This window comes from uncultured Thiothrix sp. (genome assembly GCF_937876535.1).
Taxonomy (GTDB): domain Bacteria; phylum Pseudomonadota; class Gammaproteobacteria; order Thiotrichales; family Thiotrichaceae; genus Thiolinea.
In genome coordinates, this window is sequence record NZ_CALFHZ010000009.1 from 115,344 (window position 1) to 171,945 (window position 56,602).

A 56,602-nucleotide genomic window follows, 5' to 3' on the forward strand; every position below is an offset into this window, starting at 1 on the left:
GTAGGAGCGGGTATAAATCAAATGGGTATGCCAAATTTGATCCACATCTTCTGCAGGGCAAATAAAGCTTTCCGTGGTGGCAAGCATAAATAGGAAGCGCTTGTATTCGAACCAAACACGCTCCATATAAGTTTCAGTCCAACCATGCTCACGCATTAAGCGATGTTTGAAACTGAGTGGTACGGCCTCATAGCTAGAGACTTCAAAAGCCAGCAAAGCTCCATACAATTGACACCATTCAGGATTATTCTGTATGGCTGGGGGTACAGGATTAGCAGGCATTTTTTCATTATTATTCATCGATCTGCTCCTCTTATAATTGATTTTCTACTTTAACTATTAGATTAAATATAGCTTTTAGCGGGGGCACATGACAGTTTGATGAATAATAGAGTTAAGCTGATTAGGGGAGAGTTAAAAGACGACTAGCGCGACCTTCCTCGTATTGAGGCAGCCCATCGCTAATCACGTCCCAATCAGCTTTGGATCCCACATAGATATGCGCATCGGGTAAGCGTTCTAAGTCAGAATCTAGGCTGCCTAAGGTGATTTCAATGATTGCAACTGCATCTACAGAGGATGCGAAAGTTAGGCTGGACCCACAATGCTTACAAAAACGGCGTACTGTTCCATTGGGCGCTTGGTAGGCAGCTAATTCAGCTTCACCTTGCACCCAGCGGAAGTTTTCTTGTTTTACCGAGCCGAAACTAGCAAAGGCTGCCCCATGAAATTTGCGGCACATCGAGCAATGGCAATGCGCCATGTTAGTTTCAAACTGTGTTGCCTCATAACGGATTTTGCCGCATAAGCAGCCACCTTGATACAGCTTAGACTCGTTTTGCATACTCACCCCCTCAATCGGTAGTCCAACGGAAACCAAAAGCGCCTATTGCTAAAAATACTACCGACATCACAATCAAAACTAGTAGATGGGGTGCAACCTGCCAGAGTGTTGCTCCATCTAACATAATCGCACGGGCAGCCGTTAAGGTATGGGTGAGTGGGGAGAGTTGACTCAACCATTGCATGATTGGATTTGTACCCTCCATCGAAAACCACACACCGGAGAGCAGCATCATCGGCCAAGTGAGTAGATTCAATAAGCCATCGGATAATTCTTCACTCCGCACTCGACTAGCAACCAGTAGACCCATCGTGATTAAAGTAAATGTGCCAATTACCAATACAACTAGCAAATCTAAATAACTGCCTTCCATCACGAAGTGCATGAAGAGATTTGTTAGAGTAAAGACCAAAGTGCTGACGCCCACGACTAACACCATACGGGAGACGATTTGCCCAAGCAGGAATTCAGTCGCAGTCAAAGGCGTAGCATTCAGGCGTTTCAAATAGCCATTTTTGCGATAGCGCACAATCACATAGCCCACCCCCCACAAGCAACTAAACATCATATTCATGCCCAGAATGCCGGGAATGACCCAATCCACATAGCGGATTTGTTCACCCTTGACGATTTCTTGAGTGAGTTTAGTGCCCTCGCTGCCTTTAAGTAGCAGCTCCAGAAAATAGCCTTTCGGCGATTCAGTATTCACCCAGTAATGCATTTGATTGGGGCGTAAATCCAGCAACATATCGACTTGATGCCGCCCGACTTTCTTAATGGCAGCCGCTTGCTCCTCAGTAGGCACCGTATAGAAATCAATATGTTGGGTATTTAGAAACGGGTGCAAATTCCGATTCGGATTTGGCTCTGATTTAGTTTCAGTGGGTGGCTGGTCAGTGATCACGCCGACTTTAAATAAAGGCTGACCATCCCCTGAAAAAATAAAAGCTAAGCCCACCACCATGACAATGGGCATCACAAAACTCCACGATAAGGCAGAGCGGTCGCGGACAAATTCAAGGCTACGGGCATAAATCACTGCCCCAATTCGACGCAGATTCATGGCCGCAACTCCTTGCCCGTTAATTCCAAGAATAAATCTTCCAAAGTGCGCTGCCTTACTTGTAAGCCGGTGAGTGAAGCACCCGCTTGCAGCAATTCACCGATTGTCTTATTTACATCTTGGGTGCTGATTTCAATACTTGGATTGACTTTAGCTAAGCGCCGATGTGGGATGGTTTCTGCAGCTTGCGGGAAGTCTTGTTCTGGCAATTCAATGATCACATCTTTGAAATGCTCACTGAGTAAGTGATCGGGTGAACCCTGCGCAATAATTTTGCCGTGATCCATGATGGCAATATGATCGCAGAGGTTATAAGCCTCTTCCATATAATGTGTGGTCAGAAGTACCGTTTTGTTGCGTGCTTTAATCCGATTAATCAGCTCCCAAAAATTCAAGCGTGCTTGTGGATCAAGGCCAGTGGTGGGTTCATCTAAAAACACGATTTCCGGATCATTCACCAAGGCGATGGCTAAGAGCATACGTTGGCGCTGTCCGCCAGAGAGTTTGCGTGCATCCCGATCCAGATAGGATTCGAGCGAGCAAATCTGAATCAGCTCATCCACTGACATATTTTTCGGATAGAGATTGCTGAAGAATTTCAGATTCTCACGCACGGTGAGAAAGTCTTGCAACGCGGTGGATTGAAACTGGATGCCAACTTCATTTTTAAAGCGCGGCCCCATTGGCTCGCCTTTATATAGAATTTCACCAGAGCTAGGGCGGATAATCCCTTCCATCATTTCAATGGTGGTGGTTTTGCCAGCACCATTTGGCCCCAGCAAACCGAAGCAAATGCCCGTCGGGACAGTAAAATCTACGCCATCGACGGCTTTGACTTTGGGGTAATGTTTGCGCAAAGCGCGCACTTCGAGAATGGGTATAGTAGTCATAGCGGCATTAGAGCGGATTGGTCTAAGAGCTGCAAGAGGGCGCTAATTTGCATGGTTTTTATGAGCTATCTGGTTAGTTTTACCCATGCTCCTAGCAATCGGCCGATCTCTTCCACCGCATGACTGGCATATTCAAAACGACGGGTATCCAGTAGTTTTAGATCATGGCTTAAGCGTAAGTAAAATCGCAGATGCTTGAGTTTTAAATCGGCTTGTTTTAAGGCTGCTGTTTGTTGTGTCTTATCGGTGGCTTGGTAAATAGACTCCATAAAATCTAACACCGTATTTTGCAGACGTTCAGCTACTACAAAACGTTGTTCACGCGGGAATTTTAAGGTGTGGGGAATCAACCATTGAATAAAATCATAAGTTTTGGCAAATAAAGGTGATTCTTTCATGCTACAACGGGCAAAGGAATAGGTGTGTTAAACAAACTTTGGCGCAGTCCCCAAGTATCTGCCTTAGACACGTGAGCTATCCAAGCTTGGACGCGCAGGTTTAAATCAGTATAGCTTAATTCGCCCCGAGCATAAGCGCGGTAATTACGTTGTAGACGACGTTGAAAATTAACTCCATTTTTTCGTTTTAATAAACGATGATCTGGATAAAGGCGGAAACCAAGAAAAGGCAGACCGCTGTTCACCGGATAAACAGTGCTAGACTTTTCATGTAGGCTTAAACGTAAGCCATAGAGATATTCGCGGATGGCCGTTTTCCATTGCCACAGTTGGTGTTTATTATCAGCGAACAGAAGAAAATCATCGACATAGCGGACATAAGCACCGCAATGCAATGTGCGCTTCACAAATTGGTCAAGCTCGTTGAGATAAACATTAGCCCAGTATTGGCTGGTCAGATTACCAATGGGTAAACCGCGTGGGCGACTTGCTGCTAATAAATCATCCTGTGGAAAATACACCATCTGGTATTCGTCCTGATGTATTTCTGCACCACTTTTAATAATCTGACGCATTAACCAACGTAGTTTTTCGTCGATAATTTTACGGTTGAGTAAGCTTTCCAAAATAGCATGGTCAATACTGGGGAAAAACTGGCGTAAATCGCATTGCAACACATAGGGATAGTGACGCATGTAAGCTTGTGCTTTATCCAATGCAACATGAGTACCTTTTCCTTTACGATTAGCATAGGAGTCGGCAATAAAGGTATTTTCAAACAATGTTTCTGTGACATTGTAAAGGGCATGATGCACGACTCGATCACGAAAAATTGCTGCGGAGACCAAACGTTTTTTAGGGTCACGAATATGAAAAGAATAGTAGGGGCTGGGCTGCCATGTTTGTTGTTCTAAATCGCGTTGTAAGCGAATTAATTCATCAGGTAGGTTCATTTCAAAACTAGCGACCGAGGGGTGTTTGCGTTTGCCTTTTGCTGCCTTACGCCACGCCTGATATAAATTTTCAAAGCTGGTCAGTTGCGGATAAAGATTATCAAAGACTTTAGGCATTCTATTCTCTTAAAAAATTTTCGTGCCGCTTCGCGGCATTGGTGCGTACCTTCACAGACCTCGTACTTAAAACAACAACATAGCAGAAATCAGTAAGCAGTATTCAGAAAGCAAAAGCAATCAGGGACAATTCACAATCCGAAAACCCAGAATGCTGCTCCGAATGAGTGGAAGAAACCTGTTGCGAACCGCACACCGCAGATTGACGGTGAGATAGTCCCAAGAACCGCCGCGAATAATACGAAACTCCATAGGGTCTAATTGGTTGCGTTGAGCTTGCTGTTTCTGCCATTGAGTATAGGTAAAATCAGGTGAATTAAAGTTTTTACCCCAGCGACTACTCGTCCATTCCCAAACATTACCACTCATATCATACAAACCAAATACTAGGCTTGGTGGAAATAAACCAACCGCTGAGCTGCGTTGAATCCCCGTATTGTCATAGTTACCAAGCTGCTTATCTGCATCCATCCCCCAAGCGTACTGCAAGGAGGTCTGTCCTCGTGCAGCATATTCCCATTCCTCTTCACTGGGTAAGCGAATGCGGCTACTGGGCATAAAACCTTCCGGCTTCACGGCTGCTCCTAACTCATTCAACCAAAGACTATAGGCCAACGCTTCAAACCATGACACGCCAACCACTGGATGGTTATCCAGATTCCATTGCTTATCTGTCCAATAATAGGGCTGTCGACGTTCAGTGTCATTCGTTAGCCAATAGCGATAATTCTCTTGATAGTCCTCAGCTATTGTTTTAAGTAAAGTCTCATCCAGTGCTGCAGTACCACTTAACCATTGGCTGGCTGCTGCTGGGAGTTTTTCCCGCCAGAAGGTTGAATCTTCATATAAACCGGCTTCCAAAAAACAGCGATATTGCGCATTGGTGATGGGTGAGCGACTAATATAAAACTCAGGCAAATGGACAGTATGCACAGGTTTTTCATCCTCATAACCTTCATCGCCCTGTGTTCCCATCAAGAATGAACCTGCCGGAATCTTGACCCAATCAATATCAGGGAGCGTATGGCGTTTGCCTTGGCGTTCACGATAGAGTGGCTCAGCATTTTGCTTTTTGATGGTAATGCCTGAACGCGGGTCGCCGACTTCACTTAAAATTCGTCCGGCTTTAGCCCGTTGTAATAAGTCTAGAGTTGGGTTTTGCATCAATTGAATTAAATGCTCTTTAATCGCTAGCGTCATCCGATTCCCCAGTTGGGATGCGCCGACATCAATTAAAACCTCCCCCACAAATAAGCCATGTTCTGGCTCAGGGCTGTCGAGTAAAAATTGCAAAATTTGATTAGCTTTTTCACGTTCGGTTTTCAAAACTGCAATCACACCCATCGCCAATAATAGCGTTTCTTTCCATTGCTTCGGCTGTTGTAAATACTGAGGAATTTTTACCTTTAGCTGGGTTATATCTGCTTTTGCTAGGGCAAATCCTGCCAAATATTCTTCAAAAGTCAGATGGATAAAACCATATTGCTGATAGCCGCGCTCGATTAATAAATTGGAATGCTCATGCACAGATTGCAAAAATGCTTTAGCCTGTCGATCTGCATCAGCACGATTGTAATTATCCTCTTGATAATGTTGGCCTAGGTATTGTTGCATGGCTTCTTCGGCAATTAAGCCCTGCTGAGGATTTGTTTCGCGTAAATGTAAAGCTAATTTGGCTAATAAAGCGTAAACAGCCGCATCTTCTTCCACCACCCCAATCGGCGCACCATCTAAATTGCGACTGCGGTTCCAACTGCGCAATAAAGTATCCATATATAATTCATATAATTTTACCCGCCGATCAGGTAAGTTCACTCCTTGACGCTTAATCAAGGCCAACAAGGAAGATAACAATGGATTACCTGCTAAGCGTCTAATACCTTTATTGTTTTCATCGCCCACCACAGCCATGAGTGCTTTACATTCTGTATCCGCTTTTTGGCGAGCCAATGCATGGTCTTCGCCTCCCGACCATGCTTGCTCAGCCGCCCAAGTAAATTTTCTGTAAAACTGTTCAATTTCCTGCACATTCCAATCATTGATGGCAAGCGTTTGCCAACGTGGATCACTCAAGGGAAAATCACGATAACCGACAAAACGGCTAGTCACTACAATCCGATTAGCAGTTTTACGTTTGGTAGCTGGATCAGGAATCCATGTCCGCACAAACTGTTCAACTTGCTGTACCACTTGCCCACGATTACTACCTACTTCATCCAAACCGTCCAGTAAGACAAAGGCTTTTTCATCACTTAAAGCCTGCTGAAATAACTGTTGTAAACCCGCTTCACTTAACTGCGGGCGTTTACTATGAAAATAAGCAGGTAAGAAGTTTTCTAAACTCACTCCCTGATTAGCTAAGGCAGCACTATAAGCATTGAGTGGCAATAGAATCGGCAAAACCTTTTTCTTTTGTTGCGCAATAGTTAATGCCATATATTTCAGACTGGTTGATTTGCCACTCCCTGGGTCACCTAAAATCACTAGCGCAGGCTGCTGTTCTAACCATTTTTCAATACCGATTGCTTCTTGTTCGGCACGTTCTGCGGCTTGTTCTATTTCAGTAGGTACTTCTTCACCTGCATGCGCTTTAGTGCCACAAAAAAACCGCCCACCCAAACGATACCAAGTTTCACCGCTAGGCAAATCTAAACGCGCTCGCAAAGGCACATAAACGGATTCCAAGCTTAGACCACTACTGTTTCTGACGGCCTCAGTGACTTTCTCAATACCTTTAAAATCAAGATATTTATAAGACTCAGTAATATATCGATGATATTCTTGTAAAAGCTTTGAGGAGACTTCTGGTTGATCAGAGCGCCAAAACCACGCCGAAAATGCCCAAATTGTGCCAATAACTACCGCTAGAGCGGTTCCTCCATCCGCTAAAATGCCTGTCCATTTGTTAATTTTATCAAGCTTTGCATCATCAAAGCCCCATAACTGCTGTACCCAATCAGCTAGAAGAGTGGAATTTTTAGAAATGAGCCAGAGCAATCCTACTACTAAAATAATAAAGATCAGGGGTTTGATTAATCTTTGCATTCAAGAGCCTCAATAAAGACCCCACACCGCGCCACTTAAAGCAGGATGTGGGGTAGTTTTGCTATTTGACCGACTGACCAACAGTGCGATCAGGACTAGAGCAAGTTGGTTTAAACCTAGTCGCACCGTTGGCTATCCTTAAATAAACCAATCTACCAGCGACCAGCCCTAAACTCTGGACAATTCACAATCCGAAAACCCAGATTGTTGTTCCGATTGTGTGGATGATTCCTGTTGCGAACCGCACACCGCAGATTGTCGGTGTTATTGTTCCAAGAACCGCCGTGAACTGCTCTAGCCCTAAGGCAGCATAACGATAAACAGCGAAAAAATCTGCGCGTGCTTTTGAAATATTTATTTTATTAGATAAAGCTTAATCAATGGATTAGCTAAAAAAGCTTAGCCAACTAAACTTCAGAAAGTTTAAATTTTTTGTTACAAACTTGTATTCGATGGGTATTTTAGATACTTAACCAGCACATAAACACTTAAACAGCCGAGTGCATACATCAAAATATCCTCCCAACTAAAGCTCGTGCCTAGCATAATGCGCGCGGCTCCGGTTAGTTCTAGCCGATCAGCCAGTTGAAAGAACTGTGCTATTTCAATCAGGCAGGCAAAAATAAACACACCTAGTGCGAGCCGTTTAGGCTCAAGTTTCCAGAAGGCGAGCACACTGCAATAGACTAGAATCACCACTAGAAAATCGCCAAAATAAGCGCGAATAAAATGGTAGTCCTTCAATTTAGTCGCAATTAACACTTCACCCAAAAATAGCAGGCTAGCTGCTATAAACATTGGTAAATGAAAGCGCATCAGTCTTAGTTACGTGCAGGTGGGCAAAAACCAAGAAAGTCGGGTTTGGCACAAGGCTGGGGTTGGTTTTTCCATTGCTTGCAATGACCGAAAGCATCAGCACGTTCACAATCAGGGTGAGTATTAGCACAAGCAGTGAGGCAGCTTAAGCAAATTATCCAGCTCATGATTATTTTGCTCATTTTGATAGCTCCTTGAAGTGAATTAAACCTAAAACCACAGGATAGGCTGTATGTTTGCAAAACTAATGCACGGATTCAGTAAGCTTTGTGGCTACCTGATATCCATTTCCTGCTAGGCTATTGACTGAACAGTCAATCAACCCTAAGCTATAATCCCAAGTTGATGGAGATAGCCATGAGCGCTCATAAAATATCTGAACGCTTCACTTTTGGTGAGTTGACAGAAGAATCAACACCTCTGCGTATTATGCATTCCGCTCTGGAAGAAATCAGCACGAATGGCTTAAGTGGCCTCACGACTAAAGGTATTAGTCAACGCGCCAATTTGTCTACTGGCATTATCCATCACTATTTTGATACTAAAGATAATCTAGTTTACGCGGCTTATGTGTATTTAGTGCGCGATCTGCATCAATCCAGTTTAGCTATTTTTCGCTCAGAATCCGATCCAAAAAAACGCCTACAAGCGATGATCCGCATGAATTTTTCCTCAGTGCATATTTCTCCAGAAGCACGCGATGTTTGGCCGCAGTTTTGGGCGCAAGCGGCACATGATGAGCGTGCTGCGCGCCTATTACGTGTTTATTATCGACGCTTCCAAAGTAATCTAGCCCATGATTTTCGTGCTCTATTAGGTGATCGTCATAAAGCCCAAGAGGCTGCTAATTTATTATTGGCGAGCATTCATGGAGTTTGGTTTGTGCATCGCTTCAGTGATAGCCCGAAACACATGGAGCAAGCAGTCGCTTTAATTGAGCAAAATCTCGAATTATTACTCAAGCACCCATAATAAATTCGAGTGCTTCAATAATTTCTAAATCCGGCTTATGAAAAAAAATTCCCTGATTAGCTTTATCAGGGTGCATCCCACGTAAAAATAAATAGAATACCCCACCAAAATGTGTTTCCCAAGTATAAGCGGCTAAACGTTGTTTTAAATAGCGGTGCAAAGCCACGCAATAAATCAGATATTGTAAATAATAATGCGCATCCGCCATGGCTTGCATCAATTTAGGGGCAGAATAAGCATCCGATTCATCACCCAACCAATTCGATTTGTAATCCACTAGGTAATATTGGCCTTGCCAGCGGAACACTAAATCAATATAGCCTTTCATATAGCCTTTTAAGTCTTGGAACTCCAAACGCTCAAGCGCTGCTCGAATGGGTTGCCAACGGTCATCATTCGGTAAAAAGCGTAGTACCAGTTTGAGTTGTTCGACCTTAAGCTGCTGCACTGGAAAATAAAACTCTAATTCATCTAAGCGATTGTGCTTATCTAAGCAGCTTAGAGAAAAATTAGCTAAAGATGGCAAAGGTGTAATGAGGGCGGGTTGCAAGAGCTTAATTGCCGCAGTTTGCAGCTCTGGACTAAAGCCTTGGCTACGCAAGCCTTTTAAGATCACATTGTCTAATTGATCGACCAAAGGCTGCCGAAAATCAGCCGCTTGCAAGATGCTATGTAAGCAAATCCCTGCACGTGAACCAGTTGGGAAACTGTTTAAATCCAATTGCTGCGGTGCACTACTATACAGTTCAATCGCAGCGGGGCGGTCATAGTCAGGTTTTTCATCATGTGCGCCTTGTGCCAAGCTACTAAAACTACCCACACGCAAGATTGCAGCGAGTGGTTGCTTAAATTCACGGCAATGAAAGCCGGATTGACGGTTTGGTGCTTGATAGACTAGGGTTTCTTGGTCAAAGGGCAAAGGCTCATAGCTAATAGAGCCTTGGGAGCTTACTGCTAAGTCTTGTAAAGCTTGCTGCATTAATTGCTGACGCTGAGCTACTTTATCGGCTTTGCCAATTGTGCAGAGGATGTTTTCACTTGCAGGTAAATGTCCAAATAGCAGCCAAGCGAGTGCGGTATCATAGCTAAAGCTTTTATAGCTAACTGGCGCACTTAAATTCACTATGGTGCAGTGATATTGTGCGCGGGTAATGGCTACATATAATAGCCGCAAATTTTCACTACGTTCCTCAGCGCGTCGAGCCTCTTTAGCGGCTTCGAGATTTAAGCGACTGGCTTGCAAATAACTTTGCTGGCTCAGGGTGTCGTACCAAGCGAACCACTGATTTTTGATCTCGCGTTCTTGGTCGTTCCATAAAAACGGGCAGTAAACAATTTTGTACTGTAACCCCTTACTCTTATGGATCGTGACAATCTGTACTAAATTCTCGTCACTCTCTAGACGCAGTTGATGTTCTTCGCCAGTTTGCTCCGCAGCACGCCTTTGTAGCCAGCGTAAGGTGGTTTGTAGGCTAGGTGCTTGTTTGCGCGTTTCAATATGAATCAGTTCAGCCAAATGCAAGAGATTAGTTAAGCGGCGTTCACCGTCCACATAAGCTAACAGACGAGCACGCACGCCACGTTTATCTAGCCAATCACGGAACATGCGCATAAAGCCGTGCTTTTGCCAGAGATATTGCCAACGGAAGAAGTCCTCTAGTTCAGCATCCAATAACTGTGGATTGGCATCTAGGGCTAATAAAGTTTCGGCCGTCCCACCCATTAATTCAGTAACTAAAGCACGCCGCAATTTGCTGATTTGGCTAGGTTCTACAATCGAACTTAAGACTAAACGTAACTCTTCCGCTTCTTCAGTTTGAAAAACCCCCACTGGCGATTTTTGCACACTAGCAATACCGCAGGCTTGTAAGGCTTCCTTAATCAGGTGTCCTTGACGATGACTGCGGACTAACACGGCAAAATCGCCACTCGTTAAGGCTTGACCGCCAATACTTGCTTGACCTTGCTGAGCTTGAAGCAGCAGGCGCGCAATATCATTCGCGACTGCTTGCGCAACAGCAATTTGAACTTCGCCTAAACTGGCCTCATGTTCAGGCTCACCTTGAAAATCCCAAATCCGCAGCGGTGCAAGTTGCGGTTCACATATCAGTTCATTGCTGACCGTACCACCACTGCTGACGGTTTCATAATCAATGCGTTTTTCATTACGAAAGGGATCCGATGAGCGCGCATACAGTAAATTAAAAGCTTCTAAGAGTTTGGGCTGTGAGCGGAAATTGCGTGCTAGGGTATAGCGTTGGTTGCGTTGCACACTATGGGCAGCTTGCAAATAGGTATAAATATCGGCGCCTCGAAAGCTGTAAATCGCCTGTTTGGGATCGCCGACATAATACACTTGGCCCTGGGTATTACGATAAATCCGTTCAAATACATCATATTGAATCGGGTCCGTATCTTGGAATTCATCGATCAGAGCTACTTGATATTGCTCTGCAACTTGAGCCGCTAGAGCAGGGCGCTGGCGGAGTGCGGTTTGCAAATTCACCAAGAGATCATCAAAGGTTAATTGGCCTTTTAAACGCTTACGTTCCGGCAATTGCTCCCGCAGCCAGACTAGTAAATCATGGCGGAGTTGCTCTAGTGCTAAGATTTGCACTTCGGTCAATTGGGCAAAAGGCTCTAAGAGTTCATCGATTAAATCAAAGAAGCGATGTTTAGGCGGTTCTTGTTTAGCTTTAACTTTGGCGGTAATACGTTTAGCACCAAGTCTCGCGATTAGGTCTTGTTGCTCAGGATTGACTTTCCCAGCTAAGAGTGCGCTCCAAGCAGCTAAGGCTTTTTGCACAGCAGCAGGGCTATAACTAGTTTGGTTTAAGCGTTCTTTATCACTCAGAAGTTTAAGAATAGCTGCTTTGTCTTTAGTCCAAACTAAGCGGGCTTGTTCTAATAAATCTTCATAGCGCTGTTTGATAGTGTTGAATTCGTCTTCTGAACAAGTTTGCGCACAAATTACTTTTAGGTAAGGGCGACCAATAAACTCAGACACTTCCTGCAATAGAGTTTCTGGAGTGATAGCGTTACTACTAAGGACTACAGCGTCCAAAGCATTAGGGCGAACTAAACGTTGCTGCCAAAACTGATCGGCCAATTGCAGCTGTAAATCCGCTTCGCTCGACACTAATTCACTTTCAAAGGGAATACCGACTTCAAAGGCATGTTGCTGCAAAACTCGCTGGCAAAAGCTGTGAATCGTAAAAACGGCTGCCTCATCAAAACTTAATAAAGCGCGCTGCAGATACCACAAGCGTTCAGTATTAGCAGGGTATTGCTCTAATAAAGCTTGGTATTCATGGCTGGCTAATTCAGGTTGCTCATAAGCGGCGACCGCTTCTTTCAAACGGGTACGAATCCGTGAACGTAATTCATCGGTGGCAGCCCGCGTGTAGGTGACTACTAGAATCTTATCGACGGTTAGTAGCTGTTCTAAAATTAGGCGTAGATACAGCAGCGAAATCGTCCAAGTTTTTCCAGTACCCGCACTGGCTTGGATAAGATTTTTGCCACTTAAAGGAAGTCTGAGGGGATCAAGAGCTTGCATCGGCTTATTTTATCGCGTGCAGCCGATAGATACCTAACAATAAAATTTTTTCTGGAGCTGTCAACATTAGAGCGCAGTAAGGCGTTAATAGGGTTAAGCTGGTGTTCAGTAAGCTGTGCGGTTGCATGCAGTTTTGAAAGCTAGCTTTTTCCCGTAGGCACAAGGACGTGCCTGCAGTTCACTCATTTTTGATAGTGTGTTAGTAAATTCTCTTGCCCTTCTGTGTCAAGAAGGGTTTTTAAGCTAGCAAATTTAAGCGCCGCCTTAAGATTTGTGCGTTCACTGCATCCAAATTATCGGGCAGAAAAATAACCACCTGCATTGTTCCTTGCACTTGTAGATGTAAAATTGTCATGAATCTTGAGCTAAAGTGCTGAGCTAATTTAGCGGCTTGCAGTTTTTCTTCAGCTGATAAAATTTCCCAACCGCCCGTTTCTCGCCAAATCAAAGTGCTAAATCTTTGATTGCCTAAACTCAACTGTGCACGCCATTCATAGAAGCTGAGCAGGCTAATCATTAACATTAAGCTCAGTTTCCAAATCCAAGTCAGTGGCATTAAGCCAACACAAATCAGAACGAACAGGTTTATCAGTACTACGAAACCAAGTAGTAGGCGTGAGGGTAGCAAGGGTAAGACTAGTTCTGCTTCAAAAACCTGAGCAGAACTAGCGACAAGGGGCACGAATTAGCAGTCCAATACTTTTAAGAGTTTGCGTAAGCGCTCCATCCCAACAACCAAGTTTTGGTGGATTTCGCTCATGGTAATTTCGCGTGGGGTTTTTCCAGCTGCCCAATTAGCCACGACTGAGCAACTGGCGTAGCTCAAACCCAGCTCTTTAGCTAAAGCCGCTTCAGGCATCGCGGTCATCCCGACGAGATGGCAACCGTCCCCTTCAAGACGCAAAATTTCTGCAGCAGTCTCTAAGCGAGGTCCTTGAGTGACGGCATAAGTCCCACCATCGATCAGATTAATCTGTGCTTGTTGTCCAGCAGCTAATAAGGCTTGACGCAGTTTGGAGCAATACGGTTGGGAAAAATCAATATGCGTGACTGAGGTTAAACCTTCGTCGAAAAAGGTATGCGAGCGGCCATAGGTGTAATCAACTAACTGATTCGGAATGACCAAGGACTGTGGCGTCATTTGTGCAGTAATCCCACCTACAGCACCGACTGCGACTACATTCTTGACCCCAATACTGTGTAGTGCCCAAATATTCGCGCGATAGTTAATGCGATGAGGTGGAATATTATGCGTATAACCGTGGCGAGCAAGAAACACAATGCGTTTTTCGCCAATCACCCCGTGAGTAATTTGCCCAGAAGGTTCGCCATAAGGCGTGTGTACGACTTCGCGATGAATGACTTCTAAACCTTCGATAGCAGTGAGGCCGGTGCCGCCAATCACTGCGAATGCAATTTTCGTTTCGCTCATGCCCTTATCCTATATGTTCTTAGTTTAACTATTGTTAACAGTGCTTAAGCTAAATGGCTAATTTCTTCGACAGCCTGTTGCCAATGGGTTTGCTCTAATAAAGCAGAGCGATTCATGAAGGACTTCCCTAACATTCCATGCAGGCGCTGCGCGGAAGTTTCACAGGTGTGTAGTTTAACTTTATCTAAAATTTCAATAATACCCGCACGCTTATTACAAGCCAGAATCATATCGCAACCTGCGGCTAGTGCAGCCTCAGCCCGCTCTGCATAGCCACCGACAACGCCTGCAGCTTCCATGCTTAAATCATCACTAAAAATCACACCCTCAAACCGAAGTTGACCGCGCAAAATATCTTGTAGCCAAATCCGCGAAAATCCAGCCGGTTGCGTATCCACTTGCTCATAAATGACGTGAGCGGGCATTACCGCATTCAAGCCTTGCTGCATGAGCTGAGCGAAGGGTAAAACATCAGCTTGCATAATTTGTTCTTTGGAACGTAAGTCTAGGGGAATAGCTAAATGCGAATCTGCTTCGACAAAACCATGCCCCGGGAAATGCTTGCCGGTGGAGGCCATGCCTGCTTCACGCATGCCACTGATATAGGCTCCAGCCAGTTCAGCCACAATCTCAGGCTCGCGATGAAAGGCACGATCACCAATGACTTGACTCACCCCATAATTCAAATCCAACACAGGCGCGAAACTAATATCTATATCGACTGCACGCACTTCTGCTGCCATTAACCAGCCCAGGCGATAGGCAAGTTGACGCGCTTCTAGTGGATTTTGTGCATATTGCTCACCCAATTTGGCAATAGCGGGAAGCCGAGTAAATTGCTTGCGAAAACGTTGGACGCGCCCACCTTCGTGATCTACTGCTAGTAACAGAGGGCGTTGTGCGGCCATGCGTACTAATTTCACTAAAGCAGTCAACTGCTGTACCGATTCATAATTGCGCGTGAAAAAAATTACGCCACCAATCGCAGGGTGCGCTAATAAATCGACTTCTTCGGCAGTTAACTCAGTGCCGGTTAAGTCCATCATTAAATTGCCAATCGGCATGAGCTTCAGCTCCTGTCTTAAAATTATTTGCTGAGCTAATTAGTTTAGCGTGATCTGTCTAGAGATGCTGCCGCTTTAAGCGCCTAAGCGATCTTGTAGAATCATTTCTGCTGCTTTCGCCGCTAACATAATGGTTGGGGAGCTGGTATTGCCCGAAGTAATAGTCGGCATAATGGAAGCATCTACCACGCGCAAACCTTGCACACCACGCACTTGTAAACGACTATCAGTGACTGCTGTGGGGTCATCTGTGCGCCCCATTTTGCAAGTCCCGACGGGGTGGAAAATAGTTGTACCAATATTGCCTGCTGCCACTGCCAATTCTTCTTCACTTTGATAATCAGAACCGGGCAAATATTCTTCAGGTTGATAAGGCTGAAGAGCGGCTTGGCTTGCAATTTTTCGGGTTAATTGAATCGCTTTCGCCGCTTTAATCCGATCTGCTTCCGCGGTTAAATAACAAGGTGCAATGAGTGGAGCGCTATTCGGGTCAGCATCGGCAATTTTAATCCAGCCGCGTGAGGCTGGGCGTAAATCACAAACACTAGCGGTAAAGGCTGGGAAATCATGTAAAGGGTCGCCAAATTTATCCAAAGATAAAGGCTGCACATGATATTCCAAATCAGGGGTTGCTAGTGAAGCATCTGAGCGTGCAAATAAGCCAAGTTGGCTCGGAGCCATCGTCAATGGGCCTTTACGCATCAGTGCATATTCCAAACCCATTTTGGCTTTACCTTGCCAAGTATTTGCGGTCTGATTCAGGGTTTGAATCCCTTGCACTTTATAAATACTGCGTAGCTGTAAATGGTCTTGGAGGTTGTTGCCTACACCAGGTAAATTAAGCAGTACAGGAATAGCTTTTTCCTGCAAGAAAGCCGCATCGCCAATGCCAGAACGTTGTAAAATAGCTGGAGAGCCAATGGAACCAGCCGCTAAAATAGTTTCAATTCGACTTTGTGCTTGGCAAAGTTCGCCATTCAAATAAAACTGAATACCTGTAGCGCGTTTATCTTCAAACAGAACTTTATCGCTCAACGCACCAGTTAGAACCAGTAAGTTTTTGCGTCCGCGAGCAGGTTTTAAAAAGCCTCGTGCGGTACTCCAACGCATCCCGAATTTTTGATTGACTTCAAACTGGCTCACACCTTCATTATTGCCAGTATTGAAGTCGATAGTATTAGGAATGCCTGCTTGATTAGCAGCTTCAGCAAAGCGGTCTAAAATATCCCAAGATAAACGCTGCTTAGAAACTTGCCATTCACCATCGACTCCATGAAATTCACTTTCGCCGCGCCAGTAATTTTCAACGGCTTTGAAGTTGGGTAAGACACTTTCCCATGACCAACTAGCATCACCCGTGAGTGCTGCCCACTCATCATAATCACGCGCTTGGCCACGCATATAAATCATCGCATTAATTAAGGTGCTGCCACCCAAACCTTTACCGCGTGCATAAATAATTGAGCGTCCATTTAGACCCGGTTCAGCTTGAGTTGTATAACACCAATCAGTGCGTGGATTATTAATACAGAACAGATAACCCACTGGAATTTTGGTCCAAATCCAGTTTTCATCATTCCCAGCTTCGAGGAGTAATACGCGTAGGGCTTGATTAGCGGATAATCGATTTGCCAGTACACAGCCTGCTGCACCGCCACCGGCAATAATATAATCGAAGCTGCCAAAATCGCGCATAAGGAATTCCTAGTCTTTGGATGGTAGCGCGAGTTTAGCCGAATCTGCCCAAAAAACGGAATGGTTCTAGCTAGATTTTTGCCAGTTAGGAAACCACTGTAAAGGAGTCTCTTTTTTCACCCAAGTATAAAGAGCAGAGCTATTACTATCACAACCACCGCAAGAGCCTGAACCACAACTAGCTGCTTGTGCACGGATCTTGCCTTGGTTTTGCCAATAATGAAGGGCAAATTCTGCCGTATCGGGTGCTATATCAAAATGTATAGCAACGTCTTCTACACTGGCAGTACCGCGTTGTTGCAGGTAGCTACGAATATCTTTCAATAACATAAATTAACCTGCTAAACGTTGCAGAGGATTCAGAGGTAGTTGTTTTTGCCCAACCCGATAAAACCCATAGACGGCTAAACTAAAAGCTAATAAGACTAAGGCTGTCCACCATAAAGACTGTGCAGGGTGGCGAGTAAGCGTGGCGAGCTGGTAAAATAAAGTCGCTGCACCATAAGCTAAGCCAGTATTCCAGGCGACACCCAATACCGCCCAACGCGCCCCAACTTCTCGATACATCGCCCCAGTTGAGGCTACACAAGGGAAGTACATTAAGATAAAGAGTAGATAAGCAAACGCTCCAATTCGGCCATCAAAATAATGATTCATAGTCGTGAACGTGGCATTGCTCACCTCTGCTGGCCGTTCATTTACACTACCCAAATCAAGTGGGTCGCCCAAGTGATTGAGCGCATCCGTGAGATTCACTGGAATAGTCGCTGCTGCATCCTGTAAGCCACCCCACAAGCTATAAGTGTTGGCTGCTTGATTAGCAGGGCTACCATCCATTTGGCTATAAAGCGCATCTAAAGTCCCAACCACCACTTCTTTAGCCAATAAGCCACTTAAGATGCCCACGGTTGCAGGCCAATTCTCTTGTGTAATACCCATGGGATGAAATACAGGTGTGACCGTTTTAGCGGCCGCACTTAACACTGATTTCTCGGTATTTTGGTTACCAAAACTGCCATCGGTACCAATGCTATTCGCGACATTAATAATCATCACCACTAGCACAATAATTTGCCCTGCACCTAGTAAAAAGCCTTTGAGCTTATTCCAAGTATTCAGCAGCACATTCTGTAAACCCGGAATTTGATACGTAGGCATTTCCATCACAAAATGATCCGTGCCGCCACGTAATAAGGTTTTCCGTAGAATATAAGCGGTCAAAATCGCAAAGCCAATCCCAGTCAGATAGAGCAAGAAGACCATATTTTGCCCGCCACCTTGAAAGAAAGCTGCTGCAAATAGAGCATAGACTGCTAAACGTGCCCCACAGGACATAAACGGTGCCATCAAAACAGTGGTAATACGTTCACGCTGACTATCTAAAGTGCGAGTCGCCATAATGGCAGGCACATTGCAGCCAAAACCTATAATCAAGGGTACAAAAGCTTTACCAGATAAGCCCAGTTTGCGCATGAACTGATCCATAACAAAGGCAGCACGCGCCATATAACCGGATTCTTCCAACACGGTTAAAAACAGATATAAAGCCGCAATGATCGGAATGAAAGTGGCCACCACCTGTAATCCACCGCCTAAACCATCCGCTAATAAAGTGGTGAGCCATTCAGGCGTAGCGATGCTGCTGAGTAAATAGCGAGTACCATCCACCGCAATGGTTTGCACACTTTGATCAAAGAAATCAATAAATGCTCCACCCAGATTGATGCTGAATAAAAACAACAGATACATCATCAGCAAGAAAATCGGCAAGCCTGTCCAATTGCCAAGCACCCAACGATCAAGCTTATCGGAAAAGGTGCGGCTTATCTTGCCTTGCTCATGCACTACTTTTTTGGCTAACACAGTTGCTGCATCAAACCGTGCGTCAGCTAATAGAAAATCGAGGGTTTCGTCAGTAGTTGATTCAATTTGCGCCCGTAATTGAGCTGTTGATACTGATGAACTCGTTTGTAAAGCTATTAAAGCAGCTAAGCGATCAACTCCTGTCTGAGTTTGTAATTCATGCAGTGCGCCTTCAATAGCAGGATGGTAGTGTAGTCCTAAGGCTTGAGGTTTAGTTTGATAATGACTAATGGCTTTATAAATAGCCTCTAAACCTTGGTTCTGACGCAGTGATATGGCTACTACGGGGCAGGCTAATTGCTGCTCTAAGTCACGTAAGTTGATTTGCATACCACGCTTTTCGGCCACATCCATCATGTTTAATAACACGATCATGGGCACACCTAGTTCACGTAGCTGCAGGCTTAAATAGAGGCCACGTTCAAGGGTCGTAGCATCCACAATATTTAGATACAGATAATCAGGATTGGCATGCACAAACCCACGAGCAACTTGCTCGTCTGCAGAGGCATCACTTAAATCTAGTGAATACGTGCCGGGGAGGTCAATGACTTGAGCCTCGCGATTTTCAAGCCGGCAAAAACCTTCCTTGCGCTCTACAGTAACCCCTGGCCAATTACCGGTGCGTTGGCGTGTTCCGGTCAAGGCATTAAATAGCGTAGTCTTACCAGCATTCGGGTTGCCAACTAAGGCTAATTTGATCGTATTGGAGTCAACGAGTGTTAGTGAGCTATCCGTATCACAGCAAGGTTTTTGCATTTCAAGCTTGCACCTGAACAAAGATTTGTTGAGTGATACTCCGGCCTAAACTAATACGGTTATTGCCATTACTCAGTACTAAGTCACCTCTGCGATTCCGCAAAACCTCCACCCGTGAACCTTTACCTAAACCCATACCTAATAAACGAATACGTGTTGGATTATCGGTCTGGATTATTTCAATATGTGCGCTATTGAGTTCGGGCAGTTCAGCTAAAGCTAACAGGCGAGAGTAAGTCACGGGGTTGCCTCTTAATGAAAATCATTCTCAGCTATCATAGGTTGGCTCAAACGCAGTTTCAAGATCTACTGACAGAAAATCTTTGGTTGCTCTTAAGTAGCTCTAATTTGTAACAATTAGATAAGTTTTGGTAATAACTAACAAAAAAAGATAACTGGCTAAACTTGCATGCTGAAATAAATGCTCATATTATTAAGATAAATTTTATTTATAAAAATTCTAATCAACTCAAATGACTACTGATTCAGTAAATAGTTCACGCCTGTTAAGTTTGTTCAAAAGCTTGAGCTTAAGCTGTTCCATTAGTATTTTATTTGTTACTTTCTTGCATCCAGCCCTAGCCGCTGAATCAGTTCAAACCTTAGAAATCCAGAATAGCAATGCATCGGTGCAAATTGAGTCAGTCGATGAGTCTCAAGTTGAACAAGAAAAGCTCAAAACTATCCTTGAGAATGCTCCTCCCGCTTACCAAGATAAGGTTATGTCTGCACCTGAACTACTAGAGTTGACAACCGAAGAGGCAGAAGCAGTACCTGAAGGGTTTCAATCCTATTTTGTAGAAACCCGTGCAAATTACACGGATTCAAAAACTAATAAAACTGGGTTACGTAAGACGGGCGATCTAGGACTGCGTTTTGAGTATTTATATGAGACGGCTAGTTTTGGCGATTTAAAGATTCAAGCACAGACCAGTCAGCAAGCAAATAATAAGCAACAACCCAATTTACGCTTTGAAGAGGATGATGCGGATAGTAGTGTTACATTGATTAATAATAATTTATATCTAACTCCAAGTATTGCAGCTGATTCGGCCTTGGGAGATATATCGAGTGAGCTAACGGATGCTTTACGACGCAATTCGCGTTTGTCACTAGGTAGTGACAGTTTGCGTGGTGCCCGTACTCGGATTCGTGGTGAGAAGTTTGATCTGCGTTTAGGTAGTGGCGATCTAGGCGATTTAAAGGGAAGCCCGTATTCAGGTTATCGGCAAACAGATGGACGTTTGTCTTGGCTAGGTGCAAGCCACAAACTGGGTAAAGATTTTGTATTTGGCGTGCAAGTGAATCAAGTTGATAGCTTTAAAAATCCTGTTAACGATAAACCCAAATTAACTAGTGCGGCTCTGGCCTTAAGCTACGATAAGGATGATGAAAATGATAAAAAACTCCGCCTTACTTTACTCAAAAGCCAAAAGAATGCTGCTGAGCAACTCATTGACTCACAAGGGGCGTATTTAGAGGGTAGTTTTCGTGTAGGGCGCTATACCCATGAGTTTGGAGTTTACCGAACTGACCCTGAGCTTTATTTTGGTGACAATTTGCTAAACTCTGATGAGCTAGGAGCTTACTGGCGGTTAGCTCGTCACGGCAGTCAGTTTAGTTTTAGTGCAGGCCTTAGCGTCGATGAGAATAAAGCAAAAGAAAAAGGCCAAAACCAGCAAGCAAAAAAGCTAGGTGTCGATGGCAATGTAAGCTATCGAATAGACCGCAACCACTCATACGGTGGAAGTTTACGTTTACAACAAACTCGTTATGATAATGCAGAGGAAAATGATCAACGTAGTATATATGCCTATGCTTATTATGAATTAATTAATGAAAATTGGGGACGTAGCCGCTTTAGTACCACAGTTCATCGTAATGAAAAAATTGTAGTTAATGATGTAGCAGCAACAGGTGATGAGTTGCAGTGGGAACAAGATTGGTTAGCTAATGCTAATAAAGGATTAAGCGCTCAACCTGAGTTGGTGACTACCTTAGGTTTAGCGCATGACCGTAGTGCGGATGAGACCCAATCTTATCCAACGGCTGGTATAACCGGGCGCTATTGGCCTACACCTGATTGGAGCCTTAGTAGCAGCCTGCGTTATAGTTCAAGTACGGGTAAACTTTCTAATTCTCAAGGTTTAGCAGGTTCAGTTGCAAGTGATTATGTTATTACACCTGGATTAGCCGTAGGTCTTTCCGTAAGCCTGAATCAGGCCAAGGTCGAGCTTGATCGTGATGGTATTAATGAGGCTCAAACTTCCCGTAGCACGGATAAGTCTGCTCAAGTGTATTTACGCTGGGAGGGTAATCGTGGGCGTGAGCATAGTGTAATAGGTAAAAGAACAGTTGGTTCAGCAGGTACAGGTAGTGTTGTTGGTTTTATCTTTTTTGATACCAATCAAGATGGACAACGCCAAGCAGATGAAGCCGGTGTACCCGAGGTAGAGGTTTATTTAGATAGTGGCTATTCAGTAAGAACAGATAAGAATGGCTACTATGAATTTATGCGTGTTGCTACTGGTGAGCATGCGCTTACACTTAACCTGGATACAGTACCGCTTCCTTGGAGTGTGAAGGAAGAGAGTTTAAGTGTAGATGTTTCATTACGAGGGCAAGCTACTGCGAATTTAGCTTTGACTAAAGGAGCCGATTAGCAGCTCGTACTGAACTTGTTGGGACGCATAAGCGTCAAAGTGTCAAGTGTCATAAGTTTTACTTATTAATAAAAATAAATGAAGGAAACCCCAAAATGAAAATTACAACAAATAAGATTTTAGCAGCCTTGATCGCTAGTGGTTTATTAGGAGTAGCGGGCAATACTATCGCAGATAGCTCTTACGGTTACAGTTCATCTGGTGTAGCTGCTAGTAGTATCTCAGCTAAAGCAAGCGTCAAGGTTAATGTGACTGTGCCAGAATTAATTTTGTTAAGAGTAGGCACTGGCAATGTGGTTGATAACGTTAATATTACTGCTACACCTACAGTAGGTGGCATAACAGGTACATTGACAAATGGTAATGACGTGGGTGTAGGTGGTACTACTAATTGGGATGGAACTGCTCCAAATTTCGGTACTTCAGCTACCTCTACAGCAGTTAATGTTTACACTTGGACTAATGCTGATAATGCGAAATTAACTTGTGCAGTCAGTGCAGACACTTTGAACACCATCAACTTAACTAAAGCCAAAATCAAAGTAGCATCAACCACTTTAGCGCATCCTGGTACTAGTACTGCTTGTGGTGCATCTGACTCTACAAACATTACTCGTAATACTTTAATGACAGGTACTTGGACTTATTCGATCGATGCAGCTGATGTGCTCGCTGCCTATGCCGGTACTGCTAGCGAGACTGTGACTTATACAGCAGCGCGTATTTAAAAGGAAAAACTTATGCCCATAGCTCTTTTTAGTTTTAAAAGAAAAATTTCAATTAAGGCCAAACTAGTTATGGGTCTACTGTTGAGTGCCTGCTTTAGTGAGCAGGCCTTGGCAGTCTTAACACTCACACCTTTAGTAAATACATCACGGCGCTTAACTTTACAAGTTGGATCTTCACAATTTGGTACCGTAAACAGCGTAACCTTCAATGTGACCACTGATAAAACCAGCCCTAATAATACACCGATTCAAGGTGTTCCGAGTGCAACGGCCGCTACAGCTGCAACCACACCTGCTAATGGCATTTTAATTAAACTCACTAGTGAGATACCATTTGCATTAGTGAACGTTTGGCAAAATGTTAAACTTACTGTGGATTCGTCTGTAGGTTTAGCCTGTATTAGTGGAACGGGTTGTGGTAGCACTATTATTCCTTTTAGTACTATCAGTTGGGTTTCATACAATCGGGGTAGCTACGATATTAATGATGGGAGCTTTACAGATGGCTCTACTCAAACACTATTTTGGGTGGGTAGCCTTAATGCAGGTTTACAGTTAGAAAATACCTTGGTATTTACCTACGCCAACAGCACGATTTATCCAGCTGGGCAATATACTGGGCGCGTTACTTATACAGCGACTTTACCATGAAAATTAATTATAAATTCCTCGGGCTGATCTGCATTAGTTGGCTGGTAAGTTTTAGTGCTTACGCTGAAACGGCAAGGCTTGACGATAGCGCTTCAGCTCGAAGTATTGTAGAAGCACGCAGTGTAACCAATGAAACTGGTATGTCCTTAGCAGATAGCCATTCACCTCAATTCATGTTTCTAAAGTTTGGTTTAGTGCAATACCGCCTTGCCACGGCAGCCTACAAAGGCAAAAAAGCCAAAATTTATTATGTGATTCCTATGGGTATAGAAGGGCTACAAAATCCTAAAGCACTGACTGTCACTTGGAAAGGGAATAGCCTATTTACTGATGGAGAGGGGCATGCGGGAGAGCGCAAATTAGTCTGGTCAGGTACAGTGACTGAAGATTGGATGCAAGACGAACTTGATTTAGAAATGCAAGTTGAGTTAGCTCAGTTACGCTTGCGAGAAGGTCAGGGTTTTGGGTTTGAGTCTTATTTTGAGATAGAAACAAATGAATAAAAAAAATAATTTATTAGCTTTAGTTGCTTTAATGAGTGTATCGGCTTTGCCTGTCTATGCAGGACCTTTTGAAGTGGCGGTGTCCCCGTCTCGTTTAGAACTAACTGCGAATGCAAGTCAACGTTTGGGGCAGTCGATTGACATTCAAAATATTGGCAAGTCACCCACTGAACTAAATATCCGCACTTTAGATTGGACTTACTCAAATGAGGGGCAGATTACTTATCATGATGCTTTAGTACCGAATAGCTGTCGCCCTTGGGTTACTTTAGAAAAAAATACCATCAAGTTAAATGCCCAAGCCAAGCGCGCTTTCCGTTTCCAAGTTGAAGTTCCTGCCAATGCACCGCGTGCGGAATGTCGCTTTATGGTAGCGATTGAAGGTAAAGATGCCGCGGCTAATACAGTTTTAAAAGCAGGTGGTGCAAATCTAAGTCTGCCTGTGAATGGCCGTATTGCAGTCGCTGTTTATGTTGCGGTGGGGGGGGCTGAACCCAAACTCAGTATCAAGCAGATGAATGTGCAGAATGTGAAGGGTCAAAAGGTTCCGGTAGCGATTGTGACGAATCAAGGTGATGCACATGGACGTTTAGAAGGAGTCTTAGAGGCTACTGATGCCAAAGGCCAAGCCTTTGAATTAGCACCAGAAGCAACACCGGTGTTACCTGGTCAAACTCGTACTTTGCCTTTATTGCCTCAAGCATTGACTAATCAAAAATTGACTCCACCGACCTATCCTATTCAAGCTAAAGGAAGCATTGATTGGGATAAAGGTAGTTTCAAAATCAATCAGGCTGTCTTTAAATGAAATACCATCGTTTAGCTCTCCTTGTGTTTTTGATGGCAGCGCATTCTGCTCAAGCCGAGCTAGACACATTGGCGGGTACGGCTGGTAACCCCTATCGAGAACTGACGGTCAGTGCTCGCTTAGATTTCAAGATTAATATTGATAAATTTATTTATTTTCGTCTAGGTAATGCTACTAGTGTTGAGACAGTCAACTTAACGACTGTACCTAGTATCCCAACCGGTACTACACCGGTGACACCTACGAATGGGAATAATAAAGCAGTAATTTGGAATGGATCAGCGCCTAGCTTTGTTTCAACTACGGTCAGCTTGCCAGTACAAGTACTGAGTAATGCAGGGCAAGTCAGCATTAAAACCACAGTGAATTCACCGTTAACTAATGCTTCCAGTAGCTTGCCATTTTCTGCCTTAACTATTACTTCTAGTGACAGCAATCTACCCGCACCACCCGTGCCAAATACAGGAACAGGTAGTTCTGTTAACGTCGCTACTAGCTCCTATGGATTAGTGACAAGCCGCGATGCGAATTGGTCTTTTGCTTATAATAGTACTTCAGCTTTAAACCCTGGAGTGTATACCGGTGAGCTCCTATTCACAGCGAGTGCTCCTTAAACATCTGAACTGCTGAGTTTGGTTTAAGCTAAGCTTATTGGTAATTTATTGCTTAAGTTAGCTAGGAGCTAAAGATGCGGACACTCAGTTTATCGATTGGTCTAATCCTGACTAGCTTTTTTAGCGCAGTGCCAAGTTACGCTTTCTTCGACGATTACTTGCCTTTATCAGCTGCTGAAACACAAAAGCGTGTACCCATAAAGCATCTGGGTACTTTAGAGCCAAGCAAGCTGATTTCTCCTCTACAACTTGGTAATTACCAAGTTCAACTGAGCACTCGTTCTGAGGAAGAATTAGTGCTTAGTGGTACTACTACCTCCCAGGGCAAGTGGTCAGTGGTACTTGATAGTCCTTCCGCGATATTTCCTACAGAAGTGTACCAGGCAGATTTGGATAGTAATGGCCAGCAAGATTTAATTCTGTTGAAACCCACAGGAGCCAATGGTTTAGCCCCTTCCCAGCATTTAAGTGTGCTAACTTTCGATACAACTGGACAGGTGAGCCTTTGGCAAGTTGAAGGTTATTTTGCCTCTGATAAAAAAGGCATCGTCGATTTCTTAGATTTGAACAACAATGGACGTGCTGAGCTAGTATTCATGGCATATGGCGATGGGTATTGGCAAACGGCCTTGTATGAAGCAAAAGAGGGGAAATGGACACAGGTTCATGGCAAGTTTGCAGGTAAAACTTATCCTTTACTAACCCGTTTCACTTTTAAGCCCAATCATAACATTGCTCATCCAAGTAAGCCTATAACGCTTGAACCTGTTAGCTTGGCAACGGATCAAGCACTACTAAGTGGATATTTAAAATCTTATCAATGGGCTGATATTAACCAGTCAGAAGATATTAGCTTGTTGATTCAGACAGATAAAGGTTTGGTCAAATGCCAACCTTCCTCGTGGTATTCTTTATTTAGGCTCGTGCTAGATAAGCCTAAGGCGCGTGAGATTGTATCTTTGGCCGCTCCTAGCAAAACAATACAAGCTGTTCTGCAGGAGGCTATTACTAAAAAATATCCGCTAAAGGTCTTTGGACAGCGATCTATTGAAGGGTGTAGCCCTGAGGAGCTGTGGTTTGATGCTCAGAAGTAGACTGGATAGCTCTTGGGGGATTTTGGGTTGCATGACTTATAGCTGCTAAACTTTGACTTCATTTAAAACAAGAGATCCGTATTCATGTTAGTCAGTACTACCCCATCGATTGAAGGTAAACGTATTACTCAATATTGTGGCGTGATCGCAGGTGAAGCGATTTTAGGGGCAAATATTGTGAAAGACTTATTTGCCGGTATTCGTGATTTAGTAGGAGGGCGTTCGGGCACCTATGAGCGTGAATTACAAAGAGCTCGCGAAATTGCTTTACAAGAACTACAGGAGCGAGCACAGGCACTCGGTGCCAATGCAGTCGTGGGTGTGGATATCGATTATGAGGTCTTAGGTTCGAGTGGCAGTATGTTAATGGTTTCAGCTAGTGGTACTGCGGTTATTTTAGAATAGTTGGTAGAGGTAAATTAGTCGTATTGATGAATGTCTCGCCCTAAGCTTAATATGTTGAGTAAAGCTTTACGCTGTTACAAGTTTTAGAGGCTGCTATTCGGCAACAACACAGGGAGAGTGTATGAGTCAAAACAAGGGAATTTTGCGTAAAATGCAAGTTACCCTCACTGAACCAGTGAAATACAGTTTAGTGCTCAATAATAAAGAAATTCCGTTAACACCTTACTTGGGTAAAACTTTAACTCTCAGGTATACAGGAAGTATTTACTGTATTCATTGTGGGCGTTTAACCAAGAAAAGCTTTAACCAAGGTTATTGCTATCCTTGCTTTATGAAGTTGGCGCAATGTGATACCTGCATTATTAAGCCAGAGCTTTGCCATTATGCTGCAGGTAGTTGCCGTGAGCCACAATGGGGAGAGCAGCATTGTATGCAGCCTCATTTTGTTTATTTGGCTAATTCCTCAACTTTAAAAGTAGGCATCACACGGCAAGGGCAGATTCCGACTCGTTGGATTGATCAAGGTGCAGTTGCTGCTTTGCCGATTCTGAAAGTACAGTCACGCTATTTGTCAGGCTTAATGGAAGTTGCTTTCAAAGATCATGTGGCCGACAAAACCAATTGGCAGCAAATGCTGAAAAGTGAAGCTGCAGCGATTGATCTAGTGGCTGAGCGTGAGCTATTAATGCCACAAGTGCAAGATGCCTTACGCGATGTGCGTTATCGTTTTGGGGATGAGTCTGTGGAGTTTTTGCCTGACGCAGAGGTGGTAAATATTCGCTATCCTATGCTAACTTATCCCAGCAAAGTGAAGTCTTTAAGCTTTGATAAAGAGCCCGTAGTGGAGGGGGTACTAGAGGGGATTAAAGGCCAATATCTATTATTCGATACGGGTGTGATTAATATTCGCAAGTTTGGTGGCTATGAAGTAGAGTTTTCAGGTTCAACTTGAGCTTTACTACTATTCGCCAACTTTCCTAAGACATGACTAACCGCAAATAAAGCAAAGCTGGCGGTAACGGTCATCACTGAGCCTAAGCCACCAGCACAACTGAGGCCACTTGCATTTGAGTCAACGGGGCGTTCTGAGCACATGCCTCCATCTGTAGTTGGAAACTGCATTTGCTCTTCTGACCAGACACAAGGAATTTCAAAGCGCCGCTTAGGATTACGACTGAAGTTATAATCTTGACGCAGTTGCTTGCGTACTCGTGCGAGTAAAGGGTCATGTTGGCTACGTGCTAAATCGCCTAAGCGAATTTGACTCGGGTCACGCTGACCACCTGCACCGCCTAGAGTAATCACGCGAATTTTTTGGCGTTTACAGTAAGCAATTAGAGCTGCTTTTACTCGAAAATTATCAATACAGTCAATCACATAGTCCATATCTTTAGTAATCAGCTGCGCAATAGTGTCTAGCTCAATAAAGTCTTCAATCAACTGTACTTGACAGCTAGGATTAATATCGAGGATGCGGTTTTTTAGGACTGCAATTTTAGCTGCACCAATCGTACTAGACAGTGCGGGTAACTGCCGATTGATATTTGATTCAGCGACATTGTCCAAATCAATTAAGGTTAACTTGCCAATAGCGCTACGGGCTAAAGCTTCCACCGCCCAAGAACCGACACCACCCACACCAATCACACAGATATGAGCTGCTTGAAAGCGTTCTAAAGCTGGTTCGCCATAGGTGCGAGCAATCCCACCAAAACGGCGGTTGAAATCGACTTCATTAGATATTTGCATCGGTTAAACTTAGCATTTTGTAACTCGCTTGAATAGTTGCCTTGCATCTGCCTTAGCAATCCTGTATCCGTATTAAATCCGTTAAAACGTTTATAGGAGCTGTATATGAGAAGTTACCGTATCAACTCTTATCGTGGGCTGGTTTTAGGGCTAATAAGCTTATGGGCTAGCTCTTTACTGGCTGATGAGCCTAATTTCAAACCACAGCGGGTTCTATTTATAGGCAATAGTTACACTGAGCATATGCGGCCTTGTCTAACCCAAATGTTGGATAACTCTCCTTGGAAACAAACGCATTTGGAGTTTATTACGCATAGTGGGATGCGTTTAGCGCAGCATTTGGCCGATACCAGCACAGTTGATAAGATTCATTCGGGGCAATGGGATCGGGTAATTTTGCAGGAATACAGCCGTTTGCCAGCTTTGCCAGGTGCACCCGCTGAAAGCTTCCAAGTATCAGTGGCTAAATTTAGCCAAGAAATCCGTAATGCAGGGGCTAAACCGCTATTGTACATGACGTGGGGGCGGCGTGATGGCGATGCAGAAAATCATGAGGTCTTGCCGGATTTTAAAACTATGCAGCAGCAACTCACCGCTTCCTATGAGGCCGCTGCTGAGCACAATCAGGCTGGTCTTGTGCCTGTCGGCTTAGTCTGGTCATGGATACGTGATAAAGACTCCGCTTTTGGCAAAGAGCTTTATGATGCGGATGGTTCTCACCCATCGCCTAAAGGCAGTTGTTTAGCAGCAGCGGTATTCTTACATAATTTATTTGCAGATAATTTAACCGCTGAACGCCGACCTGCTGCCTTAAATCCACAAGAGTGGGAGATGATTCGGCTTGCAGTCGCAGATGTGGATCACAGTTTATCGCCCTAGCTTGGCAGTTTATCGGATTTAGAGCAGGAGCAGCTTTCATTAAACATGGGTGAAGCTAGCACTCTCTAGGCTTGTCTCAATAGCAATGAATTGGGCCATTGCTAGATTCATTTTAGGAGCAGACTGTGAAGCTTTATCAGCAGTTAATGATAATAACCCCAGTGCTGGTGAGTTGCTCATTAGTACAGGCAAATGATGGGCGCTATCCGATTCAGGCTTTTCAGGCAGCGCCAACACAAGATTTAAAAGTCTTTAATGAACATTTAAAAGCGGTGGTGACTCAGCATCCTAGCGCTAAATCTTCCCCTTTAGCACTGTTAAAACGTTTACCGGTTGAGCCGGTTGGTTATACCAAAGCCTATCATTGGTGTGGTAAGGTCAAGGCAGGGCAACAAATTTGTACCTTCCGTGAAGAAAATATTCCGGATCATTCTGTGGTGGGGGTAATTCAAAAAATTACTTTTAAAGCAACACGCTATGGTTGGTATGCGGCAAGTATTCAACGTGCCTGGCGTTGTCAGCCAGGAAAGGGTGAATCTAAGGTTTATCAGACTCAACTATGCGATTAAATTCGTTTAAATGAGCGGTGAGATTATAAGCAAGAATTTTCCAGCCTTGTTGATATTGAAATAAAGCAAGGCTGGCATTGTGCAGAATTGATTTACCAGTACCAATTTCACCCTGGCTAATATGTGCGAGCAGGCTATTAATCACTCCCCCATGTGTCACGATCAAAGTACGTGCTTGTGGCTCTAGAGTTAGCTGCTGCAAGCCTTGGAGCACCCGCTTTTGTAAAGTCTCCAAGGTTTCTTGACGCGGGATAATACCATCGGGGAACGATTGCTTACGTTGTGCTGCAGTCATGCCTGAGCAGTCACCGTAGTCGCGCTCCATAAAAACATCCATGATTTCAACGGGTGCTAGTTTGAGGTGATCTGCAATAATTTCTGCACTTTCAGCAGCGCGTTTTAAAGGACTGCTAATAATCCGATCCCATTGCCATTGCTGCAAATATAAGCCAGTTTGCAGGGCTTGTGTTCGACCAACTGTATTCAGCTCAATGTCTTCCAAGCCCTGAATACGCCCTGCCGCATTCCAATCAGTTTGCCCGTGACGCACCAGGCAAAAACAAGGCGTTTCAGTATTGGCAGGTGGTAAGTGCTTAAACACTGGCTAAATTCCCTTTATCTTCTAACCAAGCTTTACGATCTGCGGCACGTTTTTTCGCAAGCAACATATCCATCGTGGCTTCAGCGGCAGCACTATCATCAATCGTTAGTTGCACCAAACGGCGTGTATCTGGAGAAATAGTAGTTTCGCGCAATTGCAGCGGATTCATCTCTCCCAAGCCTTTAAAGCGAGTGACACTAATCGTGCCGCGCTTTTTCTCTGCTGCTAACAAATCTAAACGTGCTTGTCGTTCGGCATCATCCAAAGCGTAGTAAACCTCTTTGCCAATATCAATTCGATATAACGGCGGCATTGCCACAAAGACATGACCCGCCTCTACAAGGGAGCGGAAATGGCGCACAAATAAAGCACAGAGTAGGGTGGCGATATGTGCTCCGTCCGAATCCGCATCCGCGAGAATACAAACTTTCCCATAACGTAATTGGCTCAAATCCCTATGGCCGGGTTCAACACCAATGGCGACGGAAATGTCATGGACTTCTTGGGAACCAAGCACTTGATCAGAGTCAACTTCCCAAGTATTAAGAATTTTTCCACGCAAGGGCATAATCGCTTGAAATTCACGATCACGCGCTTGTTTAGCCGACCCTCCTGCTGAGTCACCCTCCACTAAAAATAATTCAGTGCGCGTAATGTCCTGTGAGCTGCAATCGGCAAGTTTGCCGGGTAAAGCAGGGCCACTGGTGACTTTCTTTCGAACTACTTTTTTGCTCGCGCGTTGGCGACGATTGGCATTATTAATCGCCATTTCTGCAAGTTGCTCGCCAATGCTGGTATTTTGATTCAGGTAGAGGCTGAAAGCATCTTTCAGAGAGCCAGAGACAAAGCTTGCGGCTTCGCGGGAGGATAAACGTTCTTTGGTTTGCCCAGCAAATTGCGGTTCTTGCATTTTGAAGGACAGCACATAACTAATATTTTCCCAGACATCATCGGGTGTGAGTTTCAATCCACGCGGTAGTAAGTTCCGAAACTCGCAAAACTCACGCAAAGCATCGGTAACCCCTGTACGCAAACCATTCACATGCGTACCCCCTTGAATAGTGGGGATGAGATTGACATAACTTTCTTGGGTGAGTTCACCACCTTCTGGTAACCAGAGTAACGCCCAATCCACCGCTTCACGGGTAGCCTTGAGTGAACCAGTAAAAGGTTTTTCAGGCAGAAGCTCGAAGCCTTTGACTGCTTCAATTAAATAATCGCGTAAACCATCTTGGTAATGCCATTCAAGGGTTTCCTGGCTTTCTTCATCCGTAAACCGAATCAGTAAGCCGGGGCAGAGCACTGCTTTGGCGCGTAAATTGTGTTTCAGGCGTGGGATTGAAAATTTAGCAGAGTCAAAGTATTTCGGATCAGGCCAGAAATGTACCGCTGTACCCGTTTCTTTCTTGGCAACTTTACCAATGACTTCTAGTTCGCTGGCTTTATTACCATCGGCAAAAGTCATTTGCCAAATTTGCCCACCGCGTTTGATTTGCACTTGTAAGCGTTGTGAGAGTGCATTCACCACCGACACGCCTACGCCATGCAAGCCACCGGAGAATTGATAGTTCTGATCGGAAAATTTACCACCTGCATGTAAGGTGCAAAGGATCACTTCCACCCCAGGTTTGCCTTGTTCAGGGTGAATGTCTACTGGCATTCCGCGTCCATTGTCAGTCACTGTGACTGAGCCATCGAGGTGTAGGATGACTTCAATGCGATTCGCATGACCGGCTAGAGCTTCATCCACACTATTGTCGATGACTTCTTGAGCAAGATGATTGGGGCGGCTAGTGTCGGTATACATCCCTGGACGTTTCCGTACGGGGTCAAGACCTGTCAAAACTTCAATGGCGGAGGCGTCGTAACTGGTACTCATAGGGAGTGCTTTACCTTTAAATTTATACTTAGGTGTGCATAGAGCCGCGAATTATAACGAGTTTTCGGGGCTAGGGGGAATTAGTGCTATAGTTGAGGAATTACTTGAGATGAGTGGTTTTTTATGGTTGCCCTAGCATCATTTTCATATCTAACTCCTGAGGCTTATCTGCAGGGTGAGCGCGAAACTGAGCAACGTTATGAATATATTCGTGGTGAAATTTATGCGATGGCGGGTGCAGGTGATGGTCATGTGCGCATTAGTGGTAATGTGTTTGCTTTATTGAAGGCGCATTTGCGTGGTTCGGGTTGTAGTGTTTATATGGCGGACATGAAGGTGCGCGTAAAAGAGGATGAAGCTTTCTTTTATCCTGACGTGATGGTGACTTGTGATCCAGCCGATTTGCAGCGTAATTATACGAAGCATTCACCACGTTTAGTGATTGAAGTTTTACCAGCCAGCACAGAAGGCTATGACCGTGGGGTGAAGTTTGCGCTGTATCGGGAGATTGCTAGTCTTCAAGAGTATGTGCTGATTGATCCTCGTAGTTATCGGGTTGATGTGTTTCGACGTAATGCGCAGGATCGTTGGGAGCTGTTTGCATTTACGACGATGGAGAGTCAAGTAGAGTTTGCCAGCGTGAATTGCCGACTTGCTATGCAAGACTTGTATGAAGACGTGGATTTTGGGTTGGCGAATCAGAAGGATTAAGGTGTTCAGCGTAGTTGAAGAAACCGCCACTTAATCAGCGTTGGTTTGGCTATGATAACCTTCATAGATTTCTTTCACTGTTCGTCCGTTAAACAGCCAATGTGGTGAGGGCTGGATAGCTGCACCATTCGGCATATTCAATAATTTGCGGGTTGCTTCAGTCAGTGAGCAAACGACACCTTGTAGTTCTACTTTTGTCTTATCAACTACGATTCCCCTTATTAATTCAGCGTAGCGGCGCTTAACGCTTGCCAGTTTTTGTTTTCTACCCACACGAAGCGGCAACGCCCGTTGCTGCGTTTTGCCCAGAGTTCTCCGATTTGGCGTTTTTCTTCGTCGTGTTCGGCGATGTGTTTGCCTTTGTATTCAACCGCTAGCGTTATACCGTTTTTCAGACGTACCAGAAAATCGGGGTAGTAGCGGTCTTTGGCGGTTTGCAGCCAAAAGGCGTTGGGTTTGCGGTCAACGTTGCGTACCCACCAGTCGATATTGTCGAGTTGGTCAATACGTTGGGCACATTCAAATTCTTCGCCGTGTGGCTGTAAATCGCCAACGGTGGTGAAAAAATGGTGCTTAAATTGGATAAAGCCGGAATAGGGCGTGTTATAAGCGTAGCTGCCTTGCTTCAGCGTGATGTTGTGTTCGTCACGCACTTCAAAGCGGGATTCGTCTTTGAACAGGTCGGTGAATACGGTTTGTTTGGCGAGTATCAGACCACTTGCCATTTTGCGCTCTAACGCACCGCGCAGACGGAATTTACGATAAGCCAATTCTTCCAAGGTGAAGCCGCGTTCATGCAGCAAATAGTGGATGGCTTGGTTCAGCCACGCCACTTTTTGCGGCTGGTCGGCGTAAATGCAAGGCAGGTTTTTGTCTAGCCATGTCACCAACTCAATTTCTGTCCAACCCAATTCGATGTTGTCGATCTTGAATTGTGGGTTATCCAGTTTGTCGTAGAAGTCGAGCTGGAGCTTGCCCTTTTGGGAAATGGATAATTGGGCGCGGCTCATCACGTCCGCCTCGGGCGCAAATTCGTCGGCGGTGAGTTTGGGGTCAAAGTCGCTCAGTTCCCAATCTGCATCCGAAAGGGCGCGGGTATCAAACACGTCAAAGAAACCAAACTGGTGCAGCCCCAATAAAGGCACGGTGGCGATAATGCCGCGTTCGGCTGGCGTTGGTTCGCGTTGCGGAGGGGCGATGGCACTAGCGCGTGCCGTATCCAGTTGTGCACGCACGGCTTGGGCGGCTTCCGGTTGCTTGAAGGTTTCTGCCACTTTTTTGATTTGTTCGGGGGTAGCACCACCTTTGAGGGTCAGTGTGCCCGCTTCGGGGGAGACTTCAATTTTATCGCGCAAGGCTTTGGGTAATACCGCAATTGCCGAACTACTGGGAGTCACAACGGTGTCGTTGGCGGTGGGCAGTGTTACCACCAAGTCGTTCGTGGGGGCGAATAAATCCCCGCTGCGGGCATTCGGGATATTGATTAAATCTTTGGCTTCTTGGCGTTCAAAGCCGCTTTGCACCAATCCATCCCGCAAACCTTGTACGGTGGCGGCTAATTGGTCGGAAACCACGTAGGCGTAGCTGCGATTGAGGGCTTCGCGCTGTTTGCGTTGGACGTGCGGCATCCGTAATACGCGTCCCAACACCTGTTCAACGGCGGTGGCGGAGGTGGTATTGCGGAAGGAGAACAGCACGTAGGCAAACGGGCAATCCCAGCCTTCGCGCAATTTATCCACGGTGATAATGACTTGCGGGTAGTCGGGGTCGGTCAGCTTTTTACCGGATAATTCATCCAATGCGCCCGTGGCAATCGCGATGCGTGCAGCGGGGATTTGATAATCGTCGATCAGGCATTGCTTGACCCGTTCCGGCACGAAACTTTCGCTGTTGGCGTTTTTACGTTCGGCTTGGATCAACATAATCACCGGATTGATAATTTCGCCCGTCAATTGCTGTTCGGTTTGGGCTTCTTGCTCCAGTGTGCGTAAACGCGCCAGTGCTTCGGTCAAGCAGGTGCGCCATTCGGGGTGGATGGCGAGTTCCAGCGGCAATTTGAGCATGTCTTCCGCTTGCAGAGTGGCGGCGGAAACACTGCGCAAGACGTTGGAAGGTTGGTTGATGCGGTCAGGGGTGGCGGTCAGTTCGAGGATGCAACTGGGGTTAAAGCGCACCAAGGTATCCATTGCCAGAGGTGTGCCTTGGTTGTGGGCTTCATCCACGATGATGAATGGCATCTGTAAGCGGATGGCATCCACCAGCGAATGGTCGCCTTTCAAGTCAGCGGGCAGGTGTTCAAAGTGCGACATTAACGCACCATTTTGCCGATAGACGCGCAAGCCTTCCGCGGTGTCGCGTTTGAAACTCTGCATGGTGGCAACAATGATGGTGACACCGCTTTCCAGCATCGGGCGGGTCATGTAGAGGGCTTGGTTGATGTCCAACACATTCACTGCACCGAACAGTTCACGCATATCCTCATGGAGCATTTCGCCGCGTGTTTTCAGAGTGCGCAGGGTTTGCTCTAGAATCGGCTCGGACGGGACAAGCCATAACACCAGCGGGTATTCGGTAGCGAGAAAGGCGTTTTTGACCCGTGCAATCGACTGCCCTGCAAGGCGGGTTTTGCCGCCGCCGGTGGGGACGCGCAAGCACACATACGGTACTTGTTCCGCGCCAGGTAAGGGGGTGTAGGGTAAACCGTAGCCGAAGGCTTCGTTAGTGCTTTCCCAAAAAGCCAGCGCGGGGTTTTGCAATTCGCGGGTGCGGCTGAGGAAGCCTTCGAGCGCGTCCAGCAATTGCTCTTGGTAATCTTTAAGTCTTAAAACCATGTTTTCGCCGCCAGTTCGTAAGGCAATTGGTGGAAGGTGATATTGAGCTTGGTGAGCGTGGCTTTGTCGAGGCGGCTACGTGCGCCAAACACTACGCAATGCATGTCCTTTTCGGGGAGCAGCCCTTGCAGCAGGTGTAAGGTTTTGGCGTTTAACACATTGCCGCCGAGGTCGGTTTTATCTTTGAGGATGCCGTTGTAGAGCATGAAAATGGCACGATTCTGGAAGATGCCGAGGAGTGGGGTGGAAGAAACCCCTCCTAGCCTCCCCTTGTCAGGGGAGGGACAAGAAGTTAAGCCTGTGCCGGTTTCGGTGAACCAGACGAATTCGGCAAGTTGGCGGAAAGTCACGTCGGGGCGAACTTTGCCATCGGCGGCGAAGAGCGGTTCGTGGGAGAGTTGGTAGAATTGGAAGCCGCTGCCGAGTCCGGCAACTGCTTTGCCTTTAGTATTGGTGTAGCCTTGGCTGACACGCTTGACCCGTTCGGTGGTGACAGTTTGGGCGATGGTGTTGTCCATTTCTACTAGAATGAAACGGCGGTTGCCGCCATCCTCCGCGTTTTGTTTCAGCACGGCATGGGCGGTTGTGCCTGAGCCTGCGAAGCTGTCCAACACCAACGAATCCTTATCCGTCGCAATCTGCAAAATCCGCTGAATCAAGCGCGTCGGCTTTGGTGTGTCGAAAGGAGTTTCATGTTCCAAAACATCGTTGATTTCTTTTTTCGCTTCTTGATTGTGTCCACAATCTTGATTTGTCCACCAAGTCCATGCACGAACGCCACTACTTTCAGAGAGATAGGTTTTTACCCGTGGACGGCCATTACCATCTTTGCCAAACCACATGCGCCCATCTTTGCGCATTTGTTGAAAAACATTTTCAACATTTGACCAGCAACGTCCCAGTGGTGGTGAAAAAATTTCTCCAGAAGGCGTTTGTATTTCATACATCTGATTTGGTCGCCACCCTTGAGCGGTAAAATCTGTGGAAGTCCATTTACCTCTTGGATCATTGTCGGGGTTTTTGAAGTTCTTTGTTTGATCTTGACTTAAAGGAATTGGATTGAATTCAAGTGCTGCTTTATTTTTTGCAAATACCAGTATGTGGTCATGCGCTTGACTTAAACCTAGTCGTGAGTCCGGGGATGTTCGCCTTTGCCATGCAATGGTAGCTACAAAGTTACTTGTACCGAAAACCTCGTCCATGATTAGGCGTAAATTACTTACTTCGTTGTCGTCGATGGAGATGAAAATTGCGCCATCTTCGCGGAGGAATTGTTTGAGGAGCATCAGGCGTGGGTACATCATGCACAGCCAGCGGTCATGGCGGTCGAGTGTTTCGCCTTCCTTACCAACGGTTTCCCCCAACCAGCGGCGGATTTCGGGGCTGTTGACGTTATCGTTGTAGACCCAGCCTTCGTTGCCCGTGTTGTATGGCGGATCAATGTAGATGCACTTCACTTGCCCCGCATAGCGCGGCAGCAAGGCTTTCAACGCCAAGAGGTTATCGCCTTGTACAATCAGGTTGCCGCTCTCAACATCCCCTGCGGATAGCTCCGGTACGGGTTCGACCAAACGGAATGGCACTTCCTTATGATGTGAGGTGACGGCTTGTTTGCCTATCCAGTTGAGCGTGGGCAAGAATGACTCCTAAAGGCTAAGCGTTAGTAATTTAAACTTCGGCTGGATTTAACAGTTCTAATTTGAAGTACTTTAAATAGCTAGTATCCCGCGAGATCAAGCCAAATCCAGCTACACTTGCATGTGCACCAATTAAAAAATCTGTAAGTACTCGCTGTTTTTGTCCATCATTTTTCCAGTAACGGCGGAAAGCTTGTCCGGCAAGGAAACTAGCCTCCCAAATCAATGGATCACGCCGAAACAAACTAAGCGATAGTAGTGAGTCTAGTTCTTCTAAAGAGTCGCAAATAGCTCCAACTTCAGCATAGATAATTGGATTAATAACTAAGATTCCAGTTTTGGCACAGCGTTCTAAAGCTTGTGTGGAGGCTTCTGCAAATAACGGATCTTCGTGAATAATGTCAATGAGCACATGGGTATCAACTAGCCATTCAGTTGCCATCGCGTAACAGGCTCATCAATTCATCGGTAGTCATACCTGTTTGCTTGCGCCCGCGTAAAGCTCGAATGGCTTGGCTTTGAGTGGTAGCTTTACGCACTAGTACTAACTCATTATTTCGTACCACAAATTCAACTTCGGTATTCGGTAAAAAGCCAAATTGCGCCCGATATTCTTTAGGGATGGTCACTTGTCCTCGTTCACTGATTTGCATATTGATTTCCCAGAATATGAATACTTATTCATACTTTAGGGTGTCTTATGAAGATAATCAACTTCACAAAACTTTACAAACCCGCCGTAATCTAGCAATACAAGTTTTGCATGATAGCTCTCATGCCAGCGAGACAACTGGCTCAGCCCAGCAAGCTGAATTAATGAATCAATTGGAGTAACTATCATGTCAGATGTAAAAAATACGAATGAAACCAACCCTGAAACTACTACTGAAGGTTTGAATGTTAAGCTCAATACTGAAGCTGAACCCCAAACTACTGCCAATAAAGGTCATTGCAAGCGCGAGGCTTGTGGGGATTGGTCAAAGCAAGCGTTTTGGCAGCATCGTAGACGCCGTGGCAAAGTTTTATTAGCGGCTTTCCTGATTGGTTTGTTTGGCTTTATGCTCGGTAAGGCGACTAGCCATCATCATCAATGGGAGCACAGTTCTTACCAACAACCAATGTATGAAGGTGGCGCAAACCGTTTACCGATGAGTATGATTTTAGATGGGATTGAAGCCACTCCCGCCCAACGTGCTAAAGCGGTGGAGCTGATGCGTTAATCGAGCAATTACCGCTAAACTTATCAAGTAAATTAGTTTAATAATCAGCAGAGCTAGGTAACTAGTTCTGCTTTTTAATGAGTAAACTTAATGCTAGAGCCACTCTTACTGATTGATGATGATGTCCGCTTGAGTCAAATGCTAGTGCAATATTTAGGCGAGGCTGGCTATCAAGTCACTTCTGCTTATACAGGGAAGGAAGGTTTGAAGCTCGCTCAGCAAGGGGAGTGGTCATTAATTATTCTGGATTTAATGCTTCCCGATGCTGATGGTTTAGACCTTTGTCGCCAGTTACGGGTTGGCACGACCGCAGCTATTCCCATCCTTATGCTAACCGCACGCGGTGATGCGACGGATCGAATCATTGGCCTTGAAATGGGCGCAGATGATTATTTGCCTAAACCCTTTGAGCCGCGTGAGCTACGCGCACGGATTAAAGCTATTTTGCGTCGAGGCCTGCGTGAAAGCACCCATACACAAGCTTTACGTTTTGGCCGTTTGGAAATTGATCGTGAAGCGCGTGAAGTTCGGGTTGATGGACAACTGCGTGAATTAACCAGCTATCAATTTGACTTACTCGTTGCGATGGCTGAGCGTGCAGGGCGGGTGCTAAGTCGGGAGCAATTGATGGATATGGTTAAAGGTGAAACCTTAGAGGCTTTTGATCGCTCGATTGATGTGCATATCTCAAGGATTCGTGCCGCGATTGAAGATAATCCCAAGCAGCCTAAACGGATTATAACCTTACGTGGAGCAGGTTATATCTTTGCACGCAGCCAAGATGGTGAGGAACAGTGATGAGAAGCGAGCGGCGGCGCTGCGCTAACCAGAAAGATAGAAAAGCATGGCGTAAAGAGCAGCGCCGCTTTGGACGCTTAAGGCGACGGCTATTCTGGCAAATTTATTTGGTAGTGATTAGTAGTGTCGTCATGGTGTCGTTGCTTGCAGGTACGGTTTTTCATTTGCGTGAGCAGGGCGCGCATATTCCTATTTTTCCACTTTTACTGATTACTGCTTTGATTGTGTCTTTAGGGGCTTATCCAATTGCTAAGCGCCTAACTTATCGCTTAGAAAAATTAAAAAAGGGTGTCGAAGCTTTAGGGGCTGGGCAATTATCCACTCGTATTCCGGTCGAAGGTTGTGATGAAATCGCTATTCTTGCGACTAGCTTTAATCAATCGGCTGAGCGAATTCAAGCGCTCCTAGCCAGCCATCGCCAGTTATTAGCCAATGCTTCGCATGAATTACGCTCACCCTTAGCACGAATGCGCATGAGCTTAGCTATGTTGGCTGAGCAACAAGATTTAGAGCAGTCCATTCAAGTCAAAACCCTGCGCCAGGATATGCAGGAACTGAATCAATTAGTTGAAGAAATCTTGTTAGCCAGCCGCCTCGATACTTTAGAAATTCCATTAGAACAAAATTCAGTGGATCTCTCTGGCTTGCTTGCCGAAGAATGTGCACGTTTAGAATTGGATTGTGAGGCTGATGCCTTAGAGCTTACTGGCGAAGAACGTTTATTGCGGCGTTTGATTCGTAATCTCTTAGAAAATGCGCTGCGGCATGGTGGGGGGCAAGTTGAGGCACGTTTAATCCGTAAGTCGCCTGAGCAAGTTAGTTTGCAGGTCTTGGATCGAGGAATAGGGATTCCACCAGAAGCACAAGCACATATTTTTGAGCCTTTTTATCGACCGGCAGGACATGGCGAAGGCCAAGGTGGATGGGGCTTGGGCTTAAGCTTAGTCAGGCAAATCGCTACACGCCATGCAGGTACGGTGACTTGTAGTTCACGCTCTGGCGGTGGGACGCTATTTGAAGTCTTATTGCCTATTCAATAGGGAATGCGAGCTTGAAATCCAGTTGCAGGCTAGTAGTACTCACGCCACAATGCGCGGCATGAAAATCTATGAACATTATTCTTTAAAAGCGCTGAATACCTTTGGTATTGAGGCGCAAGCACGTTATTTTTGTAGCTTACGTACTTTAGGTGGCTTGAAAGCCGTTATGCTGTGGCGGCGTGAACATCCGGAGCTACCGGTGTTGTTCTTAGGCGGTGGCAGTAATATGCTGTTTATTGCAGACTTCCCGGGCATGGTTGTTCAAGTGCGTTTAGCAGAGCGCAAAGTAATTGCTGACGATCAGAATTATGTCTATGTGCGTGCAGGTGCAGGGGAGAATTGGCATGACTTTGTGCGCTGGACGATTGAGCAAGGTTATGCAGGTTTAGAAAATTTATCTCTAATTCCGGGCACGGTAGGTGCTGCGCCGATGCAGAATATTGGCGCTTATGGGGTAGAGCTAAAAGATCATTTCTATGAGCTAGATGCTTTGGATTGGCGCACTGCCGAATTGCGTAAATTTAGTTTGGATGATTGTGCGTTTGCTTATCGAGACAGTCATTTCAAATCGGTCGAACCTGGGCGGTGGTTGATTGGTGCAGTGACATTTCGCTTGCCTAAACACCCTATTTGGAAAACAGACTATGCAGGGGTTAGTGAATATTTAGCCGATAAAACTTTGGATGCACGTACTATTAGCGATGCGATTATCGCTATCCGCCAAAGCAAATTGCCTGATCCCGCAGTGATAGGTAATGCAGGGAGTTTCTTTAAAAATCCGCTGGTAACGGCTGATGAATTTACAGCGATCAAAGCTAAGTTTCCTAACTGCCCCGCTTGGCCACAAGACCAACTTGTGAAATTGTCAGCCGGTTGGTTGATTGACCAATGCGGCTGGAAAGGCAAACGGGTAGGCGATGCGGGAACTTATGACCAGCATGCTTTAGTGCTGGTGAATCATGGGCAAGCGACTGGTGCAGAGATTTGGCAGTTCGCGCAAGCGATTATTGCCTCCGTACAAGCCAAATTTGGTGTGATTTTAGAGGCTGAGCCGAATGTGATTGGTGCTACCACTTAGCCGGATGCACTATCTTTCTGTGTAATCTGCAAATATTTTGCAGGATTTATCCCTAGTATTTTAATAATAAAGCGGATTAAGGGAGTTCTATGACTGCGCTAAGTATGAAAAAACGTCTGCTAATTTTGTTATTGGCATTTTTAGCGTTATGGGCGCTGCGTTTGGGCTATGGCTATTTCACTAAACCCAATGGGCAAATCATTTCTTTTGAAACGAGAGATTTCTATCAGTCAGAAGTAGATGCTGAACAATCTGGAGCTATGAATCAGGTAGAGTCTTTTAGTGTAGAGCGCAAAAACTACGCTAGCAGTAAAATCGCGATGAATACGGCAGGGCAGGCTCAAACGACGGCGGTAGATCAAAAATATGAAAAAATCGCGACACTCAGTAGTGTTTCTAAAAATTATGAGCAAGAAGAAAAAAATCTCTATGCACTGATTCAAAACGAACAATTAATGATTCAGTTTGAACAGCGTGCTGGCTTAAAACCGAGGCGGCAGTTGAATATTGCTTTGGGGGTAATTCCCGATAAGTTCGATAGCACGATTGAATCTTTACGTAAAATCGGTGATTTAAAAAGTATTCAGATCGATAAAAATGACAAAACTAATGAATACAAAAAATTAGAAGCCGAGCGTATTTCTTTACAAAAAGCCCGTGATACTTTACTAGAGTTGCGGCAAAAAGATGCGAATACTGGCGAGCTGATTTCACTCACTAATCAATTGCTTGAGGTGGAAAAGCAGATTCAAACTTTGGGTGTAAGCTTAGGTGATTTCGATGCAAATAATGAATTTTGCACGGTTAAGTTTTCGCTGAAAGAACGGCGTGCAGATAAAATCCTACAAATTGGTTTTCTGCAACGCGCTAAAGTCGCCTTGGAATGGACGGTAGGCATGTATTTTATGTTTTGGCTAGTACTGTTCCTAGGCTTAGGTAGTCTGTGGCTAGTAGCTGCTTTAGTGGAAAGGGTTAAACAGTGGAATGTAGCCACTAAGCCTGAGTAAGTCTTAGCAAACCCATGCGGAGTTATGAGCTGTTTTATGATATAAGGCAGCTCATGATGCAATATACTCCGCCAGCCGATACAGGCTTAGATCTTTACTATGTTGATGAGCACTTATTAGTAGTGAATAAGCCTGCGGGTTTATTGTCGGTGCCTGGGCGTGGCGAAGATAAGCAAGATTGTATGATTAATCGGGTGATGCGTGTCTACCCGGATGCATTGATTGTGCATCGCTTAGATATGGATACGTCTGGCTTGCTATTAATGGCGCGTGGTAAGCCAATGCAAAGTGCTTTAAGTATTTTGTTTCAACAACGTAGTGTGCATAAGCGTTATTTAGCGGTGGTGGGTGGCAAACTCAAACAAGCGGAAGGTGAGATTAATTTGCCACTGTTACTCGATTGGCCGAACCGCCCCAAGCACAAGGTCGATTTTGAAGAGGGTAAGCCTTCTCTCACACGTTATCGTGTATTGTCTTACCATGCAGATGAAAATTTAAGCCGCGTTGAACTAGAACCCTTTACCGGACGCTCGCATCAATTACGCGTACATTTAATGAGCCTAGGTCATCCAATTGTGGGTGATGAATTGTATGCACCGCCTGAACTAAAAACTAAAGCGGAGCGGCTGTTATTACATGCTTGGCAGTTAGGTTTTCAACACCCCATGACTCAAGCTAATTTGCAATTTGAGTGTCCACCTGAATTCTAAAATTAGCTCAAGAGGCGAGATGCTTTGAGCTAAACTGCTCAGCACTCATCCTACTTAGGAGGCTGAACTATGTCTGCGTTAACTCCCGCCATGTTGATGATGAATCCCAAAATGGTAGTGTTCCCACCCACTCGCCCTGAGCTACTACGTATTGAGTATCCGAGTGATTATGTCCAAGCTAAACTTGCACACTTATTGCCGCTAGCTCAGGCTTGGTATCAACAAACAGAACAAGAACTTTATTCCTCAGGGCGTGCTTTAAACCCTCAAGAGCAAGTAATCGCCTTAAAACTTGCTGTGCAAGCACCAGAGCAAGTAAGAGTTCTGGTTTTAGATGAGTTTCCTTTGCCTAAGCAGGAAGTACTTAAGCAGGCTGCTACAGAGTTTGGGTTTGGTACTGAGTCTGAGTTGGCACGTACCATAGGTTCGGTCATTTTGCTCAAGCCTAGTGCTAGCCACGATCCAGTCGTCTTGCAACATGAATTAGTCCATATTAGCCAAATCGAGCGCTTGGGGCGTGCAGGGTTTATTGAGCGCTATTTATCTGAATTATTCATTGTGGGATATGCTCGAGCACCTCTAGAGTTAGAGGCTTATGCAAAACAGTATTTAGATTTTTAAGCAGCTTTTATTCGGTTTACCTTGCATCTTAGATTTTTAACTTAAGCTGAATTCTTAGTTAAGCTAGTCAGTCATTCTTTTATATAAAATGCAATAAGCGAGTCTTCCATGAAAAAAATACTCTGTCTGTCTTTAATGCTTTTTGCTGCTTCCAATGTATATGCGGGAGCTGATGCTGATGCTTTGAGTAAATGTTTAGTCGATTCCACTTCAAACAACGATAAAACAGCTCTAGTTCGTTGGGTTTTTAGCACGATTGCAGCACATCCCGATATTAAAGATGACTACCCCGTGAGTGAGGCTAAAAAAGAAGAGCTGAATAAAGCGGTAGCAGTCATTTATGAGCGGTTATTGACAGAAAATTGTTTAAAAGAAACTCAAGCCGTCATCAAAAATGAAGGTACAGCGGCCTTTGAAAAAAGCTTTGAGGTATTGGGTGGGGTAGCTGTGGAGGGCTTAATGTCTAATCCAGCTGTGGGGAAAGCTAGTGAGGATTTTGCTAAGTATTTAGATGAAGGAAAGCTAAAAAAATTAGAGGAATAAGGTGAGTTCTAGGCTGTTTCAGCCTAAGCCTAATGAGCAGGTCTTGTCGACTTTTTAGTTAACTTGTGCCCATTTCTAAGTATTTTGCTTTGCGATAATCACTGGGCGGTACACCTGCTAAATTCTTAAAAAAGCGCGAGAAATAAGCAGGGTCTTTAAAGCCTAAAGATTCTGCCACCCGCTCCAATGATTCTTGCGTGTAAATTAGACGGCGTTTTGCTTCAAGTAATACTCGCTCTTGAATCAAAGCTTTAGCGCTATTGCCGGCTTTTTCTTGGCATAAGCGATTTAAACTCGACACGGACATATGCAGTGCTTTGGCATAGGCTTGCACATCCCATTGTTCGCGATAATGTTGCTCTACGGCTTGTCTAAATTGTTGAAAGATTTGGCTGCTTTTCGGATTGTGATGCATTTGGGCATTGCTGTATTGCAGTTGTCGCCACAAAGTCATGAGCAATGTGCCGATCAGCCAACTTAAAATTGCTTCATGGCCGGTATAAGGTTGCTTCAGTTCTTGGCGAATTAAGTCTAGATAGTTTTTAAATTGAGCGAAAAGTACATCCTGCTCTAAAAAACTGACTGTATGTGCATGTTCCACTAAGCTAGCTAAGCCTTGGAATTGCTGGGTTTGTGAGTTTAGTAAGGAAGCTTTGACTGATAAGACGATCCCTTGGGTATCAGCAGGAAATTCAAAACCATGCACGCAACCAGGAGGAATACTGACTGCCCAATTCCCTTGGAGCTGATATTGTTGGTCTTCTAGTTTGACCTGCAAGCCACCATTGATTAATAACAAAATTTGAAATAAGCGTGTATGCCGGTGGGGTTTTATCAGCCAATCATGGTCGCGGCTACGATCAACAATATCTTCGATATGCACCAAACTTGGCTGCTGGCTTAAATTACTTTCGCCGTATAAAGCAAATTGTGGAATAAGCTGTGATTGCACACGACTCATGATTGCCTCTCATCCATCTTAGATCTTCTAGTGTAGAAGATTGACCTAAAAGTACAAGTTTTTGCTGTGCACTGTCATTCTGCAAAGAAAGGCTTTATTTGATGATGGCAAGATCAAGTTTTAGGAGGAGCGCAATGAAAACTTTAAAAACCCAAGTAGCAATTATTGGAGCAGGGCCTTCGGGTTTATTGCTAGGACAATTGCTGGCTAAACAGGGTATTGAAAATATTATTTTAGAGCGAGTCACTGGCGATTATGTGCTGGGGCGTATTCGTGCAGGCATTTTAGAGCAAGGCTTTGTCGATTTAGTGCGTGAGGCTGGAGTTGGCGCGCGCATGGATTTAGAGGGGGAAGTCCATGAGGGCTTTGAAATAGCTGTGAATGGTCAATGCACCCATATTGATTTAAAACGCTTAACGGGTGGCAAAGTCGTAGTGTGCTATGGTCAAGTGGAGATCACTAAAGACTTAATGGATGCGCGTGCTGCTGCAGGTTTAAGCACTTATTATGAGTCTGCAAAAGTCCAGCCACTTAATGTTAAATCTGAACAGCCTTCGATTAGCTTTGAATATCAAGGTGAAGCATATGAGCTGCAATGTGACTATATTGCGGGCTGTGATGGTTTTCACGGCATCTCGCGGCAAACAATTCCAGCAGAACTTCGTACTGAATATGAGCGAGTTTATCCTTTTGGTTGGCTTGGCTTATTGAGTGACACGCCACCTGTGAGTGACGAGCTGATTTATTGTAAGCATGATCGTGGTTTTGCCTTGGCAAGCCAGCGTTCTGGTACTCGCTCGCGTTATTATTTGCAGGTACCACTTACTGATAAGGTGGAAGATTGGTCGGATGAAGCCTTTTGGGAGGAGTTGAAAAAGCGTTTGCCACCAGAAGCAGCCGAGCGTTTAGTGACTGGGGAGAGTTTAGAGAAAAGTATTGCGCCGTTACGCTCATTCGTTTGTGAGCCAATGCAATACGGGCGCTTATTTTTAGTAGGTGATGCTGCGCATATTGTGCCACCAACAGGGGCGAAAGGTTTGAATTCAGCCGCCTCTGATGTAGCTACTTTGTATAAAATTATGCAGCGTGTGTACCAGCAGGGTGATAAAGATTGTATTAACCAATATTCACCGATTGCTTTGCGCCGCGTATGGCATGCAGAGCGATTCTCATGGTGGATGAGTAATATGCTGCATAATTATCGCGATATGGATTTGAGCGATATGAAATCCGGCACGTTCAGCCGCTTTATGGATTCCGAGCTGGATTATTATTTAAGTTCAGATTTAGGGCGTACCGTGATTGCGGAGCAATATGTAGGCTTACCTTACGAAGAGCTAGCGGATTAAGCCTTTGCTCGGCTGAGTAGCAAGATCAAATCTGTTGCTCAGCCGATTTCACCGTATAATTCCCATTTTACGTGTGTTATTTGGGAAAAGTCATGTCAGCCGATGCTGTTAAAGCCAGTTATACCATCTCCGAACGCGATTTCTTAGCCGCGAGTCGCTTAAATGAAACCCTACCTATGCGGTTGTTAGCCTTATTTGCCGCGATTTTAATCGGTCTTTTAGCGGTTTATCTGACGGACTATTATGGTTTTGGGCAATTAGCACTCGGTGCTTTGATTGGCTTGATTTGTAGCTATCTATTTCTGCATTTTGTGGGTTCACCGTATAAAGCTAGAAAGTTTTATCGTGGCTTTAAAGCTTTACATGGCAACTTCACCGTAGAGTTACTGCCGACGGGTCTTGAAATCAGCTCTACACATGGTACGAATCAGCTACTTTGGAAAGATATTAAGGATTGGAAACAAAACAAGGAGTTTCTCCTAGTTTATCCTAATCCTGATGTGTTTTATGTACTGCCCAAAAAGATTAGTGAGCAAGGATTTGATGGTAGAGCTTTAGTGCAGGCTTTGGAGATGTATGTGGGGAAGGCGGGTTAAATATTTTGTTAGGCTACCAATAAAAAGACCTGCACTTAGCAGGTCTTTTTTTGCAGATCAGCTTAAGCTCTAAACCACAGAACCATCTGGATTAGCGCCTTCCACTACGGTCTCTTTCGGGATCAAATGTTCACGCTTCAAGCCAAAGAGTAGGACTAAAGGTGAAGCGACTAACACAGAAGAGTAGATACCGAACATAATCCCAATCGTTAGAGCTAATGCAAAATTATGTAAGGCTTCCCCACCGAAGAAGAACATCGCCAACACCATAATTTGGGTTGAAGTGTGGGTGATGATCGTGCGTGACATGGTGACCGTGATCGCATTGTCGATAATGTCAGGAATGCTGGTATCACGCATCTTGCGAATATTTTCCCGCACCCGATCAAAGACAACGACCGATTCGTTCACGGAGTAACCGAGAATAGCGAGTACCCCTGCCAAGACCGTTAGATCAAACTGCCATTGGAAGAAAGCAAACATCCCAAGAATAATCACCACGTCATGCATATTCGCAATGGTTGCAGCCACCGCAAAGCGCCATTCGAAGCGGAAGGAAAGATAGATAATAATTCCTGCTGCCACTAATAGCAGAGCTAAGCCACCATTTTCATATAATTCTTGACCGACTTGTGGGCCAACGAATTCTACGCGGCTGAGTTGTACATCGGGGCTTTCGGCTTTCAGGGTTTTCATCACCTGTTCGCTAACTTGAGCACCCGATTTGCCTTGCTCGACAGGTAAACGAATCAAGACATCTTGGGTTGAACCATAGTTTTGTACAAAGACTTCGGGAAAGCCTTGGCCTTTGAGGGTTTCGCGAATATGTTCAATCGGTGCGGCTTGTGAATAGCGCACCTCAATCATTGTTCCTCCAGTGAAATCAACACCTAAGTTCAGGCCGCGATACAACAGGAAAAACACTGCAAAGACGAAAGTACCTAAAGAAATAAGGGTCGTTAACTTCCCATATTTCATAAAGGGGATGTCTTTTTTGAAATGGAATAATTCAATCATGAGCCAGCCCCTAGATGGAAATATCAGTTAAACGTTTACGATAGCCATAGACCAAATTGGTCAAGGCGCGTGAAACGGTGACAGCACTGAACATCGAGGTCAAAATACCTAAACACAGTACCACCGCAAAGCCACGCACTGGGCCAGAACCGAGCATGAATAGGGCAATACCGGCAATTAAGTTTGTGAGGTTCGAGTCTAAGATGGTGCCCCAAGCGCGTTCATAACCCGCATTAATCGCTACTTGTGGTGAGGCACCATTGCGTAGCTCTTCACGAATCCGCTCATTAATCAAGACGTTTGCATCAATTGCCATACCTAAAGTTAGTGCAATCGCAGCCATACCGGGTAGGGTGAGGGTAGCTTGAATCATGGAAAGAATCGCAAACAATAAGAAGCCATTCACGCCTAGAGAAATACTCGAAATTAAACCGAACACGCGATAGTAAACAACCATAAAAAGAACAACTGCGACAAAGCCCCAAATATTGGAGTGGAAACCTTTCTCGATATTTTCTTTACCCATACTTGGGCCAATGGTGCGCTCTTCAACAATATATAAGGGCGCTGCTAAGGCACCAGCACGGAGTAATAAAGCGAGGTCACGTGCTTCTTTAGTGGAGTCCAAGCCAGTGATTTGGAAACGTTTACTCAACTGTTCTTGAATACGCGCTACATTGATGACTTCTTCAGTCTTAACCGGTTTACGAACCTTCTGGCCGTTGACTTCCACGTCTTGGAATTTGGTTTCAATATAAACCACTGCCATGAGTTTTTGGACATTCTCGCCAGTAGCTTTGCTGAATCGACTGGCACCATTACCATCCAGTGTAATATTCACTGAAGGCTGATTGTTTTGGTCAAAACCAGAGCTGGCATCGGTAATGTATTCACCCGTGAGCATGACTTTGCGTTTCAATAAAATCGGCGTGCCATCCCGCTCTTTATAGAGTTGCAAACCAATCGGCGCGCGTCCGGAGGCTTGCGCTTGTTGAGCATCATTGCCACCATCATCCACTAAGCGGAATTCCAATGTGGCAGTAGCACCTAAGATTTCCTTAGCCCGAACGGTGTCTTGCACCCCGGGTAATTGCACTACAATCCGGCCTTTGCCTTGCTGCTGAATCACTGGCTCAGCTACACCCAATTCATTGACCCGTTTACGTAAAGTGGTAATGTTTTGTTGGATGGCAAACTTTTCGATATTTAACAGGTTTTGCGGTGACATTGCTGCTGAGAGAATATAACTACCGTCCTGTTCTTTCTTATCCCAGATCAGCTCATTATTGACATAAGTTTTGCCTAACACGGGAGCTGCTGCGTCACGGTCTTGTTCCGTTTTGAACTTAGCAACTAACTGCTCGCCTTCACGAGCTATGCCTAAATAAGCGACTTTGGCTTCCCGCAAGGTATCGCGAAATTCGTCTTCATAACGCTCATAGGCCTTATCTTTAGCCGCATTCATATCCACTTCCATTAAGAAGTGTACGCCACCTCGTAAGTCCAAACCTAAATACATCGGATTGGCATGTAAGGCACGTAGGAAATGGGGAGTGGATTGGGCGAGATTTAAGGCGACGACATATTTATCACCGACCACCGTTTTTAAGGCTTCAGACGCTTTTAACTGCACATCAGTATCAGCAAAGCGAAATAAGACTTGCGAGCCATTATTCTCACTAGCACGGAAGCTTAAGCCCTTATCTTTTAAAGCTTGCTCAAAGCGCTGCATTTCAGCAGGCTCAATCGGCTGCTCAGTTTTAGTGCTGATTTGTACAGCAGGCTCAGAAGGGAAAAAGTTAGGAACAGAGTAGATAATGCCGATCAAAAGAATGATCGCAATCATTACATACTTCCAGACTGGATAGCGGTTCATTGTTATATTCCAAAACAAGCCCCTAGGCTGAAAGGTTCAACAGCACAGCCTAGGTGAGCGGGTCTAAAAGGAGAAAAATCAAGCGTTTTTCAAAGTCCCTTTGGGTAGTACAGAGGCAATAGCTTGCTTTTGTACTTTAATTTGCACATTGTCAGCAATTTCGAGTTGGATAAAATTGTCACCAATATTGGCCACTTTACCTAACATACCGCCACCGGTGACGATTTCATCGCCTTTGCTAAGCGCTTCTAACATTGTTTTATGATCTTTAGCGCGCTTTTGCTGGGGACGAATGATCATAAAGTACATAATGGCGAAAAATACCGCCATCATCAAGACCATTTCAATTAAACCACCACCAGCAGGGCCTGCCGGAGCTGTTTGCGCCATTGCATCAGAAATAAAAAAACTCATCTTGATTCTCCTTAAAATTCAAAACCGAAGCGCGAATTGTGCCGTCCCTTAAGCACTTACGCTATTTCCCACGCAAAACTCAACACACTAGGCAGCTGTTTCGTTTGCAGGCGACATAATAAAATCCGATCTAAACCCAGTGCGATGCCTGCTGAAAACGGCATACCCGCTTGTACCGACGCAATAAACCGCTGATCGACCGGAATATCTTGGGCTTGCTGCTTAGCATCCGCGACCAAGACACGCTCTAATTGCTCAGCATTCGTTTGCTCTTGATAGCCATTACCTAGTTCTAAAGAACCTAAATACACCTCAAAGCGCTCCGCAACCCATTGATTATCTTCTAAACGTACGCGTGCTAAAGCAGCTTGTGTGGCAGGGTAATGACAAATAAATGTCAAGCGATCTGGCGGGAAGCTGGCTTCAATACAATGTGTAAAAAGCAAATCTAGCCAAGCCTGTTGACTTAACTCGCCTTGAAAATCTATTTTCTGCTGCTGAGCACAAGCAACTAACTGTTCAATCCTAGCTTGATGGGGATCAAGACCTAAGATTTCAAGGAAAGCTTGGCGATAGGTCAAAATACGCGGCTCAACATTGAGATGGGGGATGGCTAGATGTAATAGCTCAGCGACTTCCTGCATGAGCTGCTGATAAGTGAAACCCACCCGATAATATTCCAGCATACTGAATTCGGGATTATGTTTACGCCCACTTTCATCTTGCCGCCAAACTTTGCAAATCTGATAAATATCCCCACTGCCTGCTGCTAATAAACGCTTCATGGGATATTCGGGGGAGGTGTGTAAATAGCGCAAACCTTGCGGTGTATTCACACTAAAACTACCAATATTCGGATCAGTATTGCCTGCTTGAGAAAGCGCTGGGGTTTCAACTTCCAACACGCCGTGCGCATGGAAAAAAGCGCGTAGCTGTTGATAAAGACAGGCACGCGCTTTTAGAGCTTGAATTGAGGCTGTTGGTTGCCAGTTCACCCCATTGATCCTTAAGCTTACTTGACGCGGGAGATATATTCACCAGTACGCGTATCGATGCGTAGGACTTCATCTTGATTCATATATAAAGGTACTTTTACTACAGCGCCGGTTTCTAGAATCGCAGGTTTAGTGCCACCACTAGCAGTATCACCTTTTAAACCGGGATCAGTTTCAACGATTTTCAATTCAACAAAATTCGGCGGAGTGACGGTTAAAGGCACTTCATTCCATAGGGTCACAACGCAGACTTCATTACCACGTAACCATTTTACGGCATCTTCCATTGAGCTTGCAGGGGCTGCAACTTGCTCGAAAGAACCATCAGTGGCCATGAAATAGTAGTCGTCACCTTCTTTATAGAGGTATTCCATTTCACGGTCGACGACATCAGCGGCTTCAACGCTATCACCAGACTTCCAAGTTTTTTCAACAGTACGACCGGTTTTTAAATTCTTCACACGAACGCGATTAAATGCTTGACCTTTACCCGGTTTTACAAATTCGTTCTCAACGATGGTATAAGGATCGCCATCAATCATTAGTTTGAGTCCAGAACGGAACTCGCTGGTGCTGTAGCTTGGCATAGCCTTGTTGCTCTCCAAAAATCACTCAATTTAAATAAGGTGCGTATGATAACCGGAATCGCTGCAAAAAATCAGACTAAAAATTCAAGTTCATTAACAAGTTCAGTTTGGCAACGTGCTTTAGCCTCTGCAGTCCGTGATCCTTTTGAGTTGATTCGTCTTTTAGAATTAGAGGGGCAGGGTGCAGAAGTCAGTCTGGACGCAGCGCGCCAATTTCGCTTATTAGCACCGCATAGTTATATAAGACGGATGAAAAAAGGTGATTGGAATGATCCTTTATTACGTCAAGTCCTACCTTTATCCGCAGAAATGCAGTTAACCCAAGGTTTTGTGAGTGATCCAGTCGGTGATCATGTGGCAATGGTCACGGATGGCGTTCTGCATAAATATCAAGGGCGGGTATTATTAGTGACGACGGGAGCCTGTGCAATTCATTGTCGTTATTGCTTCCGTCGGCATTTTCCGTATAGCGAAGCCAATCCGGCGCGTGATCAGTGGCAAGAAGCGCTGGATTATATTGCAGGCAATTCTGCAATTACCGAAGTCTTGTTAAGTGGCGGTGATCCTTTAACTTTATCCGATGAGCGCTTAAGCAGTTTATGCGAGCGTATTGCCGCGATTGAACATGTACAGCGTATTCGCTTGCATACACGTTTACCGCTTGTTTTGCCTGAGCGGATTGATGAGCGCTTATTAACTTGGCTAAGTCAGTTAAATAAACAAGTCATTATGGTGATTCATGCCAATCATGCAAATGAGTTTCAAGATGCTGAAGTGCAAGCTGGCTTAAAAGCTTTACGCGAAGTCGGGGTTTTATTATTGAATCAATCTGTGTTGTTGCGTGGGGTGAATGATAGTGTGCCTGCTTTGGCTGCTTTAAGTGAAGCTTTAGTCGCAGCCAAGGTCACTCCTTACTACTTGCATAGTTTGGATCGGGTGCAGGGGGCGGCACATTTTGAAGTTCCAGAGTCGGAGGCGAAACTTCTGATTGAGCAACTACGCTTAATAGTACCGGGTTATATGGTTCCACAGCTTGTGCGAGAAGTAGCCGGTGAGGGAGCAAAAACACCAGTCTGAGCTTTATAAAGCTTTCGATTAAACCTACACTAAATAGCATTCAGGAGCCGGAGAATAAGCATGTCGATGATTGAACATCCCGCAGCAGTCGCTGCTTTTCAAGCGCGCTTTGGCGAGTTATTCACGACTAATTCTACCTTGCGTTTTCAACATGCCAATACCCAAACTTGGTTACCGAATCAGCCTGCTGAGGGCGTACTCTTTGCGACTGATAAGCAAATGGTGATAGAGGCAGTTAAATTATGTCATGCGCATCGCTGCCCGATCATTCCATTTGGCACCGGAACTTCACTCGAAGGACAGGTGAATGCACCTCACGGCGGTATCTGTATTGATGTCTCGCGCATGGATAAAGTTTTGCATATTTATGCTGAAGACTTAACGGCTGTTGTGCAGCCAGGAGTAACGCGTGAATCTTTAAATCAAGCTTTACGCCATACTGGTTTATTCTTTCCGATTGATCCAGGTGCGAATGCAAGCTTAGGTGGGATGGCATCGACGCGCGCTTCCGGCACAAATGCAGTACGTTATGGCACGATGAAAGATGTGGTGCTGAGTTTAGAAGTGGTCACCGCTCAGGGCGAGTTGATTCGTACCGCGAGTCGTGCGAAGAAAAGCGCCGCAGGTTATGACCTAACCCGTTTATTTGTAGGTTCAGAAGGCACTTTAGGCATTATCACTGAGTTGAGCTTAAAAGTGTTTGGCCGCCCTGAAGTAGTGGCAGGCGGCGTATGTGCTTTCCCGACAGTGCTCGATGCTTGTAATGCCGTAATTATGACGATTCAAGCGGGTATTCCTGTATCAAGGATTGAGTTATTAGATGCGTTGCAAATGCAGGCTTGTAACCACTATTCAAAGTTAAATATGGCTGAGCAACCGACTTTATTTGTGGAGTTTCATGGTAGTGAAGCAGGGGTTAGGGAACAAGCAGACTTGTTTGCAAGTATTGCCGCTGAGTTTGGTGCGGATGAATTCAAATGGAGTAGCGACCAACAAGAGTTAGGTCAGCTTTGGAAGGCGCGGCATCATGCTTTCTTCGCCGCTCAAGCTTTGCGGCCGGGTGCTAAAGCTTATTCGAGTGATGCCTGCGTGCCGATTTCACGTTTAGCGGAATGTGTCGAGGCTACCCGTCAAGATTTAGAAGAATCGGGTATGGTCGCTACGATTCTGGGGCATGTTGGCGATGGCAACTTTCATATTATTTTATTAGTGGATTTAGACGACCCTGTTGAAGTGGAAAAGGCTGAAGGTATTGTTGCGCGGATTAGTCAGCGTGCAATTGCGCTGGAGGGGACTTGCACAGGCGAGCATGGGATTGGGCAAGGCAAACAGGCGTATTTGCTAGAGGAATTGGGAGGAGCAGTCTCAGTGATGCGCACCATTAAGCAAGCCCTAGATCCATTAAACTTGCTGAATCCTAGCAAAATTTTTAGCTAGGTAGTTTATCTTGGTCTAAGAGTGGTACTAGCCAGGGTTTATGCTCAGCGATTTCTGCTTGAGTCAGGCCACTGAGCTCATAGGGAAACACCAGCCAATCTTCGGTTTGGTGGAGTACAAAGTCGGGCTTTAAGCTAGTCGCATTAAAGGATGGACGTTGCCAAAGAGTAGCAATCTTTACTTGCTCAGGCATATTGCGCTTAAGATGAGTTTGTAAGCGTTTCAGTACCGCTTCTATCGAATGCCCTGAGCTAAATACATCATCAACAATCAATAGGCTATCTTCTCGATTTAAGTTTTCCAGTAAGTATTGTGTGCCGTGAACGCGAATACCTGCCCCTTGATCCGCGACCATTTGTTGATAATGTGGTTGCCCACGGTATGAAGTACGCAGAGCAATATGGTTAGCTTTAACGCCTAGGGTTTGTAGGCACTCCTGTACATAGATTCCAACGGTACTTCCTCCACGCCATAAACCCACGATAAAGCTGGGGTGAAAACCACTAGCGTAGACTTGTACGCCTAAGCGGAAAGAGTCGAGAATTAAAGTTTCTTCATCTAAGAAGTGTTTTTCCATCTGCCAATTGTACCTGTGAAATGATTAGCTGATAATCATTTAAGCTTGGCTTGGAAGCAAGCCCTAGCTAGTCAATCAGATAAATCAATAAGGAGTTATAGTCATGGCAGAGTGGCGCAAAGTTGCAAAAGGTTTTGCTCTAGGGGATGGGCATGTGAGCACTAAAGAAGTCGATCTACTGAGAGCACTAGTACTCAAAGACGGTGATGTAAGCAAAAGTGAGTTAGAGTTTTTGCAAGAGATCAAGGCTGAAGCTAAAACTGCAGTTAAAGCTCTCGATGAGTTGATTGCAGAATGCCAAGGCATGCTTAAGTAACGAGAGGATTAAGGCAGTATGAGTACGAAACGTTATCTGAGTGCACAGGGTTTATTAGAGGATTCGTTTCGTTTAGGGCAGCAAATTCTACAAAGTGGATTTGAACCTACTTTCATTATTGCCATCTGGCGCGGCGGTGTTCCAATTGGCATCGCTGTGCAAGAGTATTTAAGTTTTCACGGGATTCATGCGGATAATATTTCAATTCGTACCGCTTCTTACTCTGGGATTGACCAGCAAGCGCGCCAAGTACAAGTTTTTGGTTTGAATTATCTGGTCAAGAATTGCCAACACCATGATCGATTGTTGATTGTAGATGATGTGTTTGACACGGGTCGTTCGATTGAAGCGATTATCCATGAGCTACAACGTAAAGCCCGCCTAAATACCCCTGAAGATATTCGTGTTGCAGTGCCGTATTACAAACCTAAACGGCGGCAAATCGAACGTATTCCTGATTTCTATTTGTATGAAACAGAAGAGTGGCTGAAGTATCCGCATTCATTAGAAGGCTTGAGTGCTGCAGAAATTCAACAGCATCGTCCAGCGATTTATGAAATTTTGCGAGCTTACTTACCGCAAGTATCTGTT

The 56,602-nt window shown here is 45.0% G+C and carries 60 protein-coding genes and 1 pseudogene (2 of these 61 only partly in view); 28 read left to right on the forward strand and 33 right to left on the reverse strand.

What is annotated here, in order from left to right; all coding sequences use genetic code 11:
• The 10 genes and pseudogenes from Q0230_RS06030 to Q0230_RS06070 form a co-directional block, all read right to left on the reverse strand.
• Window positions 1–300, reverse strand: the start of a protein-coding gene (locus Q0230_RS06030) for a glycine-rich domain-containing protein-like (RefSeq protein WP_298608944.1). 597 nt of this gene lie to the left of the window's left edge; the window shows 300 of its 897 coding nt (coding positions 1–300); the start codon lies at window positions 298–300; the stop codon falls past the left edge of the window.
• A 103-nt stretch (window positions 301–403) separates the two neighbouring features.
• A complete protein-coding gene (locus Q0230_RS06035) occupies window positions 404–844 on the reverse strand; it encodes a GFA family protein (protein ID WP_298608945.1) in 441 nt (146 codons plus the stop codon).
• Window positions 845–854: 10 nt separating this feature from the next.
• Window positions 855–1,907, reverse strand: a complete 1,053-nt coding sequence (locus Q0230_RS06040; protein ID WP_298608946.1) for an ABC transporter permease — start codon at window positions 1,905–1,907, stop codon at window positions 855–857.
• Window positions 1,904–2,797 carry an ABC transporter ATP-binding protein gene (locus Q0230_RS06045; RefSeq protein ID WP_298608947.1) on the reverse strand — a complete coding sequence of 298 codons (894 nt, stop codon included), beginning with the start codon at window positions 2,795–2,797 and terminating at the stop codon, window positions 1,904–1,906. Before Q0230_RS06045 ends, Q0230_RS06040 begins: the two co-directional genes overlap by 4 nt.
• Before the next feature lie 65 nt (window positions 2,798–2,862).
• Window positions 2,863–3,195 carry a diversity-generating retroelement protein Avd gene (gene avd, locus Q0230_RS06050; protein ID WP_298608948.1) on the reverse strand — a complete coding sequence of 111 codons (333 nt, stop codon included), beginning with the start codon at window positions 3,193–3,195 and terminating at the stop codon, window positions 2,863–2,865.
• A complete protein-coding gene (locus tag Q0230_RS06055; protein WP_298608949.1) occupies window positions 3,192–4,265 on the reverse strand; it encodes a reverse transcriptase domain-containing protein in 1,074 nt (357 codons plus the stop codon). The genes avd and Q0230_RS06055 overlap by 4 nt, the downstream gene beginning before the upstream one ends.
• Before the next feature lie 120 nt (window positions 4,266–4,385).
• A complete protein-coding gene (locus Q0230_RS06060) occupies window positions 4,386–7,310 on the reverse strand; it encodes an SUMF1/EgtB/PvdO family nonheme iron enzyme (protein WP_298608950.1) in 2,925 nt (974 codons plus the stop codon).
• Window positions 7,311–7,462: 152 nt separating this feature from the next.
• Window positions 7,463–7,597: pseudogene (locus tag Q0230_RS19675) on the reverse strand (formylglycine-generating enzyme family protein); the annotation flags it as partial.
• A gap of 148 nt (window positions 7,598–7,745) precedes the next feature.
• A complete protein-coding gene (locus Q0230_RS06065) occupies window positions 7,746–8,108 on the reverse strand; it encodes a DUF2809 domain-containing protein (RefSeq protein WP_298608951.1) in 363 nt (120 codons plus the stop codon).
• Window positions 8,109–8,131: 23 nt separating this feature from the next.
• Window positions 8,132–8,308: a hypothetical protein gene (locus Q0230_RS06070; RefSeq protein WP_298608952.1), complete on the reverse strand. Its 177-nt coding sequence runs from the start codon at window positions 8,306–8,308 to the stop codon at window positions 8,132–8,134.
• A gap of 175 nt (window positions 8,309–8,483) precedes the next feature.
• On the opposite strand from Q0230_RS06070, the gene betI reads away from it, so the two are divergent.
• Window positions 8,484–9,098: a transcriptional regulator BetI gene (gene betI, locus Q0230_RS06075; protein WP_298608953.1), complete on the forward strand. Its 615-nt coding sequence runs from the start codon at window positions 8,484–8,486 to the stop codon at window positions 9,096–9,098.
• Here the strand turns inward: betI and recB are convergent.
• The 8 genes from recB to Q0230_RS06115 form a co-directional block, all read right to left on the reverse strand.
• Window positions 9,085–12,657, reverse strand: a complete 3,573-nt coding sequence (gene recB / locus Q0230_RS06080; protein WP_298608954.1) for an exodeoxyribonuclease V subunit beta — start codon at window positions 12,655–12,657, stop codon at window positions 9,085–9,087. The two genes, betI and recB, sit on opposite strands and share 14 nt — an antisense overlap.
• A 238-nt stretch (window positions 12,658–12,895) precedes the next feature.
• On the reverse strand, window positions 12,896–13,339 hold the full coding sequence (locus Q0230_RS06085; RefSeq protein WP_298608955.1) for a hypothetical protein: 444 nt from the start codon (window positions 13,337–13,339) through the stop codon (window positions 12,896–12,898).
• Window positions 13,340–13,342: 3 nt separating this feature from the next.
• The gene (locus Q0230_RS06090) at window positions 13,343–14,089 is read right to left on the reverse strand and encodes an S-methyl-5'-thioinosine phosphorylase (protein WP_298608956.1); all 747 of its coding nucleotides are present in this window, start codon (window positions 14,087–14,089) and stop codon (window positions 13,343–13,345) included.
• 44 nt (window positions 14,090–14,133) lie between these two features.
• On the reverse strand, window positions 14,134–15,153 hold the full coding sequence (gene nagZ / locus Q0230_RS06095) for a beta-N-acetylhexosaminidase (RefSeq protein WP_298608957.1): 1,020 nt from the start codon (window positions 15,151–15,153) through the stop codon (window positions 14,134–14,136).
• 75 nt (window positions 15,154–15,228) lie between these two features.
• Entirely contained in the window at window positions 15,229–16,848 is a 1,620-nt protein-coding gene (locus tag Q0230_RS06100) for a GMC family oxidoreductase (RefSeq protein ID WP_298608958.1), read from the reverse strand.
• 66 nt (window positions 16,849–16,914) lie between these two features.
• Complete coding sequence (locus tag Q0230_RS06105) at window positions 16,915–17,178, reverse strand: FeoC-like transcriptional regulator (protein ID WP_298608959.1); 264 nt, start codon at window positions 17,176–17,178, stop codon at window positions 16,915–16,917.
• 3 nt (window positions 17,179–17,181) lie between these two features.
• Complete coding sequence (gene feoB / locus Q0230_RS06110; RefSeq protein ID WP_298608960.1) at window positions 17,182–19,470, reverse strand: Fe(2+) transporter permease subunit FeoB; 2,289 nt, start codon at window positions 19,468–19,470, stop codon at window positions 17,182–17,184.
• Between the two features lies 1 nt (window position 19,471).
• On the reverse strand, window positions 19,472–19,711 hold the full coding sequence (locus Q0230_RS06115) for a ferrous iron transport protein A (RefSeq protein ID WP_298608961.1): 240 nt from the start codon (window positions 19,709–19,711) through the stop codon (window positions 19,472–19,474).
• A 232-nt stretch (window positions 19,712–19,943) separates the two neighbouring features.
• On the opposite strand from Q0230_RS06115, the gene Q0230_RS06120 reads away from it, so the two are divergent.
• From Q0230_RS06120 to Q0230_RS06160, 9 genes are all read left to right on the forward strand, one after another.
• Window positions 19,944–22,133 carry an SdrD B-like domain-containing protein gene (locus Q0230_RS06120; RefSeq protein ID WP_298608962.1) on the forward strand — a complete coding sequence of 730 codons (2,190 nt, stop codon included), beginning with the start codon at window positions 19,944–19,946 and terminating at the stop codon, window positions 22,131–22,133.
• A 95-nt stretch (window positions 22,134–22,228) separates the two neighbouring features.
• Window positions 22,229–22,861, forward strand: a complete 633-nt coding sequence (locus Q0230_RS06125) for a hypothetical protein (protein ID WP_298608963.1) — start codon at window positions 22,229–22,231, stop codon at window positions 22,859–22,861.
• Window positions 22,862–22,930: 69 nt separating this feature from the next.
• Window positions 22,931–23,512 carry a hypothetical protein gene (locus Q0230_RS06130; protein WP_298608964.1) on the forward strand — a complete coding sequence of 194 codons (582 nt, stop codon included), beginning with the start codon at window positions 22,931–22,933 and terminating at the stop codon, window positions 23,510–23,512.
• Window positions 23,509–24,015: a hypothetical protein gene (locus Q0230_RS06135; protein ID WP_298608965.1), complete on the forward strand. Its 507-nt coding sequence runs from the start codon at window positions 23,509–23,511 to the stop codon at window positions 24,013–24,015. Before Q0230_RS06130 ends, Q0230_RS06135 begins: the two co-directional genes overlap by 4 nt.
• On the forward strand, window positions 24,008–24,823 hold the full coding sequence (locus tag Q0230_RS06140) for a hypothetical protein (protein WP_298608966.1): 816 nt from the start codon (window positions 24,008–24,010) through the stop codon (window positions 24,821–24,823). The genes Q0230_RS06135 and Q0230_RS06140 overlap by 8 nt, the downstream gene beginning before the upstream one ends.
• On the forward strand, window positions 24,820–25,437 hold the full coding sequence (locus Q0230_RS06145) for a hypothetical protein (protein WP_298608967.1): 618 nt from the start codon (window positions 24,820–24,822) through the stop codon (window positions 25,435–25,437). The genes Q0230_RS06140 and Q0230_RS06145 overlap by 4 nt, the downstream gene beginning before the upstream one ends.
• 74 nt (window positions 25,438–25,511) lie before the next feature.
• Complete coding sequence (locus Q0230_RS06150; protein WP_298608968.1) at window positions 25,512–26,531, forward strand: hypothetical protein; 1,020 nt, start codon at window positions 25,512–25,514, stop codon at window positions 26,529–26,531.
• Between the two features lie 84 nt (window positions 26,532–26,615).
• The gene (locus Q0230_RS06155) at window positions 26,616–26,936 is read left to right on the forward strand and encodes a heavy metal-binding domain-containing protein (RefSeq protein ID WP_298608969.1); all 321 of its coding nucleotides are present in this window, start codon (window positions 26,616–26,618) and stop codon (window positions 26,934–26,936) included.
• A 121-nt stretch (window positions 26,937–27,057) separates the two neighbouring features.
• A complete protein-coding gene (locus Q0230_RS06160) occupies window positions 27,058–27,888 on the forward strand; it encodes a DUF2797 domain-containing protein (RefSeq protein ID WP_298608970.1) in 831 nt (276 codons plus the stop codon).
• Here Q0230_RS06160 and tcdA read toward each other — a convergent pair.
• Window positions 27,858–28,685 (reverse strand): tRNA cyclic N6-threonylcarbamoyladenosine(37) synthase TcdA, encoded by an 828-nt coding sequence (tcdA, locus tag Q0230_RS06165; RefSeq protein ID WP_298608971.1) that lies wholly within the window; start codon window positions 28,683–28,685, stop codon window positions 27,858–27,860. The two genes, Q0230_RS06160 and tcdA, sit on opposite strands and share 31 nt — an antisense overlap.
• A 105-nt stretch (window positions 28,686–28,790) precedes the next feature.
• Between tcdA and Q0230_RS06170 the strand changes: the two genes are divergently transcribed.
• Entirely contained in the window at window positions 28,791–29,564 is a 774-nt protein-coding gene (locus tag Q0230_RS06170) for a hypothetical protein (RefSeq protein ID WP_298608972.1), read from the forward strand.
• A 125-nt stretch (window positions 29,565–29,689) separates the two neighbouring features.
• A complete protein-coding gene (locus tag Q0230_RS06175) occupies window positions 29,690–30,133 on the forward strand; it encodes a hypothetical protein (RefSeq protein ID WP_298608973.1) in 444 nt (147 codons plus the stop codon).
• Here Q0230_RS06175 and Q0230_RS06180 read toward each other — a convergent pair.
• Both Q0230_RS06180 and parE read right to left on the reverse strand, forming a co-directional pair.
• A complete protein-coding gene (locus Q0230_RS06180; RefSeq protein WP_298608974.1) occupies window positions 30,102–30,734 on the reverse strand; it encodes a histidine phosphatase family protein in 633 nt (210 codons plus the stop codon). The two genes, Q0230_RS06175 and Q0230_RS06180, sit on opposite strands and share 32 nt — an antisense overlap.
• A complete protein-coding gene (gene parE, locus Q0230_RS06185) occupies window positions 30,727–32,613 on the reverse strand; it encodes a DNA topoisomerase IV subunit B (RefSeq protein ID WP_298608975.1) in 1,887 nt (628 codons plus the stop codon). The genes Q0230_RS06180 and parE overlap by 8 nt, the downstream gene beginning before the upstream one ends.
• Before the next feature lie 123 nt (window positions 32,614–32,736).
• Here parE and Q0230_RS06190 point away from each other — a divergent pair, with 123 nt between their 5' ends.
• Window positions 32,737–33,324, forward strand: a complete 588-nt coding sequence (locus Q0230_RS06190; protein WP_298608976.1) for a Uma2 family endonuclease — start codon at window positions 32,737–32,739, stop codon at window positions 33,322–33,324.
• A 30-nt stretch (window positions 33,325–33,354) separates the two neighbouring features.
• Here Q0230_RS06190 and Q0230_RS06195 read toward each other — a convergent pair whose 3' ends face one another.
• Genes Q0230_RS06195 through Q0230_RS06215 form a run of 5 tightly spaced genes read right to left on the reverse strand, consistent with a single transcriptional unit; the run spans window position 33,355 to window position 38,445 of the window.
• Window positions 33,355–33,597 (reverse strand): hypothetical protein, encoded by a 243-nt coding sequence (locus tag Q0230_RS06195; protein ID WP_298608977.1) that lies wholly within the window; start codon window positions 33,595–33,597, stop codon window positions 33,355–33,357.
• Window positions 33,546–36,155, reverse strand: a complete 2,610-nt coding sequence (locus Q0230_RS06200; RefSeq protein ID WP_298608978.1) for a DEAD/DEAH box helicase family protein — start codon at window positions 36,153–36,155, stop codon at window positions 33,546–33,548. Before Q0230_RS06200 ends, Q0230_RS06195 begins: the two co-directional genes overlap by 52 nt.
• Window positions 36,146–37,792, reverse strand: a complete 1,647-nt coding sequence (locus Q0230_RS06205) for a site-specific DNA-methyltransferase (protein ID WP_298608979.1) — start codon at window positions 37,790–37,792, stop codon at window positions 36,146–36,148. Before Q0230_RS06205 ends, Q0230_RS06200 begins: the two co-directional genes overlap by 10 nt.
• Before the next feature lie 31 nt (window positions 37,793–37,823).
• Window positions 37,824–38,234, reverse strand: coding sequence for a type II toxin-antitoxin system VapC family toxin (locus tag Q0230_RS06210; protein WP_298608980.1), 411 nt, complete (start codon window positions 38,232–38,234; stop codon window positions 37,824–37,826).
• Window positions 38,224–38,445, reverse strand: a complete 222-nt coding sequence (locus Q0230_RS06215; protein WP_298608981.1) for an AbrB/MazE/SpoVT family DNA-binding domain-containing protein — start codon at window positions 38,443–38,445, stop codon at window positions 38,224–38,226. The genes Q0230_RS06210 and Q0230_RS06215 overlap by 11 nt, the downstream gene beginning before the upstream one ends.
• Window positions 38,446–38,461: 16 nt before the next feature.
• Between Q0230_RS06215 and Q0230_RS06220 the strand changes: the two genes are divergently transcribed.
• From Q0230_RS06220 to Q0230_RS06260, 9 genes are all read left to right on the forward strand, one after another.
• Window positions 38,462–38,626, forward strand: a complete 165-nt coding sequence (locus Q0230_RS06220; protein ID WP_298608982.1) for a hypothetical protein — start codon at window positions 38,462–38,464, stop codon at window positions 38,624–38,626.
• Window positions 38,627–38,631: 5 nt separating this feature from the next.
• Entirely contained in the window at window positions 38,632–39,012 is a 381-nt protein-coding gene (locus Q0230_RS06225; RefSeq protein WP_298608983.1) for a hypothetical protein, read from the forward strand.
• 90 nt (window positions 39,013–39,102) lie between these two features.
• On the forward strand, window positions 39,103–39,810 hold the full coding sequence (locus Q0230_RS06230) for a response regulator transcription factor (protein WP_298608984.1): 708 nt from the start codon (window positions 39,103–39,105) through the stop codon (window positions 39,808–39,810).
• Complete coding sequence (locus tag Q0230_RS06235) at window positions 39,810–40,850, forward strand: ATP-binding protein (protein WP_298608986.1); 1,041 nt, start codon at window positions 39,810–39,812, stop codon at window positions 40,848–40,850. Before Q0230_RS06230 ends, Q0230_RS06235 begins: the two co-directional genes overlap by 1 nt.
• A 58-nt stretch (window positions 40,851–40,908) precedes the next feature.
• Window positions 40,909–41,928 (forward strand): UDP-N-acetylmuramate dehydrogenase, encoded by a 1,020-nt coding sequence (gene murB / locus Q0230_RS06240; protein WP_298608987.1) that lies wholly within the window; start codon window positions 40,909–40,911, stop codon window positions 41,926–41,928.
• A gap of 89 nt (window positions 41,929–42,017) precedes the next feature.
• Window positions 42,018–42,935 (forward strand): DUF4349 domain-containing protein, encoded by a 918-nt coding sequence (locus tag Q0230_RS06245; protein ID WP_298608988.1) that lies wholly within the window; start codon window positions 42,018–42,020, stop codon window positions 42,933–42,935.
• A 53-nt stretch (window positions 42,936–42,988) separates the two neighbouring features.
• Complete coding sequence (locus Q0230_RS06250; RefSeq protein WP_298608991.1) at window positions 42,989–43,645, forward strand: RluA family pseudouridine synthase; 657 nt, start codon at window positions 42,989–42,991, stop codon at window positions 43,643–43,645.
• A gap of 69 nt (window positions 43,646–43,714) precedes the next feature.
• Complete coding sequence (locus Q0230_RS06255) at window positions 43,715–44,266, forward strand: hypothetical protein (protein WP_298608992.1); 552 nt, start codon at window positions 43,715–43,717, stop codon at window positions 44,264–44,266.
• 108 nt (window positions 44,267–44,374) lie between these two features.
• On the forward strand, window positions 44,375–44,809 hold the full coding sequence (locus tag Q0230_RS06260; RefSeq protein WP_298608993.1) for a hypothetical protein: 435 nt from the start codon (window positions 44,375–44,377) through the stop codon (window positions 44,807–44,809).
• A gap of 58 nt (window positions 44,810–44,867) precedes the next feature.
• On the opposite strand, the gene Q0230_RS06265 is transcribed toward Q0230_RS06260, so the two are convergent.
• A complete protein-coding gene (locus Q0230_RS06265) occupies window positions 44,868–45,770 on the reverse strand; it encodes a helix-turn-helix domain-containing protein (RefSeq protein WP_298608994.1) in 903 nt (300 codons plus the stop codon).
• Between the two features lie 134 nt (window positions 45,771–45,904).
• Here Q0230_RS06265 and pobA point away from each other — a divergent pair, with 134 nt between their 5' ends.
• Complete coding sequence (gene pobA, locus Q0230_RS06270) at window positions 45,905–47,119, forward strand: 4-hydroxybenzoate 3-monooxygenase (protein WP_298608995.1); 1,215 nt, start codon at window positions 45,905–45,907, stop codon at window positions 47,117–47,119.
• Between the two features lie 92 nt (window positions 47,120–47,211).
• Window positions 47,212–47,715: a YcxB family protein gene (locus Q0230_RS06275; RefSeq protein ID WP_298608996.1), complete on the forward strand. Its 504-nt coding sequence runs from the start codon at window positions 47,212–47,214 to the stop codon at window positions 47,713–47,715.
• Window positions 47,716–47,784: 69 nt separating this feature from the next.
• Here the strand turns inward: Q0230_RS06275 and secF are convergent, their stop codons facing one another.
• The 5 genes from secF to efp form a co-directional block, all read right to left on the reverse strand.
• The gene (gene secF / locus Q0230_RS06280; RefSeq protein ID WP_298608997.1) at window positions 47,785–48,732 is read right to left on the reverse strand and encodes a protein translocase subunit SecF; all 948 of its coding nucleotides are present in this window, start codon (window positions 48,730–48,732) and stop codon (window positions 47,785–47,787) included.
• A gap of 10 nt (window positions 48,733–48,742) precedes the next feature.
• Window positions 48,743–50,608 carry a protein translocase subunit SecD gene (gene secD, locus Q0230_RS06285; RefSeq protein WP_298608998.1) on the reverse strand — a complete coding sequence of 622 codons (1,866 nt, stop codon included), beginning with the start codon at window positions 50,606–50,608 and terminating at the stop codon, window positions 48,743–48,745.
• Window positions 50,609–50,686: 78 nt separating this feature from the next.
• The gene (gene yajC / locus Q0230_RS06290; RefSeq protein WP_298608999.1) at window positions 50,687–51,022 is read right to left on the reverse strand and encodes a preprotein translocase subunit YajC; all 336 of its coding nucleotides are present in this window, start codon (window positions 51,020–51,022) and stop codon (window positions 50,687–50,689) included.
• 56 nt (window positions 51,023–51,078) lie between these two features.
• Window positions 51,079–52,017, reverse strand: a complete 939-nt coding sequence (gene epmA / locus Q0230_RS06295) for an EF-P lysine aminoacylase EpmA (RefSeq protein ID WP_298609000.1) — start codon at window positions 52,015–52,017, stop codon at window positions 51,079–51,081.
• Between the two features lie 17 nt (window positions 52,018–52,034).
• Window positions 52,035–52,604, reverse strand: a complete 570-nt coding sequence (efp, locus tag Q0230_RS06300) for an elongation factor P (protein ID WP_298609001.1) — start codon at window positions 52,602–52,604, stop codon at window positions 52,035–52,037.
• 45 nt (window positions 52,605–52,649) lie between these two features.
• Here efp and epmB point away from each other — a divergent pair, with 45 nt between their 5' ends.
• Together epmB and Q0230_RS06310 are read left to right on the forward strand one after the other, a co-directional pair.
• Complete coding sequence (gene epmB / locus Q0230_RS06305; protein WP_298609002.1) at window positions 52,650–53,681, forward strand: EF-P beta-lysylation protein EpmB; 1,032 nt, start codon at window positions 52,650–52,652, stop codon at window positions 53,679–53,681.
• Between the two features lie 60 nt (window positions 53,682–53,741).
• Window positions 53,742–55,118, forward strand: a complete 1,377-nt coding sequence (locus Q0230_RS06310; protein ID WP_298609003.1) for an FAD-linked oxidase C-terminal domain-containing protein — start codon at window positions 53,742–53,744, stop codon at window positions 55,116–55,118.
• Here Q0230_RS06310 and Q0230_RS06315 read toward each other — a convergent pair.
• Window positions 55,111–55,695, reverse strand: coding sequence for a phosphoribosyltransferase (locus Q0230_RS06315; RefSeq protein ID WP_298609004.1), 585 nt, complete (start codon window positions 55,693–55,695; stop codon window positions 55,111–55,113). The genes Q0230_RS06310 and Q0230_RS06315 overlap by 8 nt on opposite strands.
• Before the next feature lie 103 nt (window positions 55,696–55,798).
• On the opposite strand from Q0230_RS06315, the gene Q0230_RS06320 reads away from it, so the two are divergent.
• Window positions 55,799–56,011: a hypothetical protein gene (locus tag Q0230_RS06320; protein WP_298609005.1), complete on the forward strand. Its 213-nt coding sequence runs from the start codon at window positions 55,799–55,801 to the stop codon at window positions 56,009–56,011.
• 18 nt (window positions 56,012–56,029) lie between these two features.
• Window positions 56,030–56,602 carry the 5' portion of a phosphoribosyltransferase gene (locus tag Q0230_RS06325; protein ID WP_298609006.1) on the forward strand. It continues 3 nt past the right edge of the window, so only the first 573 of its 576 coding nucleotides appear in the window; it begins with the start codon at window positions 56,030–56,032; the stop codon falls past the right edge of the window.

Coding starts and splice junctions, on each gene's coding strand:
- Q0230_RS06035 (WP_298608945.1), bottom strand. CDS start 844: ATGCAAAACGAGTCTAAGCTGTATCAAGGTGGCTGCTTATGCGGCAAA.
- Q0230_RS06040 (WP_298608946.1), bottom strand. CDS start 1,907: ATGAATCTGCGTCGAATTGGGGCAGTGATTTATGCCCGTAGCCTTGAA.
- Q0230_RS06045 (WP_298608947.1), bottom strand. CDS start 2,797: ATGACTACTATACCCATTCTCGAAGTGCGCGCTTTGCGCAAACATTAC.
- avd (WP_298608948.1), bottom strand. CDS start 3,195: ATGAAAGAATCACCTTTATTTGCCAAAACTTATGATTTTATTCAATGG.
- Q0230_RS06055 (WP_298608949.1), bottom strand. CDS start 4,265: ATGCCTAAAGTCTTTGATAATCTTTATCCGCAACTGACCAGCTTTGAA.
- Q0230_RS06060 (WP_298608950.1), bottom strand. CDS start 7,310: ATGCAAAGATTAATCAAACCCCTGATCTTTATTATTTTAGTAGTAGGA.
- Q0230_RS06065 (WP_298608951.1), bottom strand. CDS start 8,108: ATGTTTATAGCAGCTAGCCTGCTATTTTTGGGTGAAGTGTTAATTGCG.
- Q0230_RS06070 (WP_298608952.1), bottom strand. CDS start 8,308: ATGAGCAAAATAATCATGAGCTGGATAATTTGCTTAAGCTGCCTCACT.
- betI (WP_298608953.1), top strand. CDS start 8,484: ATGAGCGCTCATAAAATATCTGAACGCTTCACTTTTGGTGAGTTGACA.
- recB (WP_298608954.1), bottom strand. CDS start 12,657: ATGCAAGCTCTTGATCCCCTCAGACTTCCTTTAAGTGGCAAAAATCTT.
- Q0230_RS06090 (WP_298608956.1), bottom strand. CDS start 14,089: ATGAGCGAAACGAAAATTGCATTCGCAGTGATTGGCGGCACCGGCCTC.
- nagZ (WP_298608957.1), bottom strand. CDS start 15,153: ATGCCGATTGGCAATTTAATGATGGACTTAACCGGCACTGAGTTAACT.
- Q0230_RS06100 (WP_298608958.1), bottom strand. CDS start 16,848: ATGCGCGATTTTGGCAGCTTCGATTATATTATTGCCGGTGGCGGTGCA.
- Q0230_RS06105 (WP_298608959.1), bottom strand. CDS start 17,178: ATGTTATTGAAAGATATTCGTAGCTACCTGCAACAACGCGGTACTGCC.
- feoB (WP_298608960.1), bottom strand. CDS start 19,470: ATGCAAAAACCTTGCTGTGATACGGATAGCTCACTAACACTCGTTGAC.
- Q0230_RS06120 (WP_298608962.1), top strand. CDS start 19,944: ATGACTACTGATTCAGTAAATAGTTCACGCCTGTTAAGTTTGTTCAAA.
- Q0230_RS06125 (WP_298608963.1), top strand. CDS start 22,229: ATGAAAATTACAACAAATAAGATTTTAGCAGCCTTGATCGCTAGTGGT.
- Q0230_RS06130 (WP_298608964.1), top strand. CDS start 22,931: ATGGGTCTACTGTTGAGTGCCTGCTTTAGTGAGCAGGCCTTGGCAGTC.
- Q0230_RS06135 (WP_298608965.1), top strand. CDS start 23,509: ATGAAAATTAATTATAAATTCCTCGGGCTGATCTGCATTAGTTGGCTG.
- Q0230_RS06140 (WP_298608966.1), top strand. CDS start 24,008: ATGAATAAAAAAAATAATTTATTAGCTTTAGTTGCTTTAATGAGTGTA.
- Q0230_RS06145 (WP_298608967.1), top strand. CDS start 24,820: ATGAAATACCATCGTTTAGCTCTCCTTGTGTTTTTGATGGCAGCGCAT.
- Q0230_RS06150 (WP_298608968.1), top strand. CDS start 25,512: ATGCGGACACTCAGTTTATCGATTGGTCTAATCCTGACTAGCTTTTTT.
- Q0230_RS06155 (WP_298608969.1), top strand. CDS start 26,616: ATGTTAGTCAGTACTACCCCATCGATTGAAGGTAAACGTATTACTCAA.
- Q0230_RS06160 (WP_298608970.1), top strand. CDS start 27,058: ATGAGTCAAAACAAGGGAATTTTGCGTAAAATGCAAGTTACCCTCACT.
- tcdA (WP_298608971.1), bottom strand. CDS start 28,685: ATGCAAATATCTAATGAAGTCGATTTCAACCGCCGTTTTGGTGGGATT.
- Q0230_RS06170 (WP_298608972.1), top strand. CDS start 28,791: ATGAGAAGTTACCGTATCAACTCTTATCGTGGGCTGGTTTTAGGGCTA.
- parE (WP_298608975.1), bottom strand. CDS start 32,613: ATGAGTACCAGTTACGACGCCTCCGCCATTGAAGTTTTGACAGGTCTT.
- Q0230_RS06190 (WP_298608976.1), top strand. CDS start 32,737: ATGGTTGCCCTAGCATCATTTTCATATCTAACTCCTGAGGCTTATCTG.
- Q0230_RS06200 (WP_298608978.1), bottom strand. CDS start 36,155: ATGGTTTTAAGACTTAAAGATTACCAAGAGCAATTGCTGGACGCGCTC.
- Q0230_RS06210 (WP_298608980.1), bottom strand. CDS start 38,234: ATGGCAACTGAATGGCTAGTTGATACCCATGTGCTCATTGACATTATT.
- Q0230_RS06215 (WP_298608981.1), bottom strand. CDS start 38,445: ATGCAAATCAGTGAACGAGGACAAGTGACCATCCCTAAAGAATATCGG.
- Q0230_RS06220 (WP_298608982.1), top strand. CDS start 38,462: ATGAATACTTATTCATACTTTAGGGTGTCTTATGAAGATAATCAACTT.
- Q0230_RS06225 (WP_298608983.1), top strand. CDS start 38,632: ATGTCAGATGTAAAAAATACGAATGAAACCAACCCTGAAACTACTACT.
- Q0230_RS06230 (WP_298608984.1), top strand. CDS start 39,103: ATGCTAGAGCCACTCTTACTGATTGATGATGATGTCCGCTTGAGTCAA.
- Q0230_RS06235 (WP_298608986.1), top strand. CDS start 39,810: ATGAGAAGCGAGCGGCGGCGCTGCGCTAACCAGAAAGATAGAAAAGCA.
- murB (WP_298608987.1), top strand. CDS start 40,909: ATGAAAATCTATGAACATTATTCTTTAAAAGCGCTGAATACCTTTGGT.
- Q0230_RS06245 (WP_298608988.1), top strand. CDS start 42,018: ATGACTGCGCTAAGTATGAAAAAACGTCTGCTAATTTTGTTATTGGCA.
- Q0230_RS06250 (WP_298608991.1), top strand. CDS start 42,989: ATGATGCAATATACTCCGCCAGCCGATACAGGCTTAGATCTTTACTAT.
- Q0230_RS06255 (WP_298608992.1), top strand. CDS start 43,715: ATGTCTGCGTTAACTCCCGCCATGTTGATGATGAATCCCAAAATGGTA.
- Q0230_RS06260 (WP_298608993.1), top strand. CDS start 44,375: ATGAAAAAAATACTCTGTCTGTCTTTAATGCTTTTTGCTGCTTCCAAT.
- Q0230_RS06265 (WP_298608994.1), bottom strand. CDS start 45,770: ATGAGTCGTGTGCAATCACAGCTTATTCCACAATTTGCTTTATACGGC.
- pobA (WP_298608995.1), top strand. CDS start 45,905: ATGAAAACTTTAAAAACCCAAGTAGCAATTATTGGAGCAGGGCCTTCG.
- Q0230_RS06275 (WP_298608996.1), top strand. CDS start 47,212: ATGTCAGCCGATGCTGTTAAAGCCAGTTATACCATCTCCGAACGCGAT.
- secF (WP_298608997.1), bottom strand. CDS start 48,732: ATGATTGAATTATTCCATTTCAAAAAAGACATCCCCTTTATGAAATAT.
- secD (WP_298608998.1), bottom strand. CDS start 50,608: ATGAACCGCTATCCAGTCTGGAAGTATGTAATGATTGCGATCATTCTT.
- yajC (WP_298608999.1), bottom strand. CDS start 51,022: ATGAGTTTTTTTATTTCTGATGCAATGGCGCAAACAGCTCCGGCAGGC.
- efp (WP_298609001.1), bottom strand. CDS start 52,604: ATGCCAAGCTACAGCACCAGCGAGTTCCGTTCTGGACTCAAACTAATG.
- epmB (WP_298609002.1), top strand. CDS start 52,650: ATGATAACCGGAATCGCTGCAAAAAATCAGACTAAAAATTCAAGTTCA.
- Q0230_RS06310 (WP_298609003.1), top strand. CDS start 53,742: ATGTCGATGATTGAACATCCCGCAGCAGTCGCTGCTTTTCAAGCGCGC.
- Q0230_RS06315 (WP_298609004.1), bottom strand. CDS start 55,695: ATGGAAAAACACTTCTTAGATGAAGAAACTTTAATTCTCGACTCTTTC.
- Q0230_RS06320 (WP_298609005.1), top strand. CDS start 55,799: ATGGCAGAGTGGCGCAAAGTTGCAAAAGGTTTTGCTCTAGGGGATGGG.